56 protein-coding genes (2 of these 56 running past the window's edge) are annotated in these 54,954 nt (G+C 72.4%); 27 read left to right on the forward strand and 29 right to left on the reverse strand.

What is annotated here, in order from left to right; genetic code table 11:
* Positions 1 to 363, forward strand: the 3' end of a protein-coding gene (locus ACGFIQ_RS00875; protein WP_393237323.1) for an LPXTG cell wall anchor domain-containing protein. Its footprint begins 426 nt before the window's first position; the window shows 363 of its 789 coding nt (coding positions 427-789); its start codon lies beyond the left edge, outside the window; its stop codon occupies positions 361 to 363.
* A gap of 155 nt (positions 364 to 518) precedes the next feature.
* Positions 519 to 917, forward strand: coding sequence for a VOC family protein (locus ACGFIQ_RS00880; protein ID WP_393237326.1), 399 nt, complete (start codon positions 519 to 521; stop codon positions 915 to 917).
* Positions 918 to 923: 6 nt separating this feature from the next.
* On the opposite strand, the gene ACGFIQ_RS00885 is transcribed toward ACGFIQ_RS00880, so the two are convergent.
* Together ACGFIQ_RS00885 and ACGFIQ_RS00890 are read right to left on the reverse strand one after the other, a co-directional pair.
* Positions 924 to 1,994, reverse strand: a complete 1,071-nt coding sequence (locus tag ACGFIQ_RS00885; RefSeq protein ID WP_393237329.1) for a GNAT family N-acetyltransferase — start codon at positions 1,992 to 1,994, stop codon at positions 924 to 926.
* Between the two features lie 89 nt (positions 1,995 to 2,083).
* Positions 2,084 to 2,785, reverse strand: coding sequence for an amino acid-binding protein (locus ACGFIQ_RS00890; RefSeq protein ID WP_393237332.1), 702 nt, complete (start codon positions 2,783 to 2,785; stop codon positions 2,084 to 2,086).
* Between the two features lie 150 nt (positions 2,786 to 2,935).
* On the opposite strand from ACGFIQ_RS00890, the gene ACGFIQ_RS00895 reads away from it, so the two are divergent.
* Entirely contained in the window at positions 2,936 to 4,015 is a 1,080-nt protein-coding gene (locus tag ACGFIQ_RS00895; protein ID WP_393237334.1) for a phosphotransferase family protein, read from the forward strand.
* Positions 4,015 to 5,235, forward strand: a complete 1,221-nt coding sequence (locus ACGFIQ_RS00900; RefSeq protein ID WP_393237337.1) for an acyl-CoA dehydrogenase family protein — start codon at positions 4,015 to 4,017, stop codon at positions 5,233 to 5,235. Before ACGFIQ_RS00895 ends, ACGFIQ_RS00900 begins: the two co-directional genes overlap by 1 nt.
* An 8-nt stretch (positions 5,236 to 5,243) precedes the next feature.
* On the opposite strand, the gene ACGFIQ_RS00905 is transcribed toward ACGFIQ_RS00900, so the two are convergent.
* The 6 genes from ACGFIQ_RS00905 to ACGFIQ_RS00930 all read right to left on the reverse strand — a co-directional run bounded on the left by ACGFIQ_RS00905 (position 5,244) and on the right by ACGFIQ_RS00930 (position 11,799).
* On the reverse strand, positions 5,244 to 6,290 hold the full coding sequence (locus ACGFIQ_RS00905) for a LacI family DNA-binding transcriptional regulator (protein WP_357070177.1): 1,047 nt from the start codon (positions 6,288 to 6,290) through the stop codon (positions 5,244 to 5,246).
* Between the two features lie 82 nt (positions 6,291 to 6,372).
* Complete coding sequence (locus tag ACGFIQ_RS00910) at positions 6,373 to 7,794, reverse strand: GH1 family beta-glucosidase (RefSeq protein WP_393237341.1); 1,422 nt, start codon at positions 7,792 to 7,794, stop codon at positions 6,373 to 6,375.
* Positions 7,791 to 8,633, reverse strand: a complete 843-nt coding sequence (locus ACGFIQ_RS00915) for a carbohydrate ABC transporter permease (RefSeq protein ID WP_393237344.1) — start codon at positions 8,631 to 8,633, stop codon at positions 7,791 to 7,793. Before ACGFIQ_RS00915 ends, ACGFIQ_RS00910 begins: the two co-directional genes overlap by 4 nt.
* 10 nt (positions 8,634 to 8,643) lie before the next feature.
* On the reverse strand, positions 8,644 to 9,615 hold the full coding sequence (locus ACGFIQ_RS00920) for a carbohydrate ABC transporter permease (protein ID WP_393237347.1): 972 nt from the start codon (positions 9,613 to 9,615) through the stop codon (positions 8,644 to 8,646).
* A gap of 109 nt (positions 9,616 to 9,724) precedes the next feature.
* Positions 9,725 to 11,011: an ABC transporter substrate-binding protein gene (locus ACGFIQ_RS00925; RefSeq protein ID WP_393237349.1), complete on the reverse strand. Its 1,287-nt coding sequence runs from the start codon at positions 11,009 to 11,011 to the stop codon at positions 9,725 to 9,727.
* A gap of 233 nt (positions 11,012 to 11,244) precedes the next feature.
* On the reverse strand, positions 11,245 to 11,799 hold the full coding sequence (locus tag ACGFIQ_RS00930) for a plasmid pRiA4b ORF-3 family protein (protein ID WP_393237352.1): 555 nt from the start codon (positions 11,797 to 11,799) through the stop codon (positions 11,245 to 11,247).
* 150 nt (positions 11,800 to 11,949) lie between these two features.
* Here ACGFIQ_RS00930 and ACGFIQ_RS00935 point away from each other — a divergent pair, with 150 nt between their 5' ends.
* The 10 genes from ACGFIQ_RS00935 to ACGFIQ_RS00980 all read left to right on the forward strand — a co-directional run bounded on the left by ACGFIQ_RS00935 (position 11,950) and on the right by ACGFIQ_RS00980 (position 23,522).
* Positions 11,950 to 12,696: a pyrimidine reductase family protein gene (locus ACGFIQ_RS00935; RefSeq protein ID WP_393237355.1), complete on the forward strand. Its 747-nt coding sequence runs from the start codon at positions 11,950 to 11,952 to the stop codon at positions 12,694 to 12,696.
* Between the two features lie 148 nt (positions 12,697 to 12,844).
* Positions 12,845 to 14,599: an ATP-binding protein gene (locus ACGFIQ_RS00940; protein ID WP_393237358.1), complete on the forward strand. Its 1,755-nt coding sequence runs from the start codon at positions 12,845 to 12,847 to the stop codon at positions 14,597 to 14,599.
* 18 nt (positions 14,600 to 14,617) lie between these two features.
* Positions 14,618 to 15,766: an exonuclease SbcCD subunit D gene (locus tag ACGFIQ_RS00945; RefSeq protein ID WP_393237361.1), complete on the forward strand. Its 1,149-nt coding sequence runs from the start codon at positions 14,618 to 14,620 to the stop codon at positions 15,764 to 15,766.
* Entirely contained in the window at positions 15,766 to 18,240 is a 2,475-nt protein-coding gene (locus ACGFIQ_RS00950; protein ID WP_393237364.1) for an AAA family ATPase, read from the forward strand. Before ACGFIQ_RS00945 ends, ACGFIQ_RS00950 begins: the two co-directional genes overlap by 1 nt.
* Positions 18,237 to 19,196: a hypothetical protein gene (locus tag ACGFIQ_RS00955; protein ID WP_393237367.1), complete on the forward strand. Its 960-nt coding sequence runs from the start codon at positions 18,237 to 18,239 to the stop codon at positions 19,194 to 19,196. The genes ACGFIQ_RS00950 and ACGFIQ_RS00955 overlap by 4 nt, the downstream gene beginning before the upstream one ends.
* A gap of 18 nt (positions 19,197 to 19,214) precedes the next feature.
* Positions 19,215 to 20,072 (forward strand): spermidine synthase, encoded by an 858-nt coding sequence (locus ACGFIQ_RS00960; protein ID WP_393237369.1) that lies wholly within the window; start codon positions 19,215 to 19,217, stop codon positions 20,070 to 20,072.
* Between the two features lie 125 nt (positions 20,073 to 20,197).
* Complete coding sequence (locus tag ACGFIQ_RS00965; protein WP_393237372.1) at positions 20,198 to 20,890, forward strand: sigma-70 family RNA polymerase sigma factor; 693 nt, start codon at positions 20,198 to 20,200, stop codon at positions 20,888 to 20,890.
* Positions 20,887 to 21,663: an anti-sigma factor family protein gene (locus ACGFIQ_RS00970; RefSeq protein ID WP_393237375.1), complete on the forward strand. Its 777-nt coding sequence runs from the start codon at positions 20,887 to 20,889 to the stop codon at positions 21,661 to 21,663. Before ACGFIQ_RS00965 ends, ACGFIQ_RS00970 begins: the two co-directional genes overlap by 4 nt.
* 202 nt (positions 21,664 to 21,865) lie before the next feature.
* Positions 21,866 to 22,516, forward strand: coding sequence for a hypothetical protein (locus ACGFIQ_RS00975; RefSeq protein WP_393237378.1), 651 nt, complete (start codon positions 21,866 to 21,868; stop codon positions 22,514 to 22,516).
* Positions 22,517 to 22,601: 85 nt separating this feature from the next.
* Entirely contained in the window at positions 22,602 to 23,522 is a 921-nt protein-coding gene (locus tag ACGFIQ_RS00980; RefSeq protein ID WP_393237381.1) for a DNA-3-methyladenine glycosylase family protein, read from the forward strand.
* A 38-nt stretch (positions 23,523 to 23,560) separates the two neighbouring features.
* Here the strand turns inward: ACGFIQ_RS00980 and ACGFIQ_RS00985 are convergent, their stop codons facing one another.
* Positions 23,561 to 23,983 carry an SRPBCC family protein gene (locus ACGFIQ_RS00985; protein ID WP_393240231.1) on the reverse strand — a complete coding sequence of 141 codons (423 nt, stop codon included), beginning with the start codon at positions 23,981 to 23,983 and terminating at the stop codon, positions 23,561 to 23,563.
* 94 nt (positions 23,984 to 24,077) lie between these two features.
* On the reverse strand, positions 24,078 to 24,290 hold the full coding sequence (locus tag ACGFIQ_RS00990; RefSeq protein ID WP_110563419.1) for a hypothetical protein: 213 nt from the start codon (positions 24,288 to 24,290) through the stop codon (positions 24,078 to 24,080).
* Positions 24,291 to 24,424: 134 nt separating this feature from the next.
* Between ACGFIQ_RS00990 and ACGFIQ_RS00995 the strand changes: the two genes are divergently transcribed.
* Both ACGFIQ_RS00995 and ACGFIQ_RS01000 read left to right on the forward strand, forming a co-directional pair.
* Positions 24,425 to 25,540 carry an ATP-dependent DNA ligase gene (locus ACGFIQ_RS00995; protein WP_393237384.1) on the forward strand — a complete coding sequence of 372 codons (1,116 nt, stop codon included), beginning with the start codon at positions 24,425 to 24,427 and terminating at the stop codon, positions 25,538 to 25,540.
* A gap of 58 nt (positions 25,541 to 25,598) precedes the next feature.
* Positions 25,599 to 27,176, forward strand: a complete 1,578-nt coding sequence (locus ACGFIQ_RS01000) for an alpha/beta hydrolase (protein ID WP_393240234.1) — start codon at positions 25,599 to 25,601, stop codon at positions 27,174 to 27,176.
* On the opposite strand, the gene ACGFIQ_RS01005 is transcribed toward ACGFIQ_RS01000, so the two are convergent.
* Entirely contained in the window at positions 27,103 to 27,615 is a 513-nt protein-coding gene (locus tag ACGFIQ_RS01005; protein ID WP_393237387.1) for an ion channel, read from the reverse strand. The genes ACGFIQ_RS01000 and ACGFIQ_RS01005 overlap by 74 nt on opposite strands.
* Before the next feature lie 74 nt (positions 27,616 to 27,689).
* Between ACGFIQ_RS01005 and ACGFIQ_RS01010 the strand changes: the two genes are divergently transcribed.
* Positions 27,690 to 28,142, forward strand: coding sequence for a GNAT family N-acetyltransferase (locus tag ACGFIQ_RS01010; protein ID WP_393237390.1), 453 nt, complete (start codon positions 27,690 to 27,692; stop codon positions 28,140 to 28,142).
* A gap of 63 nt (positions 28,143 to 28,205) precedes the next feature.
* Complete coding sequence (locus tag ACGFIQ_RS01015) at positions 28,206 to 28,688, forward strand: hypothetical protein (RefSeq protein ID WP_393237393.1); 483 nt, start codon at positions 28,206 to 28,208, stop codon at positions 28,686 to 28,688.
* A gap of 17 nt (positions 28,689 to 28,705) precedes the next feature.
* On the opposite strand, the gene ACGFIQ_RS01020 is transcribed toward ACGFIQ_RS01015, so the two are convergent.
* The 8 genes from ACGFIQ_RS01020 to ACGFIQ_RS01055 all read right to left on the reverse strand — a co-directional run bounded on the left by ACGFIQ_RS01020 (position 28,706) and on the right by ACGFIQ_RS01055 (position 38,063).
* Positions 28,706 to 29,464 (reverse strand): ABC transporter ATP-binding protein, encoded by a 759-nt coding sequence (locus ACGFIQ_RS01020; protein ID WP_393237396.1) that lies wholly within the window; start codon positions 29,462 to 29,464, stop codon positions 28,706 to 28,708.
* The gene (locus ACGFIQ_RS01025; RefSeq protein WP_393237399.1) at positions 29,461 to 30,456 is read right to left on the reverse strand and encodes an ABC transporter ATP-binding protein; all 996 of its coding nucleotides are present in this window, start codon (positions 30,454 to 30,456) and stop codon (positions 29,461 to 29,463) included. The genes ACGFIQ_RS01020 and ACGFIQ_RS01025 overlap by 4 nt, the downstream gene beginning before the upstream one ends.
* A 1-nt stretch (position 30,457) precedes the next feature.
* Entirely contained in the window at positions 30,458 to 33,166 is a 2,709-nt protein-coding gene (locus ACGFIQ_RS01030) for an ABC transporter permease (protein ID WP_393237402.1), read from the reverse strand.
* Positions 33,163 to 36,354 (reverse strand): FtsX-like permease family protein, encoded by a 3,192-nt coding sequence (locus ACGFIQ_RS01035; protein WP_393237405.1) that lies wholly within the window; start codon positions 36,352 to 36,354, stop codon positions 33,163 to 33,165. Before ACGFIQ_RS01035 ends, ACGFIQ_RS01030 begins: the two co-directional genes overlap by 4 nt.
* 177 nt (positions 36,355 to 36,531) lie before the next feature.
* Positions 36,532 to 36,696: a hypothetical protein gene (locus tag ACGFIQ_RS01040; protein WP_393237408.1), complete on the reverse strand. Its 165-nt coding sequence runs from the start codon at positions 36,694 to 36,696 to the stop codon at positions 36,532 to 36,534.
* Positions 36,693 to 36,908 (reverse strand): helix-turn-helix transcriptional regulator, encoded by a 216-nt coding sequence (locus ACGFIQ_RS01045; RefSeq protein WP_278138146.1) that lies wholly within the window; start codon positions 36,906 to 36,908, stop codon positions 36,693 to 36,695. The genes ACGFIQ_RS01040 and ACGFIQ_RS01045 overlap by 4 nt, the downstream gene beginning before the upstream one ends.
* Positions 36,908 to 37,387, reverse strand: coding sequence for a DUF2975 domain-containing protein (locus tag ACGFIQ_RS01050; RefSeq protein ID WP_393237410.1), 480 nt, complete (start codon positions 37,385 to 37,387; stop codon positions 36,908 to 36,910). Before ACGFIQ_RS01050 ends, ACGFIQ_RS01045 begins: the two co-directional genes overlap by 1 nt.
* A 31-nt stretch (positions 37,388 to 37,418) precedes the next feature.
* A complete protein-coding gene (locus tag ACGFIQ_RS01055) occupies positions 37,419 to 38,063 on the reverse strand; it encodes a YdeI family protein (protein ID WP_393237413.1) in 645 nt (214 codons plus the stop codon).
* 120 nt (positions 38,064 to 38,183) lie between these two features.
* Between ACGFIQ_RS01055 and ACGFIQ_RS01060 the strand changes: the two genes are divergently transcribed.
* The gene (locus ACGFIQ_RS01060) at positions 38,184 to 38,921 is read left to right on the forward strand and encodes a VOC family protein (protein WP_393237416.1); all 738 of its coding nucleotides are present in this window, start codon (positions 38,184 to 38,186) and stop codon (positions 38,919 to 38,921) included.
* Between the two features lie 150 nt (positions 38,922 to 39,071).
* On the opposite strand, the gene ACGFIQ_RS01065 is transcribed toward ACGFIQ_RS01060, so the two are convergent.
* The 5 genes from ACGFIQ_RS01065 to ligD all read right to left on the reverse strand — a co-directional run bounded on the left by ACGFIQ_RS01065 (position 39,072) and on the right by ligD (position 43,019).
* Positions 39,072 to 40,322 (reverse strand): DUF222 domain-containing protein, encoded by a 1,251-nt coding sequence (locus ACGFIQ_RS01065; RefSeq protein ID WP_393237419.1) that lies wholly within the window; start codon positions 40,320 to 40,322, stop codon positions 39,072 to 39,074.
* Positions 40,323 to 40,518: 196 nt separating this feature from the next.
* Positions 40,519 to 40,830 (reverse strand): divalent-cation tolerance protein CutA, encoded by a 312-nt coding sequence (gene cutA, locus ACGFIQ_RS01070; protein ID WP_393240237.1) that lies wholly within the window; start codon positions 40,828 to 40,830, stop codon positions 40,519 to 40,521.
* Positions 40,831 to 40,961: 131 nt separating this feature from the next.
* The gene (locus ACGFIQ_RS01075; RefSeq protein ID WP_393237422.1) at positions 40,962 to 41,153 is read right to left on the reverse strand and encodes a DUF397 domain-containing protein; all 192 of its coding nucleotides are present in this window, start codon (positions 41,151 to 41,153) and stop codon (positions 40,962 to 40,964) included.
* Entirely contained in the window at positions 41,146 to 41,826 is a 681-nt protein-coding gene (locus ACGFIQ_RS01080) for a DUF5753 domain-containing protein (protein WP_393240240.1), read from the reverse strand. The genes ACGFIQ_RS01075 and ACGFIQ_RS01080 overlap by 8 nt, the downstream gene beginning before the upstream one ends.
* A gap of 155 nt (positions 41,827 to 41,981) precedes the next feature.
* The gene (gene ligD / locus ACGFIQ_RS01085) at positions 41,982 to 43,019 is read right to left on the reverse strand and encodes a non-homologous end-joining DNA ligase (RefSeq protein ID WP_393237425.1); all 1,038 of its coding nucleotides are present in this window, start codon (positions 43,017 to 43,019) and stop codon (positions 41,982 to 41,984) included.
* Between the two features lie 47 nt (positions 43,020 to 43,066).
* Here ligD and msrB point away from each other — a divergent pair, with 47 nt between their 5' ends.
* Positions 43,067 to 43,471: a peptide-methionine (R)-S-oxide reductase MsrB gene (msrB, locus tag ACGFIQ_RS01090; RefSeq protein WP_393237428.1), complete on the forward strand. Its 405-nt coding sequence runs from the start codon at positions 43,067 to 43,069 to the stop codon at positions 43,469 to 43,471.
* 28 nt (positions 43,472 to 43,499) lie between these two features.
* On the opposite strand, the gene ACGFIQ_RS01095 is transcribed toward msrB, so the two are convergent.
* Both ACGFIQ_RS01095 and ACGFIQ_RS01100 read right to left on the reverse strand, forming a co-directional pair.
* Positions 43,500 to 44,111, reverse strand: a complete 612-nt coding sequence (locus tag ACGFIQ_RS01095) for a DUF305 domain-containing protein (RefSeq protein WP_393237431.1) — start codon at positions 44,109 to 44,111, stop codon at positions 43,500 to 43,502.
* 64 nt (positions 44,112 to 44,175) lie between these two features.
* On the reverse strand, positions 44,176 to 44,913 hold the full coding sequence (locus tag ACGFIQ_RS01100) for a lytic polysaccharide monooxygenase (protein WP_393237434.1): 738 nt from the start codon (positions 44,911 to 44,913) through the stop codon (positions 44,176 to 44,178).
* A 222-nt stretch (positions 44,914 to 45,135) separates the two neighbouring features.
* Between ACGFIQ_RS01100 and ACGFIQ_RS01105 the strand changes: the two genes are divergently transcribed.
* From ACGFIQ_RS01105 to ACGFIQ_RS01120, 4 genes are all read left to right on the forward strand, one after another.
* Entirely contained in the window at positions 45,136 to 45,396 is a 261-nt protein-coding gene (locus ACGFIQ_RS01105) for a Prokaryotic metallothionein (protein ID WP_355051720.1), read from the forward strand.
* Positions 45,397 to 45,606: 210 nt separating this feature from the next.
* Positions 45,607 to 46,551: a DMT family transporter gene (locus tag ACGFIQ_RS01110; RefSeq protein WP_393237437.1), complete on the forward strand. Its 945-nt coding sequence runs from the start codon at positions 45,607 to 45,609 to the stop codon at positions 46,549 to 46,551.
* A gap of 24 nt (positions 46,552 to 46,575) precedes the next feature.
* Entirely contained in the window at positions 46,576 to 47,031 is a 456-nt protein-coding gene (locus ACGFIQ_RS01115; RefSeq protein ID WP_393237440.1) for a GNAT family N-acetyltransferase, read from the forward strand.
* 122 nt (positions 47,032 to 47,153) lie between these two features.
* Positions 47,154 to 48,254, forward strand: a complete 1,101-nt coding sequence (locus tag ACGFIQ_RS01120) for a lytic polysaccharide monooxygenase (RefSeq protein WP_393237443.1) — start codon at positions 47,154 to 47,156, stop codon at positions 48,252 to 48,254.
* A gap of 60 nt (positions 48,255 to 48,314) precedes the next feature.
* Here the strand turns inward: ACGFIQ_RS01120 and hemQ are convergent, their stop codons facing one another.
* Genes hemQ through hemE form a run of 3 tightly spaced genes read right to left on the reverse strand, consistent with a single transcriptional unit; the run spans position 48,315 to position 51,578 of the window.
* A complete protein-coding gene (gene hemQ, locus ACGFIQ_RS01125) occupies positions 48,315 to 49,016 on the reverse strand; it encodes a hydrogen peroxide-dependent heme synthase (protein WP_357070256.1) in 702 nt (233 codons plus the stop codon).
* The gene (gene hemG, locus ACGFIQ_RS01130) at positions 49,013 to 50,473 is read right to left on the reverse strand and encodes a protoporphyrinogen oxidase (RefSeq protein WP_393237447.1); all 1,461 of its coding nucleotides are present in this window, start codon (positions 50,471 to 50,473) and stop codon (positions 49,013 to 49,015) included. Before hemG ends, hemQ begins: the two co-directional genes overlap by 4 nt.
* Before the next feature lie 7 nt (positions 50,474 to 50,480).
* Entirely contained in the window at positions 50,481 to 51,578 is a 1,098-nt protein-coding gene (gene hemE, locus ACGFIQ_RS01135; protein WP_393237450.1) for a uroporphyrinogen decarboxylase, read from the reverse strand.
* 136 nt (positions 51,579 to 51,714) lie between these two features.
* Here hemE and ACGFIQ_RS01140 point away from each other — a divergent pair, with 136 nt between their 5' ends.
* The 3 genes from ACGFIQ_RS01140 to ACGFIQ_RS01150 form a co-directional block, all read left to right on the forward strand.
* Positions 51,715 to 52,287, forward strand: a complete 573-nt coding sequence (locus tag ACGFIQ_RS01140) for a DUF3000 domain-containing protein (RefSeq protein WP_393237453.1) — start codon at positions 51,715 to 51,717, stop codon at positions 52,285 to 52,287.
* Between the two features lie 95 nt (positions 52,288 to 52,382).
* A complete protein-coding gene (locus tag ACGFIQ_RS01145; protein ID WP_393237456.1) occupies positions 52,383 to 53,702 on the forward strand; it encodes a ribonuclease D in 1,320 nt (439 codons plus the stop codon).
* Between the two features lie 184 nt (positions 53,703 to 53,886).
* Positions 53,887 to 54,954: the 5' portion of a thiolase family protein gene (locus ACGFIQ_RS01150; RefSeq protein ID WP_393237459.1), read on the forward strand. Its footprint extends 129 nt past the window's final position; only the first 1,068 of its 1,197 coding nucleotides appear in the window; the start codon lies at positions 53,887 to 53,889; the stop codon falls past the right edge of the window.

The following is a 54,954-nucleotide window of genomic DNA, read 5'->3' on the forward strand; positions in this document are numbered from 1 at the left end:
GGAAGGTTCAACCTCAGCCACACGTGCGCCGGCGCCGGCGCCACCGCGTCGCCGACCCCGACGCCGACCACGGGGTCCCCGACGCCGACGCCCACCACGGGCTCGCCGACAACGACCACCCCGGCCACGTCGACGCCGACGGGCTCGGTCCCGCCGTCGGAGTCGGTCCCGCCGTCGGAGTCGGCGGCAGCCGGCGGCTCAGCCTCGACCCCGGGAGGCGCGGGCGGCGGCGACAACGGGGGCAGCCTCCCGCTCACCGGCGTGGCCGTCACCAGCCTCGCACTCGGCGGTGTCGCCCTCATCGGCGGCGGCGCCCTGCTGATGATGCGTCGCCGTCGCGACCGGATCACCTTCACCAGCTGACCGGCGAACGCCCGCGACCGGCCCCGGACATCGCTCCGACGGCCGGTCGTGGGCGTTTCGCGCGCCCGGCGCCCTGCGCACCGAGAACGCGAGACGCCCCCTGGTGGACGCACGGCGCGCGCAAAGGGGCCCTTGCCTACGCGTACCGTCGGGAGATGGCATTGATCGCGCAGCTGTCTCTGGGCGTGTCCGACGCCGAGCGGGCAGGAACGTTCTGGGCCGCGGCCCTCGGCTACCGTCGCCGCGAGCCCCGCTTCATTGGCGACGAGTGGATCGTGCTGGAGCCGCCGCCGGGGGTGTCGGGCATGGCCCTCGCGATGGACCTCAGCGAGAGCCCCGTGCGGGAGTTCCCCCGGCTCCACCTCGATCTGGACGCCGACGACCGGCCCCTCGACGAGGAACTCGACCGGCTGCTCGCCCTCGGTGCCCGGATCGTCAACTGGCGGCACTATCCCACCGAGCCGCACCCGACCGAGCCGCCGTACGTGGTGCTCGCCGACCCGGAGGGCAACCGGTTCTGCGTCTCGGGCCGCCGCGAGCCGTCCCGGCGCTGAGCAGGCCTAAGGCCTGGAGGCCACGCCCTGCCGGTCTAACCTGGCGGCCTGAGCGAGAGGAACGGTGAGGGTGAGCAACCCGCCGTCGCGCTCCACCGAGCTGGGTCGGCCCAGCCGGTGCAGCGTGCGCAGCATCGGGGTGTTCTCCGCCTGGACGTGCAGCACCAAGGCCGCGTACCCGGCCGCGTCGGCGTGCCGGACCAACCGGCGCAGCAGCGCCGAGCCGAGCCCCCGCCGCTGCCAGTCGTCGCGCACCAGCAGCGCCACCTCGGCCTCGTCGCCCTCGCCGAGCAGGTTCGCCATGGCGACCACCGACTCACCCGCGCCGTCGGCACCGGTGGTCGTGGCGACAAGCGTCAGCCCTCGCCCCGGCTCCAGCAGCCGGCGCAGTCGGGCCGGCCGCGGCAGCGCCGCCCCGCCCAGATAACGCCGCTGCCGGCTGCGCGGTGAACACGTCTCGTGCAGCTCCAGCACACCGGACAGGTCGTGCGCGCAGCCCGGCCGGACGGCCACCTCGGCCCCGTCGGGCAGCACCAGGGTGACCTGTTCCGCGGCCCGACGCGCCACGGTCGCGGCCAGCTCGACCAGGGCCTGCGCCCGCGCGTACTCCGCCGGGGTGAAGGCGGGCGCGGCCCGGCGCAACGCGAACGAGCCCCCCGCCGGGTCGGCCAGCGTCATGGCGGCACCGGCGATCCCCCGGTCGACGCCTGTCGACGCGGGTCGCCAGGTGACCGAGTCGGCGCCGAGCAGGGTTTGCAACGCCTCGCCCGTCGCGTCCGGGTCGCGGACCAGCCGGTTGGCCAGCCCGAGCACCCGGGTGGGTTGGTCGGCCAGGCCGCGCGCCTCGCTGCGCGCCACCCAGCAGTCCCGGCCCCGACCCCGCTCGACGGCGGCGATCAGGCCCGCCTCGTCGAGCGCGTCGGGCGCGTCGACCAGGAAGTCGTCCACCGCGCCCTGCTCGGTGGGTTGCACCTGCACGGTGAGGATGTTGACCCCGCGCAGCGCGAGGCTCGCCGTGAGCACCGACAGGTAACCCGGCCGGTCCTCCACAGTTGCCCGAATCCGCCACAACGTCATGGTTGGCTCCCTTCCCACCGCCGAGCCTCGCCCCCGGCTGTTGCCGCGCGATTGCCCGGCGGTGTCGCGCCCGGGAACTCGCCGGCCGGTCAGGGGCCGGCGACCACCGGCGGCGCGCCGACCAGGTCCAGTCGATCGCCGAGGATCACCGCACTGGCCCGGACCAGCTGGGTGAGCCGGTCCACCTCGGTGCTGTGGAAGTTGGCGGCGCAGAGGGTGTCGCTGTATTCCCGGGCCACCACCAGCACCAGGCCCGCCCGGCCGAACGGCGCGATCGCGTGGTGGGTGCCGTCGGGCGTGGTCATCGACCGACCGCGCAGCGGGGTCACCTCCGGCAACCGCAGGGGCACCGGGGTACGCCAGCTCGCGTGCCCCACCGTGGCCCCGCCGCCCCCGGTCCGTGAGGCCCAGTCGACGGGCACCACGGCGGCGACGGCCCAGTCGGCCGCCAGCAGCCCGGGCACCGCGTCGACAAGGGTGGCCAGCCCGTCGACCGGGTTGGCCGCGACCTGGGCCAGCAGCTCCGCGTCCTGGCCGGTGGTGGTGGGCGCGCCGATCGCCCGCCACACACCGTCCACCCGCACGCCCGGAATCGCCGCGAGGCCGGCGAGCAGCCGCTCCACCCGGGCGGCACCCGGCCAGACGACAGTGAAGTCGTCCACCGCGCGCCCGCCGAGCCGTTCGAGGACCACCACCTGGACGATGTCCGCCCCGGAGACGCCCAACGTGCGGGCGACCTGGCCGAGCGTGCCCGGACGGTCCGGCAGGGTGACCCGAACTCGCAGCAACATGTCTGTCCCTCCGCTCGGCGGGCCGGCGACAAGCGGCCGGCAGGCTGTGTCACAGCCTGCCGGTTGACCATTTCGTCCCTGTTGCGGAGCCATGACCCGAGGGGAAACTCTGACCTTGACAACGTGGGCACGCTGCCATCAACTAGTCGGATGAGTGATCCGGCCGCCAACATGTCGCGACCGGGCACCGTTTCCGCCGCTCCGGCCGGCCTTGCCCTGGACCGGCTCGCCGGCTATCTGGCCCGGCACCGGCCCGAGCTGGCGGTCGGGCCGCCGCGGGCCCAGCTGATCGCGGGCGGCAAGTCCAACCTCACCTACCTGCTGCGCCTCGGCGACCGCGAGGTCGTGCTGCGCCGCCCTCCGCTCGGGCACGTGCTGGCGACCGCGCACGACATGGCCCGCGAGTTCCGGGTCATCTCCGCGCTGGCGGCGACCGAGGTGCCGGTCCCGGGCGCGCTGCTGCTCTGCACCGACCCGGAGGTGATCGGCGCGCCGTTCTACCTGATGGAGCGGATGCCCGGTGAGGTGCTCCGCTCCCGCGCACAGACCGACCCGCTGGGCGACGAGCGACGCCGGGCTCTCGCCATGGCGATGATGGACACGCTCGCCGCGCTGCACAGCGTCGAGCCGGCCACGGTCGGGCTCGGTGACTTCGGCCGCCCGGAGGGCTACCTGGCCCGGCAGGTCCGCCGCTGGAGCGGGCAGCTCGACCGCTCCCGCAGCCGCGAGCTGCCCGGCATCGACGAGCTGCGTGACCTGCTCGCGGCCAGCGCCCCGGAGGGCGCGAACGCCGGCCGGATCGTGCACGGCGACTACCGGTTGGACAACCTCCTCGCCTCGGCCGACCCGGTGGCCGTGCACGCCGTCCTCGACTGGGAGATGGCCACCCTCGGTGACCCGCTCGCCGACCTGGGGCTGCTGTTGACGTACTGGGACGTGCTCGGCGGCAGCGACACGGCCGAGGGCAACCCCGTCGCCGACGGGCTCGGCCCCCGCGCCGGCTTCCCCACCGGCGACGAGCTGATCGACAGGTACGCCGGGCGCAGCGACGTGGATGTCGGGCCGTTGCACTGGCACGTGGCGCTGGGCTGCTTCAAGCTCGCGGTCATCTGCGAGGGCATCCACTACCGCCACACCCTCGGGCAGACGCTCGGCGAGGGCTTCGACCGGATCGGCGAGTTGGTGGCACCGCTGGTCGCGCACGGGCTGACCGCTGCCAGGGAGCGGTGATGGACTTCGCATACGACAGCCGGACCGAGGAGCTGCGCGACGAGCTGACCCGGTTCCTGACCGAGCACGTCTACCCGGCCGAGGCCGTGCACGCCGAGCAGGTGGCCGCCGGCGACCCGTGGTCGCGTACCCCGGTGTTGGCCGAGCTGAAGGCGGAGGCCCGCAAACGCGGCCTGTGGAACCTGTTCCTGCCCGACCCGCGTTACGGCGCCGGCCTGACCAACCTCCAGTACGCGCCGCTGGCCGAGTTGACCGGGCGCAGCCCGCACCTGGCACCGGAGGCGGTCAACTGCGCGGCACCGGACACCGGCAACATGGAGCTGCTTGCCGAGTTCGGCTCGGGGGATCAGCAGAAGCGGTGGCTGATGCCGCTGCTGGAGGGTGAGATCCGCTCGGCGTTCTGCATGACCGAGCCGGACGTCGCGTCCTCCGACGCCACGAACATCGCCACCCGGATCATCCGCGACGGCGACGAGTACGTGATCAACGGACGCAAGTGGTGGTCGTCCGGGGCGATGGACCCGCGCTGCGAGATCCTCATCGTGATGGGCAAGACCGACCCGGCCGCCGACCGGCACCGGCAGCAGAGCATGGTGCTGGTCCCCCGGGACACCCCCGGGGTGACCGTGCGCCGGGGCATGACCGTCTTCGGCTACACCGACGGGTCGCACGGCGGGCACGCCGAGATCGACTTCACCGACGTCCGGGTGCCCGCGGAGAATCTGCTCGGCGCCGAGGGCACCGGGTTCGCCATCGCCCAGGCCCGACTGGGCCCCGGCCGGATCCACCACTGCATGCGATTGATCGGAATGGCTGAGCGGGCATTGGAGCTGCTCTGCCGCCGGGCCAACGAACGGATCGCGTTCGGCCGCCCCCTCGCCGAGCAGGGCGTGGTCCGGGAGTGGATCGCCGAGTCCCGGGTGCGCATCGAGCAGGCCCGGCTCCTGGTGCTCAAGACGGCCTGGCTGATGGACACCGTCGGCAACAAGGGCGCGCACACCGAGATCCAGGCCATCAAGATCGGCACCCCGGCGATGGCGGAGTGGGTGATCGACAAGGCCATCCAGGGGTACGGCGGCGCGGGCGTCAGCCAGGACACTCCCCTGGCCGCCCTCTGGGCACAGACCCGCACCCTGCGCCTGGCCGACGGCCCCGACGAGGTCCACCGCAACTCCCTGGCGAAGCGCGAACTCCGCCGCTGGACCCCCGCCCCCGCCTGACACACGCCCTAGGCGGAGGCTCGGTGGACTAGTTGGGTGTCCAGGAGGATGTGGGGGGCCGGGAGGGCCTCGCCGCGGATCCGGGCCACCAGCAGGCGGGCCATCTGCCGGCCCATCTCCTCCACCGGCTGGAAGACAGTGGTCAACGGCGGGTCCGCCCGGAGGGCGATAGTCGCGTCGTCGAAGCCGATCACCGCGACGTCCTGGGGCACCCGCCGACCGGCCTCCCGCAGCGTACGCAGCGCGCCGAACGCCATCAGGTCGGACGCGACGAAGACCGCGTCCAGATCCGGGCACGCGTCCAACAGTCGGCGCATGGCGATCGCGCCGCTGCCCTCGCTGAAGTCCCCGTACGCGATCAGGTCGGGGTTGACGCCGGCCCCGGTGGCCTTGACCGCCTCGGTGTAGCCGGCCAGACGGGCCAGGCCGACGCCCATGTCCTGGGTGCCGGCGATGGTGGCGATGCGACGTCGCCCCTGCCTCGCCAGGTACTCCACCGCCTGCCGGGCCCCGCCAACGTTGTCCACGTCCACGAACCAGGCCGGCTGGGCGCCGGGTTGCAGCATCCGGGCGGGCCGACCGCCGAGCACGGCGGGCAGGCCACGCTCCTCCAGCAGCGTCGGCAGCGGGTCGGAGTCGTGCAACGACAGCAGGAGTACGCCGTCGACGTGCTGGTTGGTCAGGTGGTGCTCGACCCGCTCCCGCTCCACCGGCGACTGCGCCATGGCCAGCCAGAGCTGCATCGGCGTCTCCAGCAGGCCGGAGCTGATGCCCCGGACGATGGCGGCGAAGAACGGCTCGGTGAAGACCCGCTCGCCGGACTCGGACACCACCAGCGCGACGGAATCGGTCCGCTGGGTGACCAGCGCACGGGCGGCGCGGTTCGGCACGTACCCCAGCTCGGCGATGGCCTGCTGGACGGCGGCCCGGGCCTCCGGGCTGACCTGCGGCGAGCCGTTGACCACGCGGGAGACCGTGCCCCGACCGACACCGGCGCGTGCCGCGACCGCATCGAGGGTCGGACGCCCGAGTGACCGGGTGCGCTGCGTTGTCATCGTCTGCTCCTCCGACGGCGGGCGGACCCGGCGCCACCTGCGGAAGGTGGACGCCGGGGCCGTCCTGATGGCTGGCCCGAGCCTATTGTGCGGCCAGACCGTTGCGCCGGATCACCGAGGCGTACCACTTGGCGCTGGACTTGGGAATGCGGACCTGACTGTCGTAATCGACGTGGATCATGCCGAACCGCTTGGTATAGCCCCAGGCCCATTCGAAATTATCCATCAACGACCAGGCAAAGTATCCCCGCAGAGGCACTCCGGCGTCGATCGCCTCGTGCGCGGCGCGCAGGTGGGCGTCGAAGTAGGCCAGCCGGTCGACGTCGTCGACCTGCCCGTCGACCACCGTGTCGACGAACGCGGAGCCGTTCTCGGTGACGTAGAGGGGCAGATCGGTGTACTCGTGCACCCGGCGCAGGGTCTCGACCAGGCCCGGGGCGTCGATCTCCCAGCCCATGTCGGTGACCGGGACGCCCCGGGTGACGAACCGGACGTCCGCGCTGCCCGGCCAGCACGAGGGGGCCGGGTCGGCCTCGACGCCCTCGGCCGGTGCGGCGACCACGTGCCGGCTGTAGTAGTTGACCCCGACCAGGTCCAGCGGCGTGGAGATGGTCGCCAGGTCGCCGTCGCGCACGTGGCCGAAGTCGGTCACGGTGCTGAGGTCGGCAACCAGGTCCTCCGGGTACGACCCGCACAGCAGCGGGTCGAGGAAGAACCGGTTGGCCAACCCGTCGATACGCCGTGCGGCGTCCCGGTCGGCAGGGGTGTCGGTGGCCGGGTCGACCGGGTAGAGGTTGACTGTCACGCCCACCTCGGCGGCCGGCCGGGTGGCCCGCAGTACCTGCACGGCCAGGCCGTGACCGAGCATCAGGTGGTGCCCGGCGCGGACCGCGTCCGCCCCGTCGGTGCGGCCCGGGGCGTGCACGCCGGAACCGTAGCCGAGGAACGCGGAGCACCACGGCTCGTTCAGCGTGGTCCAGTAGCGCACCCGGTCACCGAGCGCGTCGGCCACCAGCGTGGTGTAGTCGGCGAAGCGGGCCGCGGTGTCCCGCGCCGGCCAACCGCCGGCGTCCTCCAGGGGTTGCGGCAGGTCCCAGTGGTAGAGGGTCAGCCACGGCTCGATGCCCTTGGCCAGCAGCTCGTCGACAAGTCGCCGGTAGAAGTCCAACCCCTGCGGGTTGGCCGCACCGGCGCCGCCGGGCTGCACCCGCGACCAGGAGACCGAGAAACGGTACGACTTGAGGCCCAGCTCGGCCATCAGCGCGACGTCGTCGCCGAGCCGGTGGTAGTGGTCGCACGCGACGTCGCCGGTGTGCCCGGCGACGACCCGACCGTCGGTGTGGCTGAAGGTGTCCCAGATCGACGGGGTACGGCCGTCGACGGCCGCCGCCCCCTCGATCTGGTATGCCGCGGTCGCGGCCCCCCACAGGAAACCGGGTGGGAAGGTCAGCCCGGGACGGTCGTCGAGAACGTCGACGGCGTTGGGGCTGGCGGGGTTGCTCACGACTTGACGGCACCTTCCATGATGCCGCCGATGATCTGGCGGCCGAACACGAGAAAGACGAGCACGAGAGGGATGGTGCCGATCGCGGTGGCGGCGAACACCTGGGAGTAGTCGGTGTAGTAGGCGTACGACAGGAAGGAGAGCGAGACCTGCAGGGTCGGGTTCTCCGGGGTGAGGACGGCGTACGGCCAGAGGAACGAGTTCCAGGTCTCCATGAAGGTCAGCAGACCGAGGACGCCGGCGGCGGGACGCAGCGCGGGCAGCACGATGCTCCAGTAGATCCGGAACGTGCTCGCACCGTCGACCCGACCGGCCTCGATCAGCTCGTCGGAGATCGCCTGGCTGGCGTACTGGCGCATCATGAACACGCCGAAGGCGGTGACCAGGAACGGCACGGTGACCGCGTAGAGGGTGTCGTACCACCCCAGGTCCTGCATCATGCCCCAGAGCGGGATGATGCCCATCTGGGTCGGGATCATCATGGTGACGATGATCGCCAGCAGGAGGGCGTTGCTGCCCTTGAACCGCAGCTTGGCGAAGGCGAACCCGGCCAGCGAACCGGTGAGCACCACCGACACGGTGACCACCGACGAGACGATGATCGAGTTGATCATGCCGGTGAAGAAGTTGGCGGCGTCGTTGTCGAGCACCCGCCCGAAGTTGTCACCGAACGCGCCGGCGGGGGTCACCGGTGGCGGCACGTCGTTGATCTGGTCCAGGCTGCGGGTGGCGATCACCAGCATGTAGTAGAACGGGTAGATCGAGAGCAGCGCCGCCAGGACGAGCGCGACGTAGGTCAGCGGACTGGTGCGCCAGAGGCGCTGGGAACCCGAGATCATCGCGCTCTCCTCACTTCGCCGAGCGGCGGACGAGTAGGAAGTTGAACAGCGACACCACGACGATGATCATGAAGATCGCCCAGGCGACCGCGGCTCCGTAGCCGGCGGTGTTCAGGTTCTCGATTCCCATCTCGTACATGTACATGGCCAGCGTCTGGAACTCCCGCTGGTTGCCGCCGAGGATGCTGCCGTTGGCGAAGAGCAGGGGCTCGGTGAAGAGCTGCATGCCGCCGATCGTGGAGAGGATGACCACGAAGATGAAGGTGGGCTTGAGCATGGGCAGGGTGATCTGCCAGAACTGCCGCCACGGGCTGGCGCCGTCGATCGCCGCGGCCTCGTAGAGGTCCTTCGGGATCGCCTGCATGCCAGCGAGCAGGATCAGGGTGTTGTATCCGGTCCACCGCCAGTTGACCATGGTGGAGATGGCGAACCAGGAGCTCCAGCGCTCCCCGTCCCAGTCGACGGCGTCGACACCGACGAGGCTGAGCAGCCAGTTGAACAGGCCGAATTCCTTCTGGAACAGCATCCCGAAGACAATCGCGACCGCGGCCACCGACACCACGTTCGGCACGAAGATGGCCATCCGGAAGAAGGTCTTGGCGCGCAGGAAGGTCCGGTTGAGCAGGTTCGCCAGGAAGAGGGCGAGCAACAGCTGCGGGATGGTCGACAGGGCGAAGATGCCGAACGTGTTGACCAGCGCGTTCCAGAAGTACTCGTCGGACACCAGCCGGGTGTAGTTGTCGAAGCCGATGAACGAGTGGTCGCCGATCATGTCCCAGTCGTGCAGCGACATCCAGGCGGTACGCACCATCGGGTACAACCCGAACACGCCGAAGATCAGGAAGAACGGGGCGATGTAGAGGTACGGCGAGTACTTGACGTCGAGACGGTTGAGTAACCTTCCCCGGTTGCGTCGGCGAGAGACGTCGGGAGAAGGCGGTGCTGCTGGCGACGGCGGTGCCGTCGTGGCCGACAGGCTCATGCGAATTTCCTTTTCCGGCGAGGCCCGGGGGCCCTCGCGCAGGGCGCTACGCGGAGGGGACCGGCCGGTGGCGTCCGGGAAGCCCCGAACGCCACCGGCAGGGAATCACTCAGAAGGCGCCCTGAGTCTTGGCGTCCTTCGTGAACTGCTCCCAGGCCTTCGCCTTGTTGGCCTGTCCGCTCTCGAAGGCCCGCAGGGCCGGCTCGAACGCGTTCTCCTTCACCGACTGGTGCTTCGGACCCAGGTGGGTCGGCTGGATCTTGGCGACGCTCTCACCGAAGATCTTGCCGGTCGGCGCGTTGCTGAAGTACTCGTTGGTGTAGCTGAGGAACGCGTCGTTCTTCAGCGCCTCCAGGTTCGTGGGCAGCGGGCCCTTGAGCTTGAAGGCGTCCACCTGGCTCTTCGCGTTGGTCAGGTACTCGGCGAGCTTCGCCGCCTCCTTCGGGTACTTGCTCTGCTCCGGAACCGCGAGCCACGAGCCGCCCCAGTTACCGCCGCCGCCCGGCACGGACGCGACGTCCCACTTGCCCTTGTTGGCCGGACCGGAGTTGTCCGACACGATGCCGAGCATCCAGGACGGGCAGAAGGTGGCCGCGAAGGTGCCCTGCTTGAAGCCACCCGACCACTCCGGCGACCAGGTCTGCGCCTTGGCGGAGATGTCCGCCATCCCGGTGGCCGTCTCCCACGCGTTCTTCACCGCGGGGCTGGTGTCCGCGATGATGTTGTTTTCCTTGTCGTAGAACAGGTCACCGTTGCCCTGGAACATCACGCCGTTGGAGACGGCGGTGATCGAGTCGATGAACGCCTTGCCGGTGGCCTGCTTGTACTTCAGACCGGCGTCGTGGAAGCCCTTCCAGTCCGGCCAGAGCGCCGACACCTGGTCGCGCTCGGTCGGCAGGCCGGCCGACTGGAACAGGTCCTTGCGGTAGCAGACGGCGAGGCTGCCGACGTCGGTCGGCAGGCCGATCAGCCGGCCGTCCGGCGCCTTGCCCAGCTCCCACTTCCAGGGCAGGAACTCCTTGGAGTGGTCCGAGGTCAGCGGCGCGAGGTCGACCCAGTTGCGCGGGTTGGCCTTGAACTCGTTGAGGATGCCCTCTTCCAGGGCGGTGACGTCCGCCGCACCCTTGCCGGTGGCCAGGTAGCGGACCAGCTTCGGCCGGTACTCGCCGAGCTGCGCGGTCTTGCGCAGCTCGATCTTGATGCCGGTGTCCTTCTCGTACTGCTTGACGAGCTCGTCGTAGCCGAACTCGCTGAAGGTATCGACGACCAGCTTGGTGGGCTTCTCGCCGGCAGCCGGCTTGTCGTCGTCCTTGCCGCAGGCCGCGAGACCGCCAATTGCGGTGATCGCGGCCAGGGCAGCGGCCGCCAAGCGGGTACGCCGCGTGGTGACAATCATTCGCTGACCCCTCTTTCCGGTGGTGAGGCTGGGTGGTTTGTGGTGGGGGTGCTCATCGCGCGAGGCCGGGGGATGCGTGAGTGACACAAGCCACCCTCGGGAGCGCTCCCATGAGATTGCCGGCGGGTAACGGGAGTGTCAATAGGACAATGGGAGCGTTCCCAGATCGTTACCGCTATGCTGCCCCAAAGGTCACACCCCATTCGGCCCCCCACCGAACGCCCCACGCCGGGTCAGCAGAAGCGGCGCAGGAGCGTGGTGGTGCGGCGGGGATCGAACCGGAAGGGGTCGAAGGTGGACCCGGCCCAGTCGCGCAGCATCACGTGCCGCGGGTCGGCCACGTCGCCCTGGTCCGCCAACGCGACCAGGAGCGCCTGGTAACCCGGTGGCCCGCCGACGCCCTCCGGCGGGCAGGCCCGCTCGCCGTTCAGACAGAGCGGGTACCGCTGGTCGGGATCGACGGTCAGCGCGTCCTCCACCACCAGGTCGTGCTCCCACCAGTCGGTGAAGTCGTACGTGTAGGAGAACCGGCTGCCCTTGCCGAGCACCGCGTCCAACCGCACGTCCAGCTCGTCGTGCAGCGCCAACTCCCCGTCCGGGTCGGGCTCGCCGTACTGCACGGCGTCGATCTCGAACGAGTGCAGGTGGCAGTCTCGCCAACCCATCGCGTGCTGCACCACCCGGTGCAGCCGGTCCAGCGTGTAGCCGGCCGGGACGAGCACCCGTCGCCACACCGGCGGGCGGACGCCGGCGAGGGACATCTTCAGCTGGAAGATCTGACGCGGCATGCTGTCCTGGCCTCCCCGGGCTTAGGCTTCGAGCATGATCTGCCGAGCGTGCCGGGCCCGGCGTCATGACGACTGCCCGGGCCGGAACTGGTGCGACTGTCAGCACCGTACCGCCCGACCGACCCCTCCGGTCACCGGTCCGGCCGGCGAATGACCGTCGGAATGCCGATCCGACGGCTCTGGCCGGAGCCGTCGACGCAACCGCTCGACGACGCCGCGCTCACCGCGCTCTACGACCGCGCCGACGAGCCCCGACTCCGGGTCAACCTCGTCACCAGCCTGGACGGCGCGGTCAGCGTGGACGGCTACTCCGCCGGGCTGTCCGGCGAGCCGGACAAGCGGGTTTTCGGCCTGCTCCGGATGGTCTGTGACGCGCTGGTGGTGGCCGCCGGCACACTTCGCCACGAGGCCTACCGGGCGGTCCGGCTCAACGAGCGTCGCCGCGCCTGGCGCCGCGACCACGGGCTGACCGACTACCCCACGCTGGTGGTCGTCTCCGCCGCACTCGACCTGGATCCGGCGCAGGCCGCCTTCGCCGACGCGCCGACGCGGCCGATCGTGCTCACCCACGCCGACGCGGAGCCGCCGCCCGGCCTGACCGACGTCGCCGACCTGCTGCGCTGCGGCACCGGGCGTGTCGACCTGGCCGGCGGCCTCGCCGAGCTGCACCGACGCGGGCTCACCCAACTGCTCTGTGAGGGCGGCCCGCACCTGTTCGGCGCGCTCACCGCCGCAGACCTGGTCGACGAGCTGTGCCTGACCGTCGCACCGCTGCTGGCGGGGCCGGGCCCGGGCCGGATCACCGCCGGCGACACCGCGCCGCCCCGGCACCTGCCGTTGCGCCACCTGCTCGCCGCCGAGGACGGTGTCCTCATGCTCCGCCACGCCCGCCCGTAACCCGCCGTCGCCCCGGCACACACCCACAGTCGTGAGGGTGCCGACGCATGGTGTCGTCCGACGCGTCGCGTGGCGACCTGTCGTACTCCTCGGGCAGGATGCAGGGCATGCTTCCCGACCGTGCTGCCCGACCGACCCGAGTCGCCCGATGACCGACGCCGACCTCGACAGCCCGGGCGAGGCGGTCGGGCGGGTGCTGGGCACCGCCGACGCCACTCCGTTGCAGTTCTGGACGGCCGTGGCGCCCGGCAGTTACCTGCAACTCGACGACGTGGTGGTCACCCGGCGGGAGCTGCCCGACCGGGAGCCGGTGACGATCGCCGGTGTGGTCACCCAGGTCCGGGCCCGGCACGAGGGCGCCCAGTTCGACTCCGACGTGTTCGCCATCGCCGACGGCACGCTGCCCGCGATGGTGCAGGAGGCGGCCGAGGTCACCACGACGCGTGTCGATCCGGAGCTGTACGTGCCGCCGACCCCGGGGGCGGTGGTGCACCGGGCGGAGGGTGACGCCCGAGCGCGTGCGCTGCACTTCGACCGGATGGAGCGGCGCATCCCGATGGGCATGGGTCGGGACGGGGTGCCGGTCTACCTCAACGCCGACTTCCTCGACGGCAGCCGGGGCGCGCACGTCTCCATCTCCGGCATCTCCGGGGTGGCCACCAAGACCAGCTTCGCGACCTTCCTGCTCTACTCGGTGTTCCGGTCCGGGGTGCTGGGCGGCGACGCGGTCAACGCCAAGGCGCTGATCTTCAACGTCAAGGGTGAGGACCTGCTCTTCCTGGACCACCCCAACACCCGTCTCGACGAGCCCACCCGCGCGGCGTACGCGAAGCTCGGTCTGAGCGCCGGCGCCTTCCCCGACGTGCGGGTGTACGCCCCGCCGCGGGTCGGTGACGCGGCCGGCACACCGGATGTGAGCAGCCGGCTCACCGGGGTGGATTCGTTCTACTGGACGTTGAGCGAGTTCTGCGCCGACCGACTCCTGCCGTACGTGTTCGCCGACGCCGACGACGAGCGCCAGCAGTACACGATGGTGGTCCACTCGGTGACCGCGCACCTGGCCCGTTACGCCCAGCCCGCCGACGGCGGGGTGAGCATCGACGGGGTCCGGCTCGGCTCCTACGGCGACCTGGTCGACCACATCGTCGACCAGCTCAACGACGACGAGACCCGCTCCGACTGGGCGGGCAGCGCGGTCGGTCTGGGCACCGTCAACGCGTTCGCCCGGCGGTTGATCGGCAGCAAGAAGGACCTGGCCCGGCTGATCCGTGGCGACCTGGCCACCCGTCGCCCGCACTCGATCAACACCAGCGAGTCGGCGCAGGTCACCGTGGTCGACCTGCACAACCTTCCGGATCGCGCCCAGCGGTTCGTGGTCGGTGTGACGCTCAAGAGCGAGTTCGAGCGCAAGGAGAAGTCCGGCACCGCCAAGCCGCTGCTCTTCGTCGTCCTGGACGAGCTCAACAAGTACGCCCCCCGGGAGGGCTCCTCCCCGATCAAGGAGGTGCTGCTCGACATCGCCGAGCGGGGCCGCTCGCTCGGGGTGATCCTGATCGGCGCGCAGCAGACGGCGAGCGAGGTGGAGCGGCGCATCGTCACCAACTCCGCGATCCGGGTGGTCGGCCGGCTCGACCCGGCCGAGGCGTCCCGGCCGGAATACGGCTTCCTCCCGCCCGCGCAGCGGCAGCGGGCGCTGCTGGCCAAGCCGGGCACGATGTTCGTCAACCAGCCGGACATCCCGGTGCCGCTCTGCCTGGAGTTCCCGTTCCCCGCCTGGGCGACCCGGGTCTCCGAGGCGGGCCGCGCACCATCGGAGACGCTGCGCTCGATCACCCAGTCCGCCGACCCGTTCGCCGTGGTGGGCTCCGGTGGCGGCAGCACCGACGACGACATCCCGTTCTAGGCAGGGGCCGGCACACCCATGAAGATCCTGCACACCTCCGACTGGCACGTGGGAAAGGTGCTCAAGGGGCAGTCCCGGGCCGACGAGCACAAGGCCGTGCTGGCCGGGGTGATCGAGATCGCCCGTGCCGAGCAGCCGGATCTGGTGATCGTCGCCGGTGACCTCTACGACACCGCCGCGCCCAGCTCGGAGGCGACCCGCCTGGTCACCCGGGCGTTGACCGCGCTGCGCCGCACCGGCGCGGACGTGGTCGCGATCGGCGGCAACCACGACAACGGCCCCGCGCTGGACGCGCTGCGTCCGTGGGCCGATGCCGCCGGCATCACCCTGCGCGGCGGGGTGCGGGAAGATCCCGACGAGCACGTGATCGACGGCACCACCGCCGGCGGCGAGCGGTGGCGGCTGGCCGCGCTGCCGTTCCTGTCCCAGCGGTACGCGGTGCGCGCGTTGGAGATGTACGAGCTGACCGCCGCGGAGACCAACCAGACGTACGCCGACCACCTGGGCCGGGTGCTGGGGCGACTGACCGAGGGTTTCGGCGAACCGGACCGGGTGCACCTGGTCACCGCGCACCTGACGGTGACCGGCGCGGCCACCGGTGGCGGCGAGCGCGACGCGCACACCGTGCTGGGCTACGCCGTTCCGGCCACCGTCTTCCCGGCCACCGCGCACTACGTGGCGCTGGGCCACCTGCACCGGGCACAGCGCGTGACGGGCCCCTGCCCGGTGCGCTACAGCGGCAGCCCGCTCGCTGTCGACTTCGGTGAGCAGGAAAATGTCCCCTCGGTGACGATTGTCGAGGTGACCGCCACCACCGCCGCCCGGGTGCGGGAGGTGCCGGTGACCGCGGCGAGCGCGCTGCGCACGGTGCGGGGCACCCTGGCCCAGCTCGCCGAGATCGAGGCACCGGACGCCTGGCTGCGGGTGTACGTACGGGAGCAACCGCGCGCCGGCCTGCGCGAGGAGGTCCAGGAGCTGCTCCCCCGGGCGCTGGAGATCCGGATCGACCCGGAGCTGCTGGCCGCGCCGGGCAGCGGTGCCCGCATCGCGCAACGATCGGGTCGTTCGCCCCGGGAGCTGTTCGGCGACTACCTGGACAGCCGGGGGCACGCCGACGAGGGCGTCCGGGAGCTCTTCGACGAGCTTTTCGAGGAGGTCGAGCACTGATGCGGCCGATGCGGTTGGACATGGCCGGGTTCACGGTCTTCCGGGACGAGACCACAGTCGACTTCACCGACGCCGACTTCTTCGCGCTGATCGGTCCGACCGGTTCGGGCAAGTCCACGGTGCTGGACGCGATCTGCTTCGCCCTCTACGGCATGGTGCCCCGCTGGGGTGGCGCCCGGGGGTTGGCGAACGCGCTCGCGCCGTCGGCGACCGAGGCCCGGGTGCGGTTGGTCTTCGAGTCCGGCGGCGCCCGGTACGTGGCGACCCGGGTGGTCCGCCGGGACGGCCGGGGCAACGTCAAGACCGCGAACGCCGGGTTGCAGCTGATGCCGGCCGGCTTCGACGTGACCAAACTGGACACCGGGTTGAGCCCGGACGACCTCGGTGAGGTGGTCGCCGGCACCCCCGCCGAGATGGAGCAGGCGGTGCTGGAGGCGGTCGGGCTGCCGTACGAGCAGTTCACCAGCTGTGTGGTGCTGCCGCAGGGGCAGTTCGCCGACTTCCTGCACGCCAAGCCGGCGACCCGACAGCAGATCCTGGTCAACCTGCTGGGCCTCGGCGTCTACGAGGACGTGCAGAAGCGGGCGACGGCGCGGGCCGCCCAGGCGGAGGCCCGACTGGAGGCGGTCGACCAGGTGCTCGCGGGGCTGACCGGCGTGGACGACGAGGCGTTGGCCGAGGTCGACGCCCGGGTCGAGCGGATGGCCGGGCTGGCCGCGGCGGTGACGGCCGCGGTGCCGGAGCTGGCGGCGGCCCGGGTCACCGCGCGGGAGGCGGCGGCGGCGCTGACCGCCCTCGACGACGAGCTGGCCGTCCTGACCGGGGTCCGCGCGCCGCGCGGGGTGGCCGAGGTGGCTCGCACGGTCACCGCGGCACGGGCCGAGGCGGACGCGGCGGCGAGCGGGGTGTCGCTGGCCGAGGAACGGGAGGACAAGCTGCGCGGCGAGCTGGCCGGTGCCGGCGACGAGAGCGCGGTGCGACTGCTGCTGCGGGCGTACGACGATCGGGATCGGTTGTCCGGCGAGGCCGACACGGTCCGCGCCGCGGTGCGCGCGGCGACCGACGAGCACACCGCGGCGGTGGCGGCGCTGGCCGACGCCCGCGCGGCGGCCGAGCGGGCCGACGCCGAGTTGGAGGCGGCCTTCCGGGCGCACGAGGAGGCGAAGGCCACCGACCTGGCGGTCAGCCTGCGGGTGCACCTGCACGCCGGTGCGGCCTGCCCGGTCTGCGAGCGGCCGGTGCGGCGGGTGCCGGCGGTGCCGGCCGACTCGGCGGTGGCGGCCGCGACGGCGGCGGGCAAGGCGGCGCGGGCCGCGACCAAGGCCGCGCAGACGATGGTGCAGCAGCGCGACGCGGCGGCGCGTGACCTGGAGCGGTTGTTGGTGCAGGCGCGGGCCCGGCAGGAGCAGGTGGACGCCCGGCTGGCCGAGTTGGACGGGCAGCTCTCCGGCGCGGCCGAGCCGGCCGTGCTGCGCCGGGAGTTGGCCGAGCACGCCCGGTTGCGGCGCGCGCTGGAGGAGGCGGCGACCGCGGTGCGGGCCGGCCGTGAGGCCGCTCGGCAGGCGCGGGCCGGGGTGGACGCCGCCGAGGAGCGGCTGCGCTCGGCGTGGCGGGCCTTCGACACCGCACGCGACGGGTTGGCGCGGTTCGGCCCGCCCGCCGCCGATCGGGACGACGTGGCCGCCGCGTGGGCCGCGTTGACCGGTTGGGCGACGACCGAGGCGGACCGTCGCCGCGCCGACCGGGCGACCCGGGCCGCCGCCGTCGCCGAGGCCGAGGCGGTGGCCGAGGCGGTGCGGCGGCGTATCGCCGGCATCTTCGCCGACGCGGACGTGCCGGTCGGCGACGACCCGGTGCACGCGGCGACGGTGGCGGTGGAGCGGGCCGAGGCCGACCGCCGCCGGCTGGCCGAGCGCCGCGAGCAGGCCGGCACGTTGCGCGAGCAGCGGGCCGGGCACGAGCGGGAGGCGCAGGTGGCACGGGCGCTCGCCGGGCACCTGCGGGCCAACAACTTCGAGCGGTGGTTGCTGGCCGAGGCGTTGGACCTGCTCGTCGATGGCGCGTCGGGGATCCTGCGGGAGCTGTCCTCCGGGCAGTACGAGCTGGTGCACGACAAGGGTGAGTTCGTGGTGGTCGACCACCACGACGCGGGTCTGCGCCGGGCCGTGCGGACCCTCTCCGGCGGTGAGACGTTCCAGGCGTCGCTGGCGCTGGCGCTGGCGCTCTCCGAGCAGTTGGCCGGGATGTCGACCACGGCGGCGAGCCTGGAGTCGATAGTCCTGGACGAGGGCTTCGGCACGCTCGACGCCGCGACGCTGGACACGGTGGCGGCGACCCTGGAGAACCTGGCCGCCCGGGGCGATCGGATGGTCGGCGTGGTCACCCACGTGCCGGCGCTGGCCGAGCGCATCCCGGTCCGCTTCGAGGTGCGCAAGGATGCCCGGTCCGCCCGGGTGGAACGGACCGGCCGGTGAGCGACGCCGCGTTCTTCGTCGACTCGTGGGATCCGGCGTACGGGGCGTCGTTCGAGGCGTCGGCCGCCGGGCCGGCCGCGCCGAGCAGCGCGCAGGTCGACGCGGACGTGGAGGTGCCCGCCGTGGACTGGCGGGCGATCGGGGTACGCCCGGGGGTGCGGGCGCCCGACGTGGTGCTGCTCGTCGACGGGGTGCGCCGCATCGACGCGAGCATCTGGACGGCGGAGACCGACGGCGGGTCCTTTCCCGGGTTGGCCGCCTCGTACGCGGCCGGGGTGGTGCGGTGTGACCTGGGTCGGGGCGCGGCGCAGTTGGCCGGCACCCGGGTTGGTCGGGGCCTGTTCACCGCGAGTCCGTCGGCGCAGGACGTGGTGGCCGGTGCGATCCGTTACCCGGTGCACCGGGTGGGTGGCACCGGGGAGCTGGCGAAGCTGCCGGCCGCCGTGCAGGGCCCGCTGACCGCGTTGGAGGTGGCGGTGTCCGACGCCGCCCGGGTCGACGGTGACCTGCTGGTGGTGGACGGCCCGTTGCGGAGCCGCCGACAGTTGCCGCGCACGCTCGGCTACATCAAGACCCAGCACAGCCAGTACCTGGATGCCCGGCTGACCGCGGTGGTGACGGGCATGGCGTCGGGTGAGCGTTCGCCGGTGTTCCGGCTGGGCACCGCCTGGGGTGGCTGGTCGTGGTATTTGCGGCTGCCGGTGGCGGTCGGCGCGCCGTGGGCGGGCATCGTCCGGGTGGAGTGCTCCGCCGACCTGCCCGTCGAGGCGGCGATCGAGCTGGCCGACCTGTCGCTTGTCACCCTGCCGCGCTTCGCCTCGAACCCGTACAAGGATCCGCGGGCCCCACAGAACCTGATCCCGATCGCCGGGCTGGAGCGCCGACTGCGTGCCCTGCTCGGCGATTCCCGACTGCTGCACCGCGCGTTGACCGCTGCGGCCCGCGCCGCCCGTTGACCGCGGATACTGGTTCCGATGGGACGTAAGCGGGCGGCTGACCGGGTGATCGAGCCTGTCGACACCGGGCAGGCCGAGCTCGTCCCGGATCCGGACCGGGCCGGCTCGTGGACGCTGCTGCTGGATGGCGCGCCGCAGTCGCACGTCGACCTGACCGACCCCACGCACCTGGAATTCGAGTACGTCCGGCGGTTGGCCGCGGCGGTGGACCTGGTCGCACCGGCCGGTGCGCCGCTGCGGGTGCTGCACCTGGGCGGTGGTGCCCTGACCCTGCCCCGCTACGTGTCCGCCACCCGGCCCGGCTCCACCCAGCGGGTGGCCGAGGTGGACGGCGCCCTGGTCGAGCTGGTCCGCAGGGTGTTGCCGTGGCCGTCCGACGCCCGGCTGCGGGTCCGTGTGGAGGATGCGCGAGCCGTGTTGACCGCCACCCGGGACGCCACCTACGACGTGGTGGTCGCCGACGTGTTCGCCGGTGCGCGTACCCCGGCCCACCTCACGTCCGTGGAGTACGCGGCCGAGGTGGCCCGGGTGCTGCGCCCCTCGGGGTGGTATCTGGCGAACCTGGCCGACGGCCCGCCGCTGCGGCACGCGCGTGGGCAGGTCGCCACGGTCCGCTCGGTGCTGCCGCAGGCCTGCCTGGTCGGCGACGCGGCGGTGCTGCGGGGCCGCCGGTACGGAAACCTGGTGCTGGTCGCCGGGCGGGCCTCCCCGCCGGTGCCGGAGCTGACCCGACGCGCCGCCGGTGACTGGTTCCCGGGCCGGGTGGTGGCCGGCGACGAGCTGGACCGTTTCGTCAGCGGCGCGCAGGTGGTCCACGACGCCGACGCCACCGGTTCCGATCCGCCGCCGCCGGGCCTGTTCTCCGTCCGCCGCTGACCGCCCACTGGACGACGGCGGGGAAAAATTTCCGCCGTTCGTTGATCCGCTCGGGGCGTTGCCGCGTACCACCGGGCGGCCCGCTTCGTGGGCCGGCGATGGTCACGGACACCCCGGAGGTCTGCATGCATGCGGTGGCGGCCGGTTGGCATGGCGATGCGGTAAGCGCGGACTGGTTGTCGGCGCGGTCCTCGTCGCGGCCGACGTCGTCTGCCCGAGGGGTCGACGCACACACGACGTCTCGCCAGAATGGTCCGGTGACGCCGCGACCGGCGCCCGGGCGCCACCAGGCGACGTCGACCGAGGCCAGCCACTCCGACCAACTGATCCGGATGCTCTATGCCGAGCACGCCGGCCCGTTGTTGATGTTCGTCATGCGTCTCACCGGGGGGGACCGGCAACGTGCTGAGGACATCGTCCAGGAGACACTGCTGCGGGCCTGGCGTAACGCGCACCGCCTGGGCACGCAGGGGCAGGGTTCGCTGCGGCCGTGGCTGGTCACGGTGGCCCGTCGGATCGCCATCGACGAGCACCGCAGCCAGGAGGCCCGGCCACCGGAGACGTACGACCGTGATCTCACCGCGTTCGCCGAGGCGGACAGCACCGACCGGGTGTTGCGCACCATGACGGTGGCGGACGCGCTGCGTACGCTCAGTCAGTCGCACCGGGAGATCCTGATTTCGACGTACTTTCGGGGGCGGACGGTGCCGGAGGCCGCCGAGGAGTTGGGCCTGCCACTCGGCACCGCCAAGTCGAGGGTCTACTACGCGCTGCGCGCGCTGCGCACGGCTCTGCAGGAGCGGGGGGTGACAGAATGAGTCGGCCAGATCACATGGACGTCGCGGCGTACGCGCTCGGCGTGCTCGACGAGCAGGACACTGAGCGGTTCGAGGAGCATCTCGCCGCCTGCTGGGCGTGCGCGGCCGAGTTGGAGACGATGGTGCCGGTGGTCGGGCTGCTCTCCGACATCGACGGCGAGACGATGATGGCGCTGGAGCAGACGGCGACCGATCCGGCGTTGCTGAACCGGACGCTGGGCGCGGTCCGGGCCGACCGCCGGCGTACCCGGTTTCGTCAGATGCTCGCGACGGCCGCCGCGGTGGTGGTCTTCGGCGGGTTGACCGGGTACGGCTTCGTCAGCGTGACGGACAGCGGTTCGACTCCGGTCGCCGGTCCGACGCCGAGTGCGCCGATCGACCCGCAGACCAGCGGGCCGACGGCCCCGCCGAGCGGCCCGGGTGTGGGTGGCACCGAGGAGGAGGGTGACCAGGTCGACGCGACCGACCCGACGACCGGCGTGCAGACGACAGTGTTCCTGGTCAAACGGGACTACGGCACCCGGATCAATTTCAGCCTGCGCAAGCTGCCCGGCCCACGCGTCTGCCGGCTGGTGGTGATCCGCAAGAACGCCGAGGCCGAGGTGGTCTCGAGCTGGTCGGTGCCGGAGGGCGGTTACGGCACCAACACCCGACCGCAGGGTCTTGAGTTGAGTGCCTCCACGTCGGCCGTGGTGGGTGACATCAAACAACTCCAGGTGCAGTCGGTGGATGCCACTGGGGTGGCGAGCCCGCTGGTCACGGTGCCCCTGTAGGTACACGCACGCGTCGGCGCCGGTCATTGTCACAATGACCGGCGCCGATTCGTTTCGGCAGAGCGCTGCCCCTGCGGGGGCGTACGGATCGATGTCCCGATCGGTTCAATCAATTCGCGTGAAATTGACCACTGTTACTCCTTCAACCTTGACAGCCAAACTCCCGTACCTATGGGTGAACTGCCAAGAATGAGGAGGGCACGTGGCACAGATGAAGCGGACCGTCATCGTCGCGAGCGCGATGGTCGCACTAACGGCCTGCGCTCCCGCAGGTTACGACGGGGCGAACTCGAGCGCTGCCGAGCCGGTCGCCGTCGCCGCGGCCGAGCCCAGCGCATCGGTGGAAGCCGAGGCCTCGGCGTCCGCGGAGGCGCCGGCAGCCGCCGACGCGCCACCCGCGAACGTCGACCTGACCGAGAAACTGGTCGGCAAGACCGTCGCCCGGATGGGCAAGGTGGTCACCGACCAGGACGGCTGGATCCTGTACCGCTTCGACAAGGACACCGCCGACCCGCCGTCGTCGAACTGCGTCGACAAGTGCGCCGAGGTGTGGCCCCCGGCGCTGACCGACGGCAACCCGCAGCTCACCGGCGTCTCCGACGACAAGGTCAGCAGTGTGACCCGCCAGGACGGCACCCGTCAGATCACCATCGGTGGTTGGCCGGTCTACCGCTACATCGGCGACAAGAAGCCCGGCCAGTGGAAGGGCCAGGCGGTGGGCGGCACCTGGTTCGTGGTCCAGCCGGACGGCAAGAAGAACCTCGAGTGCCTGCCCACCTCCACGCCGAAGCCGGTCGCGCCGCCCTCGGACAGCGGCGCCAACGACGCCGGGGGCTCGGGCTACTCGTACTGACCCAGGTGCCACGAGACGTACGGTGGCCGGTCGCAGCCGGGGAGGGCCGCGACCGGCCACCGTCGTGACCTGGCAAAGTAGTGGGGTGACCGGAACCGAACCCGCCGCGACCCGGGTGCTGCGCCCGCCCGTCGGCTACCGGCTGGCGGCGTCGGTCCGTGCGCTGACCTTCACCCCGTACGACCCGTGCGCACGCGTCGTCGCCGGCACGTTCTGGTGGGCCACCCGCACCCCGGACGGGCCGGCCACCCTGGCGCTGCGACTGGCCGGCGGTGACCTGATCGCCGAGGGCTACGGGCCGGGCGCCGAGCACGTGGTGGCGCGGGCCGACGCCATCGCCGGGCTGCACGACGACCTGACCGGCTTCGCCGAGCTGGCCGGAGCGCACCCGCTGGTGGCCCGGCTGGCACGGGAGCACCGCGGGCTGCGGATGCCCCGCACCGGGCAGGTCTTCCCCCGGCTGCTGCGCGTGGTCTTCGAGCAGAAGGTCACCGTCAAGGAGGCCTACCGGGCGTACGCGGCGACCGTGCGGCACTTCCGGGAGCCGGCGCCCGGTCCGCTGCCGTCGCTGCTGCTGCCGCCCGACGCCGCCGCGGTGGCCGCCACCCCGTACTGGGTGTTCCACCCGTTCGGCGTGGAACAACGTCGGGCCGACACACTGCGCCGCGCCGCCGCGCTCGCCGAGGCGTTGGAGCGTTGCGCCGACGCCGACGCCGCCACCCGCCGACTGACCGCCATCGCGGGCATCGGGCCGTGGACGGCCGCCGAGGTGGTCCGGGTCGCGTACGGGGACCCGGACGCGGTGAGCGTCGGCGACTACCACGTCCCGAACACGGTGGCCTGGGCGCTCGCCGGCGAGCCGCGAGGCGACGACGCCCGGATGTTGGCCCTGTTGGAGCCGTTCCGGGGTCACCGGGGCCGGGTCTGCGTGCTGCTGGCGGCCGCCGGCCTCGGCGCGCCGAAATACGGTCCGCGCGCCCCGATCCGCTCGTTCGCGCGGTACTGACTCGCTCGCGCGGTACTGGGCGGCGGCCTGGGTGGCGGTCAGCTCCGCTCGCACCGGCGCTGGAGACCCTCGGCCTCCAGGCCCACGTAGCGGCGCAGCAGGCCGCCGTACAGCCGGCCGACCAGACCGGCCAGCAGCCCGGACTGGACGATGGCCAACTCGACCCGGGTGCGCCCGTCGGGCTGGGGCAGCAACCGGTGCTCGCCTCGGGTACGCACCCCGGGGGTGTCGGAGACCCAGGTGAACTCCCGGCCCTCGGTCAGCTCGGTGACCCGCCACACCGCCGGTCGTAGCTTCGGCTGCGTCAGTGTCGCGGTCGCGCCGACGGCGAGTGGGCCCGGCTCCCCCCGCTCGACCCGGGACACCGAGGCCGTCCACTCCGGCCAGCGCTCCACGTCGACAAGCACCGCCCAGACCTGCTCGGCGTCGGCGGCGATCTCCGTCGTGGCTTCGAACCGCATCACGTCCCCTCCCCGGCGGCGCCGATGCGCACCGCCCACCGGTGCGGACGAGACCGCCGGGTGGATCGTGACAGCCGCGCGCAACCCCGTCGGATCAGGCGGCCTCGCGCAGGTCGGCCAGGCTCAACGGGGTACGCCGCCGCAGCAGTTCCTCCAGCTCGGGCACCGAACCGACCTCGCCGAGCACGTTCCGGCCGCCGCCGAACCGCTGCGGGTAACGGCGGGTCAGCCGGTAGCGGTAGCGGCCCCGGATCAGCTCGACGCTGACCCGCCACCTCCCGCAACAGTCACACACCCACTCGGACACCTCGCGAAAGTAGCTCTGAGCTGCGGTTATCCGATTCGCCCGAGCGGGACGAGCGGCGCGCGGACGGACACACTCCCCGGCGCCCACGGTGATCTGCCTCACGGCTGTCGGTGCCGTCTGATTGACTGGTCGCCGTGGACCTGCCGATCAATCCTCCGGTCGAGCCGATGCTGGCCAAGAGTGTCGCCAAGCTGCCCACCGCGTCCGGCCTGACCTACGAGCCCAAGTGGGACGGGTTCCGGTGCATCGTGTTCCGCGACGGTGCCGAGGTCGAGCTGGCCAGCCGGGGCGGCAAGTCGATGACCCGCTATTTCCCCGAGGTGGTCGACCAGGCCCGCCGGCAGTTGCCCGAGCGGTGCGCGGTCGACGGTGAGCTGATCGTCATCCGGCGCGACGGGCCCGGCGGCCAGCCCCGGTTGGATTTCGAGTTGCTGGCCCAGCGCATCCACCCGGCCGCGTCCCGGGTGAAGCTGCTGGCCGAGACCACACCTGCCGATTTCGTCGCGTTCGACCTGCTGGCCATCGATGACGAGGCGCTGCTCGACCAGCCCTACCCGCTCCGCCGGGAGCGGCTGGTCGAGGCGCTGGCCGGAGTGCGCCCGCCGGTGCACGTCACCCAGGTCACCACCGATCCCGACACCGCCCGCCGGTGGTTCGACGTCTTCGAGGGCGCCGGGCTGGACGGGTTGATCGTCAAGCCGGCCGACCTGCCGTACGAGCCGGGCAAGCGGCTGATGTCCAAGGTCAAGCACACCCGCACCGCGGACGCGGTGGTGGCCGGCTTCCGCTGGCACAAGTCCGGCCCGGTGGTGGGCTCGCTGCTGCTCGGGCTCTACGACGACGCCGGGGTCCTGCACCACGTGGGGGTGAGCGCGTCGTTCACCATGGCCCGCCGCGCCGAGCTGCTGGACGAGTTGGCCCCCTACCGGGACACCGGCGGCGAGCACCCGTGGGTGCACGGCGACCACGAGCGCGGCCAACGCATCCCGGGTGGGGTGAGCCGGTGGACCGGCACGAAGAACCTGGAGTGGGAGCCGGTCCGCCCGGAGTTGGTGGTCGAGGTGGGCTACGACGCGATGGAGGGCGAACGGTTCCGGCACACGGCCCGCTTCGTCCGCTGGCGCCCGGACCGCGATCCGCGCTCCTGCCGCTACGACCAGCTCGACCGGCCGGTCCGCTTCGATGTGGACCAGGTGCTGCGCGGCGACCCGGCAGCCACCGTGGACCGGGCCGCCAACGGCTCGGCGTAGCCTGGCCGTCGACTCGACCCCGGAGGAGCACGTGATCCGCACCGCCCGTCAGCCCCGGATGGCGACCCGTCACCGGGTCCGTCGCACGCTGGCCACCTTCACCGCGGCGGTGCTGCTCACCGCCGGTTGCACGCTGCCGGCGTTCGCGCCACGCACGGAGGTGGCGGCCGAGGGCACGGCCGCGCCGACCGGCAGCGCGCCCACCTGGCGGCCCTGCCCGGAGGTGCCCGAAGATCTGGTCGGGCGCACCGCACCGGGCATGCGCTACGAGTGTGCCCGGATCGCGGTGCCCCGCGACTGGGGCACCGGCGGCGGGGCGAGCGCCGGCCCGGGCGCCGGTCAGACCTTCGAGATCGCCCTGCTGCGGGCCCGCTCCACGAAGCAACGCGACCGGATCGGCTCCCTTGTCGTCAATCCGGGCGGCCCCGGCGGGTCCGGCGTCGACACCGCCGTCTACCTCTCCTTCGGCGCCCAGTTCGGCGGGCTTCCCACCTCGATCACCGAGCGCTTCGACATCGTCGGTTTCGACCCGCGCGGGGTCTCCCGGTCCAGCCCGGTGAAGTGCATCTCCGACGCCGACCTGGACGCCAGCTTCGGCTTCGACCCCGACCCGGCGAGCCAGTCGGAGTTCGACGGTTTCGCCGGCCTGAGCCAGCGGATCGGGCGCGGCTGCGGCGACCGCTACGGCGACCAGTTGCCGCTGTTCGGCACCGAGCAGGCCGCCCGCGACATGGACGCGGTGCGCGCCGCCGTGGGCGACGACAAACTGACCTACCTGGGCTACTCCTACGGCACCCTGCTCGGCGCCACGTACGCCCAGCTCTACCCGCAGCGGGTGCGGGCGCTGGTGCTCGACGGCGCCGTGGACCCGCAGCAGCGGCTGGTGGAGGGTTCGGAGAGCCAGGCCCGCGGCTTCGAGCGGGCCTTCACCAACTTCACCCGCTGGTGCGCGGCGAACGCCGACCGTTGCCCGATCGCCCCGGACGCGCGGGCCGCGGTCACCTCGGCCATCGACAAGGCCAAAGCCTCTCCGGTACGCGGCGCCGGCGGGCGGGAGGCCACCGCCGGCTGGGTGTTCTACGCGGTCATCTCGTCGCTCTACACCGAATCCGGCTGGCAGGAGTTGGCCAAGGCGATCGACCGGCTGGCCGAGGGTGACCCGAAGGACGTGTTCCGGCTTGCCGACGCGTACGCCGGCCGGGGCGACGACGGGCGTTACTCGAACCTGTTCGACGCCAACCTGGCCATCAACTGCGCCGACGAGACGGAGAAGCCGAGCCGGGAGCAGATCCGGCAGTTGCAGTCCGAGTGGCGGGGGAAATATCCGCTGTTCGGGCCGGCGCTGGCGGTCGGCATGCTGAGCTGCGTCGAGTGGCCGGGTGGGCGTGACCCGTACCCGACCGGGAAGGCCGACGGCGCGCCGCCGATCGTGGTGGTCGGCACCACCGGCGACCCGGCGACGCCCTACGAGCAGACGCCGCGCCTCGCGTCGATGCTGGGTGTCGGCCGGGTGCTCACCTGGGAGGGCGAGGGGCACACCGCGTACCCGCAGACGTCCTGCATCACCAACGCGGTCGACGCGTACCTGCTCGACCTGACCGTGCCGCCGGAGGGGAAGCGCTGCCCGGCCCGCTGACCGGCTGGGTCGGGGGCAGCGGGGGCAGATCGATCCCCTGCCGGGTGGCCAACTCCTCCAACAGCGCCCGCATGCGGCGCACGTCGGCCTTGAGTTGCTCCTGCTCCTCGTGCTCGAAGGCGTTGTCGTCGACGATGAGCCGGCTCGCGAAGTGCGCGGTGATCAGCGGGATGACCAGCAGCACCATTGTCGAGATGAGCAGCGCGGCCAGCGTACGGCCCGCCCAGGTCGTCGGCGAGATGTCGCCGTACCCGACGGTGGAGGCGGTCACCACCGCCCACCAGACCGCGTCGGCCGGGCTGCGCTCCTCGACCTCCCCGTAGATGACTCCGGCCACCACGATCATCAACAGGTACGAGGTGATCAGCGTGCGGGGCGAGTTCGCGAACCACACCAACGCCCGGTATGTCCAGCGGAACGGCAGCAGCAATAGCTCCATGCCGCCCCATGCTGCCCGTTGCCCGCAACCGGCACAGACACATTCGCCGGTTTCGCTGTGCCAGGATCACCGGCATGAGCGACGTGACCTACCGGGAGGCGGTCCGGGCCGACCTGCCCGCCGTCATCGCCCTGCTCGCCGACGACGTCCTCGGTAAGGCCCGCGACTTCACCGAGGTCGACGAGGCCTACGAGAGGGCGTTCGCAGCCATCGACGCGGACCCGCGCAACCAGCTGATCGTGGCCGAACAGGCCGGCGACCTGGTCGGCTGCCTGCAGATCACCTACATCCCGGGCCTGGGTCGGCACGGCGCGGAGCGATCGCTGATCGAGTCGGTCCGGGTCCGCTCCGACCGACGCGGCCAAGGGCTGGGGCAGCAGTTGATGACCTGGGCCGTCGACCAGGCCCGGCAGCGTGGCTGCGCGCTGGTGCAGCTCACCACCGACAGGACCCGCGTGGACGCGCACCGCTTCTACCTGGGCCTCGGCTTCGTGGCCAGCCACGAGGGCATGAAGCTCGCGCTCTGACCCGCCTCCCGCCCGCCTGGCGGGGGCAGCGGGCGTCACCCCGACCGGGTTACGTTCGCTGCCGTGAGCAGACCGACGAAGCCCGCCGCCGCACCGTCGCGCCCGCCTTGGCGACGGACTGGCGCAGCGCTCCTGGCGGTCGGCGTCCTGCTGGTCGTCGTCGCGTTCTGGCTGCCCGCCTGGCGAAGCGTGTACCCCGGCTCGACGGATGTCACCCCGGGCAGGCGGGTGATCGGCTTGGCGCTGCCGTTCGCGGTGATCGCCGCCGTGTTCGCGGTGCTGTCGCTCGCCAACGCCGGGCCGTCCCGCTGGGTGTGGCGGCAGGCCAGTCTGGGGATGCTCGTCTCCAACGTGCTGGCCTGCGGCAGCCTCACCGGCGTGTTCTGGTACCTCGAGGCCAATGACCCCTACGCCGAGGAGGAACTACTCGTCACCGGGCCGGGCGTCGGGACCCTGCTGGCCCTGCTGGGCTGCCTGCTGATCCCGCTCGCCGGCGCCCTACCCGACGGCCGCAAGGGCGCCGACCGAGCCGACCAGGCGACGTAGCGAATCTCCACCAGCGGTCAGCCGTCGACCAGGCGACCGTCGCGCAGGACGAGCACCCGGTCGGCGAGGTCGATCAGGGCCGGGTCGTGCGTGGCCACCAGCGCGGTCATGCCGCGCGCGTGCACCACCGCGCGCAGCAGGTCCATGATGGACCGACCGGTCTCCGAGTCGAGCTGACCGGTGGGCTCGTCGGCGATGAGCAGGTCCGGCTCGTTGGCCAGGGCTCGGGCCACCGCGACCCGCTGCTGCTGCCCACCGGAGAGTTCGTAGGGACGCTGCGCCGCGTGGCCGCCCAGGCCGACCATTTCCAGCAGCACGGCGACCCGCTGCTCCCGCTCGGCGGCCGGCACCTGCGCCAGCCGCAACGGCACACCCACGTTCTCGGCGGCGGAGAGGATCGGCACCAGCCCGAAGGTCTGGAACACGAACCCGACGGTGCCCCGGCGCAGTTGGAGCAGTTCCGCCTCGCCGGCCGCGGTCACCTCGTGCCCGGCTACCACCACCTGGCCGCTGTCCGGGCGGTCGAGACCGCCGATCAGGTTCAACAGGGTGGTCTTGCCGGCCCCGGACCGACCACGGATGGCGACCAACTCGCCCTTGTTGGCGCTGAACGAGACGTCCCGCACCGCGTGCACGGCGTGCTCGCCCCGGCCGAAGGTGCGACTCACACCGCTGACCCGGACCACCTCGACTGGTTGCGCAGCGGTTCCGCCGTCGAACCCGGCCCCACCGTCGAACCCGGCCGCACCGGTCACCACCATGTCCCGACCACTCATGCCCGTGCCCCCCGCTCGTCCGTGGCCCGGTCACCGGGCCGTACCTGCACGTGATCCGGCTCCAGATCGAGCCGGACCCGCTCCTTCAGCGCGAGCGCGTCGACGAACGCGGCCGGCAGCTGCATCCGGCCGTTGCGGTCCAGCACCGCGTACTCCTCGCTGACCAACTCGGTGTTGCCGTCCGCGTCGGTCCGGGCGGTTCGGCGTACCTCGGAGGCGGTCCGGCCGTCGCGGATCGCGACGGTCCGGCGGACCTGCGTGGCCACGGCGTGGTCGTGGGTCACCACCACGATGGTCACGCCCAGCTCGGCGTTGATGGTGCGCAGTGCCGCGAAGACCTCGGCGCCGGTCGCCTCGTCGAGTTCACCGGTCGGCTCGTCGGCGAAGAGCACCTCCGGATCGTTGGCCACCGCCACCGCCACCGCGCACCGCTGCTGCTCACCGCCGCTGAGCTGCCCCGGTCGGCGGTCCGCGCAGTAACCCACGCCGACCATGTCGAGCAGCTCCCGGGCTCGTTCCCGGCGGGCCCTGCCGCCGCGCTTGCCGGCCAGCTGCATCGGCAGCTCGACGTTCTCCAGCGCGGTGAGGTACGGCAGCAGGTTGCGCCCGGTCTGCTGCCAGACGAAACCGACAAGCTCCCGCCGGTAGCTCAGCCGCCGCTTGGCGGACAGCGAGAGCAGGTCGTAGTCGGCCACCCGGGCGATGCCGGCGGTGGGCGTGTCCAGGCCGGAGAGGATGTTGAGCAGGGTCGACTTGCCCGAGCCGGACGCGCCGACGATCGCCAGCAGCTCTCCCCGGTCGATGACCAGGTCGAGCCCCTGCAGGGCGACGACCTCGACGCCCTCGGTCTTGAAGATGCGCACCAGGCCGTCGCAGACGATGTGCCCGCGCAGTCGGTCCTGCCCGCCGGCCCGCTCGGCGGCACGTTGCGCTGCCCGCTGCTGCAGGGAGGCCAGGTCGGGCACCAGTGAAGTCTGGGCGGTAGCGGTCATCTCAGCTCTCCTCTCCGAGCCGAAGCACCTCTCCGAGGCGCAACCGGCGGTTGTTCAGGGCCTCGACGGCGACCGCGAAGCCGAGGGCGACCACCCCGAGCGCGAGCACCGCCGCCACCAGGCCGGGCTCGAACGCCACCCGGACCGGCATGCCACTGGTGAACGCGGACAGGCCGAGCACCGGGTTGAGCAGCAGGGGCAGCACCGCACCGACGAGCGCACCGGTCAGCACCGACACCCCGACCAGCGGGGCCAACTCGACAAGCAGCAGCCCGCGCCACTGCCGGCGGGACAGCCCGAGGGTACGCAGCCGGGACAGCACCTGGCCGCGGGCGCGCGCACCGGCCAGCACGGTGAACGCGATGGCCAGCAGCCCGAGCACGGAGCCACCGACGGCACCGGCGACGAACCCGAAGGCCAGTACGCCGTTCGCGCCGCCCGCGCCGAGATCCCGGCGGACGTCGGCCCGGGTGTCGACGACGACCCCGAGCGGGCGTTGCCCCCCGGTGACGGCCCCCTGCTGCTGGTACCGCAACTGTCCCTGGTCACCGGCGCGGCGCAGCGCCTCCGCGTCCAGCCGATCGCCGGCGACCAGCAGGCTGGTCGCCACCGGTGTGGTGGTGCGCGCCGGCAACGCCTGCCAGGGCAGGATGACGAACCGGTCGGTGTCCCCCGACAGCAGGGGGAAGCTCTCCTCGCTGCCGGCCACCCGGAACTCGTACCGCTGGCCCTGCACCGAGATGAAGGCGGAGCGGTCGAGTCCGGCCTTGGCGAGTTCGGCGGCGACCTCCGGCGAGACGATCGCCGGCACCGGCCCCGGTTCGGGCCGGGCGGTGCGCAACCCGGCCGGAAGCGGCAGATCCACCTCGGACTCCCGGGCCACCGCGTCCAACCCGGGCCCGTCGACAAGCATCACGGCTGTCGAATCGAGCCGCGGGTCGGTGCCGAGTTCGTCGACCGCCAGCCGCTCCTCGGACGAGTACAGCACCCGCGTCGCCGCCCGGATCCCCGGCAGGCGGCCCAGCTCGTCGATCGTGTCGGGGGCGAAGCGCTCGCCGCGGATCACCGCGTCGGCGGGCACGATCCGTTCGGCGGCCCGGTCCCGGCTCGCGTCGACGCCGGCGGCGACGACCGCGCAGAACGCCGCGGTGCCGATCGCGAGCACCACGACGACAAGCGGGGCGGCGACCGCCGACCGGCCGGCGCGCGCCGTGCCGAGGAAGGCGACGCTGCCCCTCCTCCGCGCGGCCAGCCGGCTGACCAGCAACAACGGCCAGGGGTACGCCCGCAGCGCGAGCACCGCCGCGGCGATCGCGAGCAGCACCGGCACCGACACCAGCAGCGGGTCCACCTCACCGAGAGTGAGACCGCGCCGACGCAGCAACACCGCGGCGAGCACGGCGAGCAGCAGCACGGACACCTCGACGGTGAGCCGGCGGGTCGACGGGCGCATCCGGACCAGGTCGCGGCGGGACGCCCCGCCGGTCGGCACGGCCAGCGTGGCCAACGGCAGCGCCAGGGTGACCAGGACAGTCGCGGCGATCACGTACGGCGTGCTCGGATCGGGGGCGCCCGGGACCAGGGTGCCCAGCCACCAGCCGAGCGCGGCGGCGACCGGCACCACCAGCAGCGACTCGGCGAGGCTTCGGCGGGCGCCGGCCGTGGTCCCGCCGCCACGGGCCCGGATCAGCACGAACTCCGCCCGGCGGCGGCGGGTGGCGAGGATGGCGGCGAGCACGATCAGCCCGGCCAGCGTGGCCAGTACGCCGGCTGCGATCACCGCCAGCAGGGTCCGGGCGGCGTTGACCTGGGCGGCGAACGCGCGCAAGGGGATGTCGATGCCCTGAGCCAGCGAGAGCTCGGCCGGCCTGTGCCGCTGCGTTTCCTGGAGACCGTCGATCAGCTGGTCCAGCTGCCGCGCATCGATTTTGCCGGCACCCAGCCGGTACCGCCAGTTCGACCGGATCGGCCAACCCGCCGCGGCCCGCTTGTCGAGGGCCGACTGGGCGACGACACCGGAGGCGATGAACGGCTCACCCTCCCCCTCCGGTGGGATGATCTGCAGCAGCGATGGCAGCCCGTCCCAGATGCCGCCCGTACGGTCGACGGGGCGGAACAGCCCGACCACGGTCAGCGGGGCGGCGTCGGAGAACCTTTCCTGGTCGTCGACCCTGCCGATGCGCAGTTGGCTGCCGGTACGCAGGTTGAGTTTGGCGGCCACGTCGACGTCGAGCGCCACCTCGATCGGCCGATCGGGAAGGTACGTCTCACTCGGCCACGTCCCCTCGACGAGGTTGCTGGCGCCCTGGATGTCGGGCATGCCCCGCAGACCCAGGTCGACGAGCAGGTTGCGGGCCGCGAGGTCCGGCCCGAGCACGCGGGCCGGTTGCGCGTCCACGTTGTACCACCGCTCGCTCACCGCCGACCGCACCTGTGGCGGCAGGTCCGCGGCCAGGGCCTCGAACCGCTCACGGGCGCCGCCCATGGCCGTTTTCAGAGCGGGGGCGGTCACCACGCCGGTGGTGTACGAGAGGTCCCGGCGGGCCGGCAGCTCATTGTTCAGCTGCGCCCGAAGCCCCTGCTCGGCGAGCCGGTTGACCAGCCGGGGCACGCCGCTGATCAGCAGTGTGACCACCAGGGTCAGCACCGCCAGCAGCAGAAACTGCCCACCGTACGCCCGGACCCGCCGGACCGCCGCGCCGACGCTCATCGTTCTCCCCCGATTCGCAGCTGCACCGCCGCCACCCGCTGACGGATGCCGGCGGCGATGAACGCGCTGAAGGCGAGCGCCGCCAGCAGCAGACCGACGGCGGTCAGACCGATCGGCACCCAGGGCAGCGCGAACGTCGCCGGGGGGATCGGCCGACCAGCGGCCGGGGTGAGGATGACCAGCGGGGCCATGGTGGCTCCGACCGCGGCGCCGAGCAGCAGACCGACCCCGACGCCGAGGCCGGCGAGGAAGGTCTGTTCGGCCAGCAGCGCCCGGGCCAGCAGCCGAGGCGTGGCACCGAGGGTGTGCAGCACCGCGAACTCACTGAGCCGCCGTCGGGCGGTGGCCCACACGTCCACCATCAGGCCGACGAGGGCGAGCAGCACCGCGCCGAGCGCGGCGGCGAGCATGCCGGTCCGCGACCCCTGCCAGTACGGGTCGTCCGCCGCGGCGGTGATCACCGCTTGCCGGTTGAGGACTGTCACTCCGGGCAGCTCGGCGGCAGCGCCGGCGGCAGCCGTCGCGTCGGTGGCTCCGATCCACCACTCCGGTATCGGGCGGATCGCCCCGCCGCCACCGATCATCGCGTCGACCGCGGCCGGCAGGTCGAGCAGTACGCCCTCGCCGGTGGTGGTCGGCACGGATTCCAGTTCACCGACCAGGTGGACCCGCAGCGTCACCCCGGAGAGCGCCAGCTCGACGGTGTCGCCGAGGCGCAGGCTCAGCGCCTCGCGTACCCGGGGGGTCATCAGCACCGGCACGGCGGCGACGTTTGCGCCCGCCACTCCCGGTACGACGACGAACCGGCTCGCCGGCCGATCCATCCGGCTCCCCTCGGAGATCATCTGGACGGGGCGGTCGGCGACGAGCCCGGCGCCGCTCGACTTCACCAGCGTGCGCGGCCCGCCAGGCCACGTCGCCGTCCAGTCACCGGGCAGCTCGGCCGGCCGGGCCGTGCCGCCGGCATCGACAAGCGCCAGCTCTTGCGCCGCGAACCCGTACGAGGTGCCCGCGAACCCGGTGTCGGCTTCGAAGCCGGCCAGCCGCAGCCGCGCTCCGCCCACGTCCGGCAGCTTGACCGTGAACCGGCTGGCCTGCCCGGTGCTCGGCGCGTCGACCGCGGGCAGCCGGAAGGCGAGCCCGTCGGGTGTGGTGAACAGCAACGAGACCGCGACCCGGTGCGGCTCGGCGGGTTGCTCGACCGGCGTGCGGACGGTGCCGGTGACCGCCCGGGTGCCCTCCGGCAGCTCGACTCCCCCGCTGGCACCGCGCGCCTGGATCATGCGCTGGTACTGCTGGGACACCGGATCGTCGCTGAGCCGGTCGGCGAGTCGGACGACACCGGGGGCGCTGGCCGGGTCGATGCCGATCACGGTCACCGGCAGGTCCTCCCGGCCGACCCGGATGTCGTCCCGCCATGCCGGCAGCACCCGGTTCACGCTCGGCAGCGCGGCGAGTTCACCGGCCCGGGTGAGCGGGGCGGCCCCGGCTCGTTCGGTGACCCGCAGGTCGGCGCCGACGGTGTGGCCGGCCTGCTCGACCTGGGACCGTTCCCCCGTGCTGATCAGGGACCAGGCCAGGGTGCTGCCACCGACGGCGAGGGCGAGCAGCAGCACCGGGCCGGCGTGCGGACGCCGACCGGCCTGCCACATGCCGAACATGGTGGCCGTCCAGGGCCGCCGGTCGACGAACCGTTCGGCGAACCGGGTGACCGGTGGCAGCACCCGCAGCGCCAGCACGGCACCCGCCAGCACTCCGAGTGTCGGGGCGGCGATCAGCAGCGGGTCGAGCCCGAGCCGGCCGCCCGAGCCGGCCAGCGGCGAGGCGTACCGGCGCAGTTGCACCCAGGCGAGCACGGCGAGCGCCACGAGCACCAGGTCCACGCTGGCCCGCTGGACGCTCGCCGCCCGGTTCGGGCGGGAGCGGGCGGCCATGTCGGCCACGTACGTGCCGGCGCCGCGCAGTGTCGGGGCAACCATGGCCACCAGGCAGCCGGCCGCCGTGGCCGCGGCGGCCGCCCAGACCAGAGTGGTGTTGCCGCCGGCGGCGGACAACTGCTCGGCACCGCCGGGTCGGACGAATCGCAGCGCCACGGTGGCGATCACCGGCGCGAGCAGGACGGCGGGGGCGACCACCAGGGTCGCCTCGCGGGCGGCCAGGCCGGCCAACTGTCGGCGGGCGGCACCGCGGGCACGCAGCAACGCGGTCTGCGCGCGACGGTCCTCGTGCAGCAGAGCGGCGACCAGCACCAGCGCGTACCCGCCGAGCACCAGGATGAGCAGCAGCGGGGTGGCCAACGCGGAACGGCCGACCAGGTCGGCGCGGGCGATCCGATCCAGCAGCTGCGGCATCTTGGTCACCGTCTGCCCGGAGGTGCCCAGTTGGGCGGCTTCGGGCGCGGCCGAGGACGCCACGGTGAGGGCTTTGCGCACGGCGGGCAGATCGGCCACGTCGACGCCACCGAGATCCGGTTCGACGAGCCAGGATGCCGACACCGAGCCGGGGAAGACCGCCGCGAAGTCAGCCGGGTCGAGTGCGAACGGCCCGTACGAGGTGCCGGACCCGGCACTGCCCGTACCGACCCCGGGGGCCAGCAGCCAGTACGCGTCCGTCGGGTCGCGGGGCCGCCAGGTGCCGGCGAGCACCAGTTCGCTGCGCCGTTCGGTGGCCCGGTCGCGTACCGGGATGCGTTGCCCGACGCTGAGGCCCAGCGCACCCGCGGCACGCTCCGGGAGACTCACCTGGATCGGGTTCCCACCCGGGCGGGGCCACGCCCCGCTGGTCAGCTCCGCGTGCACGGCGAGGTCGTCGAGGGTGGCCAGGTTGGCGAAGACGGGCTCGTCACCGGTACGGGGCACGGATCCGAGCGAGCCGGTCAGCTCCCGGCCGGTGCCGTACCGGGCGACCGAGACGCTGACCGGAACGCCGGCCAGCCCGTCGGTGAACTCGGCGCGGACCGCCCCGTCGCGGGTGGCGAACTCGGCCGCGTCGCGTCCACCCGACCCACTGACCAGGAGGCCACGTTCCTCGGCCGGCGAGGCGGCCACCAGCGCCCGCTGCCCGGCGTCCACCGCCCGACGGTTGTAGTCGGACAACCCGGTGACCAACGCGACGGCGACCAGGGCCGCGATCACCGCGGCGACCAGCAACCCGCGCGCCTCCCGGGCCCGCCTCCACACCAGCTTCATCCGACGCCTCCCCTGGCCCTGACGGGCCGATGACCATCAAGACAGGCGACCTACCGGGAAAGGTTCGCGCCCGTTACATGATCGTTACTAGGAGAGGGATCGGCGTACGCCCCGACCGGTTGGCTAGCTGCCGCCGCTCGGCTAGCTGCCGCCGCTCAGCTAGCTGCCGCCGCTCGACTAGCTGCCGCCGCGGAGGTTGCGGATGCCGAACGCCGCCGCGCCGATCACCAGCACGACGCCCAGGAGTTGGAGACCGGGCGAGTCGTCGGCCTCCCCGTGCGCGATGCCGGCGATGCCGAGGGCGGCCACGAGAATGACGCCGACGGTCAGGACGTACCTCATGGGGTTTCCTCCTCGACCCATTCGAGCAGGTCGCCGGGTTGGCAGCCGAGCACCCGGCACATCGCCTCCAGCGTGCTGAAGCGGACGGCCTTGGCGCGGCCGTTCTTGAGCACCGCCACGTTGGCGGGCGTGAGCCCGACACGCTCGGCGAACTCTCCGACGCTCATCTTGCGTTTGGCCAACTCCACGTCGATGCGCACGACGATGGGCATCAGATCACCGCCTCCATGTCGGTCCGCAGCGTGGTTGCCTGCCGCAGCAGCGCACGCATCACCACCATGAGGAGCCCGAGCACCGTGACGCCCATCGTCAGCAGGAACAGCAGGATCGGAGCACCCGGGTCGTCGGCGTTGAAGCCGACGTAGAGGAAGACACCCACGAGCACCACCCACGCGGCGCCGACGGCCCACACGATCAGATCGACCCACTTCAGGGACACCTCGGTGAAGATGCGGTCGTTCTTGACCAGGCTGAGCAGCTTCCAGGTCGAGACGATGACCACCTGGACGCACAGCACCCAGAACACCGTGATGGCGGTCAACGGCCACCGGAGGTAGGCATCCTCCGGGGACTCCTGAGCCATGTGCGCGAACTGTCCGGGCAGCGAGAACGTCTGGAACCCGATCAGGACCACGAACAGCACCCCGAGAAAAACTCTGAGAGCGGCTACCGCTCGATGCTCTGTAACCATACATCGAGTTTCGCTCGTTACCTATCGAAAGTCAATCGCTCTCTGGGGAGTCGCCTCCCGCGCGGCCCGGCGTCGGCCCGGACACCGGCCTCGCCTTCTGCGGGTGGATCGTCTCGTGCCGGGCCAGCATGGCGACGAACTCGACGATCTTCCGCTCGCGGGTCTGCGCCCTCTTGACGCCGTTGACACGGTGGGCGAGAGCGAACCGGTTGGTCCTGGTGAGCACGTCGAACATGGCCTGCGCGGCGGGGTCCGCCGCGATGGCGGCCAGGAGGTCGGCCGGCACCTCGACTTCCGACGACGGGGCGTAGGCGGCAGCCCACCGCCCGTCCGCCTTCGCGGCTTCGACAGCGGCGCGCCCCGCGGGTTGCATGCGCCCCTGCTCCTCCAGCCGGGCCACGTGGGCGACGTTGCGTTGCGACCAGGAGCTGCGGGACCGGCGCGGGGTGAACCGGATCCAGGACGTCTCCGCATCCCGTTTCCGGGCCTGCCCGTCGATCCAGCCGAAACACAGGGCCTCGTCGACCGCCTGCTGCCAGGTCAGCGTCGTGACGGTGCCGCCCTTCTTGGTCAGGGCCACCCAGACACCGGGGGACGTGGCGTGGTTGGCCGACAACCACACGCGCAGGGCGTCGGCGTCCGCGACGATCAACTCATCCAGCTCTGGGCTCGCCATGACGGCAGGCTAACCGCCACGACCGACGCTGCCGCCACGCCGACTCGATGGCCCCCGCCGCCCCCGCCCCCGCCACGGCCGCAGCCGCCGGTCGGCCGGCCGGGCCCTATCATCGTCGCCATGGCGACGCGGCTCGTGCAGATCAACATGAAGGCTCGCAACGACTCCGCCCTCGGCGGTTTCTGGGCGGAGGCACTCGGCTGGGGAGTCTCCAGCGAGGGACCCGGTGTGACAAACCTCGAACCCGAGGGCTTCGTCTATCCCGACCCCGTCGCCGTCTGCATCGACCTCGTCGTCTCCCCGGAACCCAAGACGGTGAAGAACCGCGTGCACGTCGACCTCGCCACCACCTCGGCGGCCCAGCAGGAGCAACTGGTCACGCGCCTGCTGGATCTGGGTGCGACACCCGCCGACATCGGCCAGGGTGACGTGCCGTGGACGGTCCTCGCCGACCCGGAGGGCAACGAGTTCTGCGTGCTGGACCCCCGACCGCGCTACCGGGACACCGGCCCGATCGCCGCCGTGGTGGTCGACTGCGCGGACCCGCGAGCCATGGCCAGTTTCTGGAACAAGGCCATGGACTGGACCCTGCACGAGGTGACCGACGACAGCGCGGTGCTGCGCTCCGCCCAGGGCGTCGGCCCCTATCTGGAGTTCATCCGTACGCCCGACGTGAAGACCGGCTGGAATCGCGTCCATCTCGACGTTCGCCCCTATCCGGGTGACGACCTGGCGGTCGAGGCGGCCAGACTGCGGACCCTCGGCGCCACCACCGTCGACCTGGGCCCGAACGAGGTCCCGTGGACGGTCCTCGCTGACCCCGAAGGCAACGAGTTCTGCGTCCTCACCCCAGGCTGACCCGAACCCGCTTCATCCGCGCGGCGGCGACCCCGATCATCCGCGCGGGCGCGACCGCCGGCCCGCCCGAACGCTGCGACGCGCCCGGGGCGGCGGAACACCGCGAGCAGCCTCGCACCTCGCTCCCCGCTTCGGGTCATTGGGGATCGGCTACGTTCGCCGGTGGTAGTGGTTGCGGCGTGGGATCTGGTCGGGGTCGAGCCAGGCCGGCGGGACGAACTCCGGTTTGCCGTCGCCCCCCAGCCGGACCACCCACTCGGTCTGGTGCAGGTGCCGATGGTGGTGGCCGCAGAGCAGCACCGCGTTGTCGAGACTTGTCGGGCCGCCGTCGGCCCAGTGTCGAATGTGGTGGGCGGCGCACCACCGGGGCGGCCGGTCGCACCCGGGGAAGGCGCAGCCGCCGTCGCGCAGCACCAACGCCCGTCGCAGCGGGCCGGTGACGAGGCGTCGCTGCCGGCCCACGTCGAGGACCTGACCGGCACCGCCGAGCACGGCGGGCAGGATGGCGGCGTCGCAGGCGAGCCGACGCACGGCCTCCGGGGTGACGTGCGCGCCGGTGTCGAGGGTGCCGGCACCCAACTGCCGGGTCAGCCCGTCGAAGTCGGTGGTGACGACGAGCTGGGCCGGGTCGCCGCCGTGTTCGGGCAGCTCGCCGGTACGCAGCACCAGCCGGCACACCTCGGCGAGGGCGTCGTGCCGACGCTGGCCGGCGGTGCGGGTGTCGTCGGGCCCGCAGGGTGCGCTGAGCGGGTCGATGGCGGCGCGCACGAGCGCGGCGGTCTCCGCGTCGAGGGTGCCGCTGAGCCGTAGTCGCCCGCCGACCCGCTCGGAGACGGTGACATGCCGGTCGCGGGCGGCGCGAGCGGCCTCGGCCTCCAGGGCCGCCGCCGCGGCGGCGTCGGCGATCTCGGGTGCGACGTGGTCGAGGATCCGGCTGCCGAGCCTGCGCAGCAGGGTGGGGTCGAACTGCGCGGCCCAGTCGACAAGCACGCCCACGGCCTTGTCGGCGACCTCACCCCCGGCGCGGGCCGACACGGTGGCGACCGCCTCGGCGATGACCCGGGCCTGCTCCACGGTGACGGCCCCGCTCGCCAGAGCGTCACGCACGGCGGGCGGTGCCACGTCGAGCGAAGCGGCGAGGCCGACCAGTCGACGGGCAGCGGCGACGTCAAGGCGTAGGCGGTGACGCAACCAGACGGTCGTCGAGGACGCGCCCTGCCCGACCGCGGTGCCCCGACCGTCCAGCTCCCGAACGACCGCCAACTGCACCGCCGCCAGCCGCTGCTGAAGCCGGTGCGTGGCGTCGAGCGCCGCGACCAGGTCGTGCTCGGAGAGCGCCCAAACGGACGCGTCGGCGCAGGTCGCCACCGCACTCTCCGCCCGTGCCAACTCATCGATCACCACCAAACCCTAGAACAGGTGTACGACAAGTTCGCGCGACACCGGCGGCCGCGCACACGGTCAACGTCGAGCCACTGCTGGCGTACGCGATGCGGCGCGTCGAGCAGCCCGAGGACGCGGCCGACATCGTCGCCGAGACCGTCCTCGTCGCCTGGCACAGCGTTGCCGCTGCGGCAGACCGGCTCTACCGAGGCGGCTACCCGCCCTCGACTGTCCGTTTGATCCACGCCAGGTAGTCGGCCGAGGCGTGAACGACCGCCGTGGCGGTGACCTGAGGGTTTTCCCACGGGTGTGCGTCGATGAGGTACGCCTCCAACCGCGGGTACCTGTCGGTCGTGGTGTACAGCAGCACCTGCCATTCCTCGCTCATGCCCTGCTCGCCGAGGTGCCAATACACCGACAGCACCGGTCCGGCCACCTGCGCGCCTGCCGCCAAGCGTGCCGCCGTTGCGCCTTCGGCCAGCCGCACTGCCGCTTCCCGGGTGGGGGCGGCGGTGGACACCTGCATGTAGTCGCTCACCTCGCAAAGGCTAGCTGGGTGGCGGGTATACGGACCCGCACAACGAGGTGCCAGAAACCCCCGACCTGTCCTCTGCGGGAGAGTCGGGGGTTTCCCGTCGTTCCGGCAGCCTCAGCGGGCTACTTGGCTGCCTTCACGTACGAGACGAACGCGCCCCAGGTCACCGGAAGGAAGGCCAACGCAGGGCCATCCTTATCCTTGCTGTCCCGAACAGCGACGACACCCGGAATGTTGTCGGCAACCTCCACACAGTTACCTTGTGCTCCGCTCCGGGTGCTCTTGCGCCAGGCCGCGCCGGTCAGATCAATCATGGTGCCTCTCCTTGATTCCCTGCATCAGCTTCCGGGATTCCTCAACGCTCAACGCTTGAGCGGTGAGGGCGTTCCAAACTTCCGCGTACGTCCTGACCTCTTCAACTCGATCCAGGTAGAGCGCACCCGAAAGACCCTCGTTGTATACCGTCGTCGGCTCGGCGGACCTCGCCCCGTTCGTCGGAAAGTCGAGGATGACGAATCCGCCCGACACCACGACTTGAGTGATCGCGCCGTTCAGCGGCAGCACCCTGATGGACACATTGCGTGCATCACTAGCCCGCACAAGCTTGTCTATCTGTGCCGGCATACCGGGCACGTCTTTGTGTAGTAGAGCTTCCTCGATGATCACGTCCAGTGCGGGAGCGGCAGGCCGCTTCCGCGTTAGTAACCGCTGGCGCTCGATACGCAACTCAACCAGCTTTGCCGCTTCGTCGTCCGGCACGCTCGGGCGCGTACGGACCACCTGCGCTGCGTACTCCGGCGTCTGCAACAGCCCCGGCACCACCGCGTGCTCATAGCTCCGGGTTCGACTGGCCGCTGACTCAAGCCCGACGTACAGCTCAAACCAGCGCGGGATCACCTCGCCATAGGCGTGGTACCAGCCCTTGCTCTTGGACTCCTTGGCCAGGCTGACGAGGACGACGGGTGGCTGCGGATTGATGGATACCAGTTGAACCCCGCTGGTGACGCCACGGCCCGGAGGTCGATATTCGTCATACGCGGCGGCCTGGTGAAGGTCACCGCTCCCGTGATCGTCCAGCCTGCTGCCCGGCCACGACGGCCGCGTTACCCAGCGCGCGCGTAGCCGCACCGGCGTTCGCCGCCTCAGGCAACCTCGTCGTCGGGAGTGCGCTTGGCGCGGCTGGGCTGCACGCGCTTGGGTTCGCCTGGCATCTTCGGGTGGTCCGGTGGGTAGGGCAGGTCGCCCTGGCCGGCGGCGGCGTCGCGGTCGGCCCACTCCAACAGCGGGGTGATGTCCCACGGTGCGTCGTCGATGCCGGCGTGCGGGTCGCCGCGCTCGGCGAGCCGCGTCGGCACGGTCCGCAGGTCGAAGTCGTCCGGGTCGACGTCGGGCAGCTCGTCCCAGGTGACCGGCGTGGAGACGGTGGCCCGTGCGTTGGCTCGCAGGGAGTACGCGCAGGCGATAGTCCGGTCCCGGGCCATCTGGTTGAAGTCGACGAAGACCCGGCTGCCGCGCTCCTCCTTCCACCAGGCGGTGGTGACCAGGTCGGGGTTGCGGCGCTCCACCTCCCGGGCGAGGGCGATGGTGGCCCGGCGCACCTCGGTGAACGTCCAGCGGGGCTGGATGCGCAGGTAGACGTGCACGCCGCGACCGCCGGAGGTTTTCGGCCAGCCGGTCGCGCCCAGCTCGTCGAGGAGCGCGCGGACCTCCGCGGCGGCCTGCGCGGCGTCGGCGAAGTCGGTGCCGGGCTGCGGGTCGAGGTCGATACGCAGCTCGTCGGGTCGGTCGACGTCGGCGGCGCGCACCGGCCAGGGATGGAAGACGATGGTGCCCATCTGCGCCGCCCAGGCCACGTGCGCCAGATCGGCCGGGCACAGCTCCGCCGCGCTGCGACCGCTGGGGAAGGTGATCTGGGCGGTCGTCACCCAGGGCGGCACCCCTCGGGTGGGCACCCGCTTCTGGAAGAACGCCTCACCCTCGACGCCCTCGGGGAAGCGTTGCAGCGTGGTGGGCCGCTCCCGCAGGGCACGCATGATCCCGTCGCCCACCGCCAGGTAGTAGTGGAAGACGTCCGCCTTGGTGAAGCCCCGCTGGGGGAAGATCACCCGATCGGGACTGCTCAGTCGTACGCTGTGCCCGGCCACCTCGACCTCGGTGACCGCTGCCTTGGTGCCCGCCATCTCGCGACCTTATGCCACACCCCCGGCGTTCGACGTACCGTTGACGGGTGAGTCTTGACGACAACGAACTGCCCCGCAGCGAAGACGAGTGGCGGGTCCGGTTGACCCCCGAGGAGTTCCACGTCCTGCGGGAGGCCGGCACCGAGCGCCCGTGGGTCGGTGAGTACGTGGACACGAAGACCCAGGGGGTCTACCACTGCCGCGCCTGCGGGCTGGAGCTCTTCTCCAGTGACACGAAGTTCGACTCGCACTGCGGGTGGCCGAGCTTCGACGACGCCATCCCGGGCCGGGTGAAGGAGATCGAGGACCGCAGCCTCGGCATGGCCCGCACCGAGATCCGTTGCGCGCGCTGCGACAGCCACCTCGGGCACGTGTTCCACGGGGAGGGTTTCACCCCGAAGGACACCCGGCACTGCGTCAACTCGATCTCGGTCCGGCTGGAACCCCACTGACTTGAGCGGTCCGGGCACAGCGACGCACTCACGGCGTACCCCCGAGCAGCTCGACCTCGGCGGTCCGGGACTGCTCGATCCGCCGGGCCAGGTCGCGGACCTGCTCGTTTCGGCCGACGCCGACCTGGGCTCGGGCCAGGTCGGCCGCCGCGCGCTGATGGTCGGCGAGCACGTCGCGCAGCACCCGGTCGACGTCCGCGGCGGTCGCGGTCCGCAGCCGGTCGAGCGCGGCGTCGTCGCCGTGCCCGTCATGCCGGTGTACGGCCGCACTGGCCCCCGGTCCGGCCGTGGGCAGCCAGCCGCGCATCGCGGTGAGTTCGTCGGCCTCGGTCGCCTCGATGGCGGCGGCCAGGGTACGCAGCGTGTCGTCGCGCAGCCGGTCCCGGGCCAGCGCGACGATCTGCAGGGTGCGTTCGCTGTGCCCGACCATGGTGCTCAGGAAGACCACGTCGATCCCGCTCATCGCGTCCGGCGCGAGGGCGGCTACGGCGCCCCCGGACGCGGCACCCCCGGACGACGCCGGTCCGGCTGCGGGCGCCGGTTGCGGCACGACCGGCGGGCTCGACGTGGGCGACCCGCCGCAGCCGCCGGTGAGCAGCAGCGCGGCGACGAGGGACACCAGACGGGTACGACGGGGCATGTCGGGTGCTCCGTTCACGCGGGGACGGCGACACGGGTGCGACAGGTGGCCGCACCCGTGGGGGTCAGACCTGTTGCCAGAGCGCCGGTACGTTCGGCGGCTCCCAGCCGGGGATCGCCGTGTGCGCCTGCCGGCAGCGGTATGTCGCTCCGCCGTAGGTGACCTGGTCGCCGACCTGGTACGCCCGGCCCGTCGTCCAACTGCCGCCCGGGGCGGGCGTGGTGGTCGGCGCGGTGGTCGGGGTGGGCCGTGGGGTGGGTGAGGCGCTCGGCGTGGGGCTCGGGTTCGACCCGCCGCCGATCTGCACGTCGATGCAGGAGTAGAAGGCGTTCGCAGTGTCGGAGATGTTCCACACCGCGAGGATCTTCTGCCGCCCGGAGAAGCCGCCGAGATTGACGGTGTGCGAGACCGTGGCGCCCGGCTGCTGGCCGTTGCCGTTGACCACGCCGACCCGGGTGCTGCCGATCCAGTACTCCCAGTTGCTGGTGGCGTGGCGGGCGGTGTTCACCCAGGTGAAGGTCAGCGAGCTACCGACCGAGGTGGCCGGCCAGCCGCGGCTGTCGTCGTTGAGGACGGCGAACTGGGCGATGCCCGCGTTGCAACTGCGCAGGCCCTTGGGCCCTTCCACGCTCTGCGGCTCGTATTTGATCTGCCCGCAGTCGGGCACCCGGCCCTGTGCGCAGAGCGCCTGCCGGCTGGGCGGGGCGGAGACGTAGCCGTGCGCCTGCGCGGGAGCGGCGAGGGCGAGGGTGGCGGTGACAGCACCGGCCGCCACCAGCGGGATGGTGATTCTTCGACGCATCGGGGCGGCTCCTTCTCCAGGGTCCGGTAGGTACCCCTCAACGTAATTTAAACATTGTTAACAGTAAAGACTCCCATCGATAAATCCATCGATGGCGGCCGAGGTAGCGCAACACGCCGGAGCCGACACGCCGCCTAGGCCGCCGGAGAGCGGCATTCCGGTCCGCGCGCGTCCAGACATCCGGCATCCTGGGGCGAAACGGTGCAATGAGGGAGGTCGGTCATGGCCACGTGCGAGGTCTGCGGCAACGACTACTGGATGGCGTTCGAGGTGCACACCGTCAGCGGTGACGTGCACACCTTCGACTCCTTCGAGTGCGCGATCCACCGGATGGCACCGATCTGCGAGCACTGCCAAGTCAAGATCGTTGGGCATGGCGTCGAGGTCAACGGCCGCTTCTTCTGCTGTGGGCACTGCGCCCGCGCGGTCGAGGGCGCCGAGGGCGCCGAGATCCGCGACGCCGTCGGCGCACGCCCCGCCTGACCGCACACCGGCCGAAGAACGCCCCCACCCGGGCACGATTCTGCGCTACGGTCGTCGCCATGCGGCCACCGCTGGGTGTTCTTCCCCCGCCGCGCTCCTGAACGGAGCGCCGCGCCCTCGCCGACCGGGTGACTGACCCGGTTCGGCCCCCTGCCGTACGCGCTCCGTCGACGTCGTCCCCGTCAACGGCTCACCCTTCGGAGCGCATCCGTGTCCCTCTCCCGTACCGTGCCGCCGGCCGCCCCGGCCACGACCGTCCGTTCGGCCCGCACCGGCCTGATCCAGATCACCGTCACCGGCGTGCTGTGGGGCACCACCGGCGTGGCGGTGCAACTCCTGCGTGACAGCACCGGGCTCAGCCCGGTGAGCATCGGTTTCCATCGACTCGCGATCGCCGCGCTCGTGCTGCTGGCGTGCACCGCCGGCCGGCTCGGCACGATCCTGGCCGCCCTGCGCGCGGCACCCGTACCGCTGCTGCTCACCGGCATCGGCCTCGGTCTCTACCAGGCGCTCTACTTCGCCGCCGTGGCCTGGGCCGGCGTCAGCGTCGCCACAGTCGTCAGCCTGGGCCTGGCCCCGGTGCTCGCCGCGACCTGGGAGTCGGTGCGCGCCCGACGGCTCCCCGGCCCGCTGCGCCTCGGCACGCTCGTCGCGGCCGTGGCCGGCCTCGCCCTGATCACCGGCGCCACGGCGGACCCCAGCGTGGCGGCCCCCGCCCCACTGCTCGGCCTGCTCGCCGCGGCGGGCTCCGGCCTGGGGTACGCGGTGACCACCCTGATCAGCCGGGAGGTGTCGCAGCGCACCGGGCCGATGACGTTGACCACCGTCTCCACGGTGGTCGGTGCGCTGACCCTGGCGCCGTTCGCCCTGGTCGCCGGGGCCAGCGTGCCGGTACGCCTGGACGCCGTGGCACTGCTGTTGCACCTCGGGGTGGTCACCACCGCGGTGGCGTACGCGTTGTTCTACGCCGGTCTGCGCACGACTGAGGGCAGCGTCGCCGCCGTGCTGACCCTGCTCGAACCGCTCACCGCCGCGGCACTGGCGGTGGCCCTGCTGCACGAGCCGCTGCCGCTGCCGGTCAGCGTCGGCGGTGTCCTGCTGCTCACCGCCGTGGCCGCCACCTACCTCGCACCCGACCGGGACGACACCAGGTAGACCGGCTCGACCTACCATCGGTGGATGCCCCAACAGACCACCGAGATCCGGACGGCGTCCTTCGCCGACCTGAACGCCCGCACCTTCCACGACCTGCTCAAACTGCGCATCGACGTGTTCGTGGTGGAACAGAACTGCCCGTACCCGGAACTCGACGGACGTGACGTGGACCCGGGCACCCGGCATCTCTGGCTCACCGACGGCGGCGCGCCGCTGGCGTACCTGCGAATCCTGGCCGACCCGGACGGCGCCGCCCGGATCGGTCGGGTGGTGGTGGCCCCGGCGGCGCGCGGCGGCGGACACGCCGGCCGGCTGATGACCGCGGCGTTGGAGGTGGTGGGCAACCGGCCCTGCGTGCTGGACGCCCAGTCACACCTGGTCGCGTTCTACGCCCGGCACGGTTTCACGGTCAGCGGCCCGGAGTACGTCGAGGACGGCATCCCGCACACCCCGATGCGACGCGATGCCATTGACGGCTGACGATCAGCCTGGCATCGTTCCGGGGAGAGCCAGCGCGGGAGCCAGCGAGTGGGCACGGGAGTGGGCAACTCCCGTCGATCCGGGTGCCGTCGTCCGACCGACCTCATCCCCCCGGGGGCTCCATGTCCACTCTCACCCGATCTCGACGCGTGCTCTGGTTGTTCGCCATCGCGGCGACCAGCACGCTCCTGTTGACGACCGCGATAAACACCATGCAGTCCCAGCCCGCCTCCGCGCACGGGTCGGTCGTCGACCCGGCCTCGCGCAACTACAGCTGCTGGCAACGCTGGGGTGCTGACTTCCAGAACCCTCGGATGGCCACCGAAGACCCGATGTGCTGGCAGGCCTGGCAGGCCGACCCGGCCGCGATGTGGAACTGGAACGGCCTGTTCCGCGAGGGCGTGGGCGGCAACCACCAGGCCGCCGTCCCCAACGGCCAACTGTGCAGCGGCGGTCGCACCCAGAGCCCGCGCTACAACTCGCTGGACACCATCGGCGCGTGGAAGACCACAGCGGTGTCGAACAACTTCCGGCTCCGCTTCTTCGACGGGGCCAGTCACGGCGCCGACTACATCCGGGTGTACGTGACCAAGCAGGGCTTCGACGCGCTCACCGAGCCGCTCGGCTGGGACGACCTGGAGTTGGCCGGTCAGATCGGCAACACGCCGGCCTCCCAGTGGAACCCGGACACCGGCGGCGTCTCCATCCAGATCCCGGTGAACGCGGCCGGGCGCACCGGCCGGCACATCGTCTACACCGTCTGGCAGGCCAGCCACGCCGACCAGTCGTACTACCTGTGCAGCGACGTCACCTTCGGCGGCGGCACGAGCACCCCGCCGCCGACCACTCCCCCGCCGACGACGCCGCCGCCCACCACGCCCCCGCCGACCACGCCGCCGCCGACCACCCCGCCGCCGGCCGGGGCCTGCACGGCGACGTACGAGGTCACCGGCCAGTGGGCCGGCGGCTTCCAGGCCGAGGTGAAGGTCAACGCGGGCGGCTCGCCCACCCGGGGTTGGTCGGTGAGTTGGAACTACAACAACGGCCAGCAGGTCACCTCGTCGTGGAACTCCACGGTCAGCACCAACGGCTCGCTGGTCACCGCACGCAACGCCAACCACAACGGCACCCTCGCCGCCGGCGCGAGCACCACGTTCGGTTTCCTCGGCTCGTGGAACGGCAGCAACCCGGTTCCGCTGGTCACCTGCACGTCGACCAGTTGACCTCCGTCCGGTGCCGCACCCGGGCGGGGGTGCGGCACCGGCCGGCGGGTAGCCCGGGGGTCAGACCAGGCAGTTGACGATCTCGGCGACCGAGCGGCGGCGGCCCGTGTAGAAGGGGACCTCCTCGCGGACGTGCCGGCGGGCGCTGGAGGCGCGCAGGTCCCGCATCAGGTCCACGATCCGGTGCAGCTCGTCGGCCTCGAAGGCGAGCATCCACTCGTAGTCACCGAGCGCGAACGAGGCGACCGTGTTGGCGCGTACGTCCGGGTAGCCGCGGGCCATCTTGCCGTGCTCGGCCAGCATCTCGCGCCGCTCGGCGTCGGGCAGCAGGTACCACTCGTAGGAGCGGACGAACGGGTACACACAGATATAGGGGCGGGCCTCCTCGCCGGCCAGGAACGCCGGGATGTGGCTCTTGTTGAACTCGGCCGGCCGGTGCAGCGCCATCTGCGACCAGACCGGGGTCAGTGCCCGGCCCAGCGTGGTGCGGCGGAACCGCAGGTACGCGTCCTGCAGCGCGTCGGGGGACGCCGAGTGCCACCAGATCATCACGTCCGCGTCGGCGCGCAGACCGGAGACGTCGTACACGCCCCGGACCACCACGTCCTTGCCGGCCAACTCGTCGAAGAGGGCCACGACCTCGCCTGTGACGTTGTCCCGCAGTGACGGCAGCGGGGCACTGGCCCGGAACACCGACCACATCGTGTAGCGGATGCTGTCGTTCAGCTCCCGCAGGCGCGCCGCGTTGGTCTGCTCGGTCATCTCGCCGATCCTCCCAGTGCTGTAATGATCTCGTCGGCCGCCGTCTCGCCGGAGCGGACGCAGACCGGGATGCCGACGCCGTCGTAACCGGCGCCGGCGAGGACCAGGGTGGGGTGCGCGGCCCGCAACGCCGCCCGTGCGGCGGCGAGCCGGTCGGCGTGCCCCGGGGCGTACTGCGGCAGCGCACCGCCCCACCGCTGCACGTGCCCGTCGACCGGGGCGGGCAGCGGGGTGCCGAGCACCGCCGACAGCTCTCGGTGCACGGTGCTCGCCAGGTCCGCGTCGGGGCGTTGCAGGTGCGCCTCCTCGCCGTACCGGCCCACCGAGGCGCGCACCAACGCCAGCCCGTCCGGCCGGCGCAGGTGCCCCCACTTGGTGGTGAAGAAGGTCGCCGCTTTGATCAACAACCCCTCGGTGCTGGGCACCAGGAAGCCGGACAACTCGGGCAGGTGCGGTTGCGGCAGCGCCAGGGTGACGAGCGCGACACTCGCGTAGTCCAGCGCACCGACGCCCGCCGCGACCGCCGGGGCCGGGTCGGCGAGCAGCCGGGCCGCCGGTCGCGCCGGCACCGCCAGCACCACGGCGTCCACGTCCACCATCGACGACTCCAGCTCGGCGCGTCTGCCGCCGCGCCGCGACCTGGAGCCGTCGTCAGGATCGCGGGTCGGGCCGACGGTGAGCCGCCAACCCGTGCCGGTCGGGGTCAGCTCGCGGACGGCGGCGTTTCGCCGGACCGTCGCACCGCTGGCCGTCGTCGCCGCCTCGACCAGGGTGGTGAGCCCACCCGCGATGGTGCCGAACACCGGGGCGCCGGGAGCACGCGGCGCGGCGGCCTGCGCGGCCCGGACCGCGCCGGTCAGGGTGTGCTCCACCCGGGCCGTGCGGGCCAGCGCCGGCATCGTCGTGACCAGGGAGAGATCGTCGGCGCGGCCCGCGTACACGCCACCCAGCATCGGGTCGACAAGCCGCTCGACCACCTCGTCACCGAAGCGGGACCGGACCAACGCGCCAACCGAGACGTCCGCGTCCGGACCGACAAGCGGCCGCCCGTCGTCGGTGTCGGCGCCCGCGGCCGGGCGGGCGACCGACGTCACCCGGTCCAGATCCCCGGGTACGCCGACAAGCGTGCCGCCCGGGATGGGGCGCAGCCCAGCGTCGATCACCAGCGCGGCCTGCCCGACCGTCGGGTGCACGACCTTGTCGGTCAACCCCAGTCGCCGGATCAGGGCCACCGCGGCGGACTCGCCCCCGGTCGGGTCCCGCAGCAGGAACGACTCGGCGCCGAACTCCACCGGCTGGCCGGCCAACTCCCCGGTACGCAGCTTGCCGCCCAGTGCGCCGGACTGCTCGTACACCGTGATCTCGGTGCCGGCCGGTGCGCGCTCGCGCAACCGGACCGCGGCGGCCAGCCCGGCGATCCCGCCGCCGACCACCGCCACCCGCCAGGGCTGCCGCATCGCCTTCTCAGCCCTGGTCGGCCCGGCGGCTGGACAGCTCGTGCACCAGCGCGACCACCCGGGTCAGCACCTCCGGGTCGGTCTCCGGCAGCACACCGTGGCCGAGGTTGAACACGTGCCCGGGGGCCGCCCGGCCCTGCTCCAGGATGCGGCGCACCTCGGCCTCCACCACCGGCCACGGCGCGAGCAGCACGGTCGGGTCCAGGTTGCCCTGCACCGCCTTGTCCGGGCCGATCCGCCGCGTCGCCACGTCCAGCGGGGTACGCCAGTCCACGCCGACCACGTCCGCGCCGGCCTCGCCCATGGCACCGAGCAGCTCGGCGGTGCCCACCCCGAAGTGGATCCGGGGCACCCCGGCGCCAACGAGCCCGCTCAGCACGGCTGTCGAGTGCGGCAGCACGTAGCGGCGGTAGTCGGCCTCGGACAGCGTGCCGGCCCACGAGTCGAACAGCTGCACGGCGGAGACCCCGGCCTCGATCTGCACCCGCAGGAAGGCGAGGGTCACCTCGGCCAGCCGGCCGCAGAGCGCGTGCCACAGCGCCTCGTCGCCGTACATCAGGGCCTTGGTCTTCGCGTGGGTGCGCGACGGCCCGCCCTCCACCAGGTAGCTGGCCAGGGTGAACGGCGCGCCGGCGAAACCGATGAGCGGGGTGTCGCCCAGCTCGACCACCAACTGCCGGACCGCCTCGTCCACGTACGAGACGTCGTCGCGGGTGATCGGGCGGATCCGCTGGACGTCGGCGGCGGTGCGGATCGGCTCGGCGACCACCGGGCCGGTGCCCGGCACGATGTCCAGGTCGACGCCGGCCGCGGCGACCGGCACCACGATGTCGCTGAACAGGATGGCCGCGTCCACTCCGTGCCGGCGCACCGGCTGGAGCGTGATCTCGGTGACCAGCTCCGGGCGGCGGCAGGACTCCAGCATCGGCACTGTCGCCCGGATCTCCCGGTATTCCGGCAGCGAGCGGCCGGCCTGGCGCATGAACCAGACCGGGGTGTGCGGGCCGGGCCGTCGTCGGCAGGCCCTGACGAAGGGCGAGTCGGCTGGTCCGCCGGGGCGGGGTTCTCCGTCTCGGGCGACAGAGCCCGTGGTGTCCGTGGTCATCGCCGCAATCGTGCCACGCCCACCACCCCCACCCCACCTGGGGTGAAGGACGAGCGACTTCTGCCAAAGCCCCGGTGGGGCACGGGTGTCGGCGCGCCGTCGAAGCGGGGGACCGACTGCGGCATAGGCTGCCGACATGGCCCCCCCGATCGCGCTCCCGGAGACGTTCGCCCGCGCGGTCGCCGGGCTGCGATCGGCGACCCCCCGGCCGGAGATCACGCTGGAGGAGGTCGGCGCCCCCCAGCGGTTGGCCCCGTACGCGTTCGCGCTCTCCGCGGCGGTGCTGCGCGACGGCGACGAGGTGGCGACCGGCCGGTTGATCCTGCTGCACGACCCGGTCGGCCACGAGGCGTGGCAGGGCACCCTGCGGTTGGTCACCTACGTGACCGCCGAGTTGGAGGTCGACCTGGCCGCCGACCCGCTGCTGCCCGGGGTCGGCTGGACGTGGCTGACCGACGCGTTGGACGCCCATGACGCCGACCACCGGGCGATCGGCGGGACGGTGACGCAGACCATGTCGACCCGGTTCGGCGACCTGGCCGGCCCACCGACCGTGGGCGACATCGAGATCCGCGCCTCCTGGACGCCTGTCGACGACGACCTGACCCCGCACCTGCTCGGCTGGTGCGCACTGCTCGCCTCCACGGCCGGCCTTCCCCCACCCGGCGTGACCGCCCTCTCCGACCGCCGTCCCGCCGGCGCGGCCTGATGTTCGGCGCCCGCAAGGACACTTCGCGGACACCTGACCGACACGCGCCGGACCGGCTGCACACGCCGGATCATCGCGCGCACTAGGGTTGGCAGGTGACCGACGAACCACCCCTGCGCCGTCGGCCCACCGAAGAACTCCCGGGCAACGCACCCCAGCACCCGCCGTCGGCCCAGCCGCAGCCGGCGGGCGACGGGGTGGACCCGACCGACGGTGGGCCCGTTCCGCTGATCGCACCGCGTGACGGCACCCCCGAGCCGGTGGCCGCTCCGGCCCAGCTCGCCGAGGTCGTGGCCCGCTTCGCGGCGGGCAGCGGCCCCGTCGCCCTGGACGCCGAGCGCGCCTCCGGCTACCGCTACAGCCAGCGCGCGTACCTGGTGCAACTGCGCCGGGCCGGCGCCGGCACAGCGCTGATCGACCCGCTGCCGCTGCCTGACCTCAGTGCGCTGGACGCGGCGATCGGGGATGCCGAGTGGGTGCTGCACGCGGCCAGCCAGGATCTGCCCTGCCTGGCCGAGGTGGGGCTGCGCCCGCGCCGGTTGTTCGACACCGAGTTGGCGGCCCGGCTGGCGGGGTTCGAGCGGGTCGGGCTTGCCGCGCTGACCGAGCAGTTGCTCGGGTTCACCCTGGAGAAGCACCACTCGGCCGCCGACTGGTCGAGTCGACCGCTGCCCGAGTCGTGGCTGACGTACGCCGCCCTCGACGTGGAGATGCTCACCGACCTGCGCGACGCACTCGACGCCGAGCTGACCCGGCAGGGCAAGTCGGCCTGGGCCGCGGAGGAGTTCGCCGCGCTGGTCCGCACCGGTGCGCGCCCGCCGCGGGTCCGGGCCGAGCCCTGGCGGCGTACCTCCGGCATCCACCGGCTGCGGGGGGCGCGGGCCCAGGCCCGGGTCCGCTCGATGTGGTACGCGCGGGACCAGATCGCGGCCCGGCGGGACGCCGCGCCCGGTCGGGTGCTGCCCGACTCGGCGATCATCGCCGCTGCCGAGTTGGACCCGAAGGACGAGAAGACCCTGCTGACCCTGCCCGGTTTCGGCGGTCGGTCGGTCCGGCGGTTGGCCCGCACCTGGCTCGCCGCGCTCGACGACGCCCGGCAGTTGCCGGACGACTCGCTGCCGGTCTCCCCGACCGTGGAGGGCCCACCACCGCCACACCGGTGGGCCGAACGGGATCCGGTGGCGGCTGGCCGGCTGGCCCGGTGTCGGGAGGTGGTGGTCCGCATCGCCGGTGAGCACAACCTGCCGCCGGAAAACCTGATCACCCCGGACTCGATCCGCCGGCTGGCCTGGACCCCGCCGGAGGAGCTCACCGAGGATGCGGTCGCGGAGGTCCTGCGCGGCCTCAACGCCCGCGAATGGCAAATAGGCCTCCTCACCCCCGCCCTAACCGAAGCCCTGACCCCCACCCCCTAACCCACCCACCCCCACGCCTGACTTTCTCCGGGGCGGGGGGTGTGGGGTGGGCCACAGGGGGACGTGGGGACCGGGATGGTTACTGGCGAGTAGCATTTGGGGGAACGTGCCCGTGTCGGCGACCCTTGTCCGGTCCGGAGTGCCGCTCCGCGAAGGTCGGATCGTGGTCGAATAGGAGGCTCAAGTGCCCCGTGAAGTTCGGGATGTCGTCTTTGTCGACGGTGTCCGTACCCCGTTCGGCAAGGCGGGTGGCATGTACGCCAACACCCGCGCCGACGACCTGGTGATCCGCTGCATCCGGGAACTGATGCGGCGTAACCCGCAGCTGCCTCCGGAGCGGGTCGAGGAGGTCGCCATCGCGGCCACCACCCAGATCGGCGACCAGGGCCTCACCATCGGCCGCACCGCCGCCCTGCTGGCCGGTCTGCCCAAGACCGTTCCCGGCTTCGCCATCGACCGGATGTGCGCCGGCGCGATGACCGCGGTGACCACCGTGGCCAGCGGCATCGCCATGGGCGCGTACGACGTCGCCATCGCCGGCGGCGTCGAGCACATGGGGCACCACCCGATGGGTGAGGGCGTCGACCCCAACCCGCGCATCATCGCGGAGAAGCTTGTCGACCCGTCCGCGCTGGTCATGGGCGCCACCGCGGAGAACCTGCACGACCGGGTCCCGCACATCACCAAGGCGCGCACCGACGCGTTCGCGCTCGCCTCGCAGCAGAAGACCGCGAAGGCGTACGCCAACGGCAAGCTCCAGGACGACCTGGTGCCGATGTCCATCCGGGACGAGGAGGGCGGCTGGGGCCTGGCGACTGTGGACGAGGCCCCACGGGACACCTCGCTGGAGAAGCTCGCCACCCTGAAGACCCCGTTCCGCCCGCACGGCAAGGTCACCGCGGGCAACGCGGCCGGCCTGAACGACGGCGCCACCGCGAGCCTGCTCGCCGACGAGGCCACCGCCCGCGAGCTGGGTCTGCCGGTCGCCATGCGGCTGGTGTCGTTCGGCTTCGTCGGTGTGGAGCCGGAGGTGATGGGCGTCGGCCCGATCCCGTCGACGGAGAAGGCGCTGCGTCTCGCCGGGCTCAGCATCGACGACATCGGCCTGTTCGAACTGAACGAGGCGTTCGCCGTGCAGGTGCTCGCCTTCCTCGACCACTTCGGCATCGCCGACGACGACCCGCGGGTCAACCAGTGGGGCGGCGCGATCGCCATCGGTCACCCCCTCGCGTCCTCCGGCGTACGGCTGATG

Source organism: Micromonospora sp. NPDC048898 (assembly GCF_043198035.1).
GTDB lineage: Bacteria > Actinomycetota > Actinomycetes > Mycobacteriales > Micromonosporaceae > Micromonospora.

Excerpts from the sequence above, each read along its gene's own strand:
- ACGFIQ_RS00880 (WP_393237326.1), top strand. The coding sequence starts at position 519 with ATGGCATTGATCGCGCAGCTGTCTCTGGGCGTGTCCGACGCCGAGCGG.
- ACGFIQ_RS00885 (WP_393237329.1), bottom strand. The coding sequence starts at position 1,994 with ATGACGTTGTGGCGGATTCGGGCAACTGTGGAGGACCGGCCGGGTTAC.
- ACGFIQ_RS00890 (WP_393237332.1), bottom strand. The coding sequence starts at position 2,785 with ATGTTGCTGCGAGTTCGGGTCACCCTGCCGGACCGTCCGGGCACGCTC.
- ACGFIQ_RS00895 (WP_393237334.1), top strand. The coding sequence starts at position 2,936 with ATGAGTGATCCGGCCGCCAACATGTCGCGACCGGGCACCGTTTCCGCC.
- ACGFIQ_RS00900 (WP_393237337.1), top strand. The coding sequence starts at position 4,015 with ATGGACTTCGCATACGACAGCCGGACCGAGGAGCTGCGCGACGAGCTG.
- ACGFIQ_RS00905 (WP_357070177.1), bottom strand. The coding sequence starts at position 6,290 with ATGACAACGCAGCGCACCCGGTCACTCGGGCGTCCGACCCTCGATGCG.
- ACGFIQ_RS00915 (WP_393237344.1), bottom strand. The coding sequence starts at position 8,633 with ATGATCTCGGGTTCCCAGCGCCTCTGGCGCACCAGTCCGCTGACCTAC.
- ACGFIQ_RS00920 (WP_393237347.1), bottom strand. The coding sequence starts at position 9,615 with ATGAGCCTGTCGGCCACGACGGCACCGCCGTCGCCAGCAGCACCGCCT.
- ACGFIQ_RS00925 (WP_393237349.1), bottom strand. The coding sequence starts at position 11,011 with ATGATTGTCACCACGCGGCGTACCCGCTTGGCGGCCGCTGCCCTGGCC.
- ACGFIQ_RS00930 (WP_393237352.1), bottom strand. The coding sequence starts at position 11,799 with ATGCCGCGTCAGATCTTCCAGCTGAAGATGTCCCTCGCCGGCGTCCGC.
- ACGFIQ_RS00935 (WP_393237355.1), top strand. The coding sequence starts at position 11,950 with ATGACCGTCGGAATGCCGATCCGACGGCTCTGGCCGGAGCCGTCGACG.
- ACGFIQ_RS00940 (WP_393237358.1), top strand. The coding sequence starts at position 12,845 with ATGACCGACGCCGACCTCGACAGCCCGGGCGAGGCGGTCGGGCGGGTG.
- ACGFIQ_RS00945 (WP_393237361.1), top strand. The coding sequence starts at position 14,618 with ATGAAGATCCTGCACACCTCCGACTGGCACGTGGGAAAGGTGCTCAAG.
- ACGFIQ_RS00950 (WP_393237364.1), top strand. The coding sequence starts at position 15,766 with ATGCGGCCGATGCGGTTGGACATGGCCGGGTTCACGGTCTTCCGGGAC.
- ACGFIQ_RS00960 (WP_393237369.1), top strand. The coding sequence starts at position 19,215 with ATGGGACGTAAGCGGGCGGCTGACCGGGTGATCGAGCCTGTCGACACC.
- ACGFIQ_RS00965 (WP_393237372.1), top strand. The coding sequence starts at position 20,198 with ATGCATGCGGTGGCGGCCGGTTGGCATGGCGATGCGGTAAGCGCGGAC.
- ACGFIQ_RS00970 (WP_393237375.1), top strand. The coding sequence starts at position 20,887 with ATGAGTCGGCCAGATCACATGGACGTCGCGGCGTACGCGCTCGGCGTG.
- ACGFIQ_RS00985 (WP_393240231.1), bottom strand. The coding sequence starts at position 23,983 with ATGCGGTTCGAAGCCACGACGGAGATCGCCGCCGACGCCGAGCAGGTC.
- ACGFIQ_RS01000 (WP_393240234.1), top strand. The coding sequence starts at position 25,599 with ATGGCGACCCGTCACCGGGTCCGTCGCACGCTGGCCACCTTCACCGCG.
- ACGFIQ_RS01005 (WP_393237387.1), bottom strand. The coding sequence starts at position 27,615 with ATGGAGCTATTGCTGCTGCCGTTCCGCTGGACATACCGGGCGTTGGTG.
- ACGFIQ_RS01010 (WP_393237390.1), top strand. The coding sequence starts at position 27,690 with ATGAGCGACGTGACCTACCGGGAGGCGGTCCGGGCCGACCTGCCCGCC.
- ACGFIQ_RS01020 (WP_393237396.1), bottom strand. The coding sequence starts at position 29,464 with ATGAGTGGTCGGGACATGGTGGTGACCGGTGCGGCCGGGTTCGACGGT.
- ACGFIQ_RS01025 (WP_393237399.1), bottom strand. The coding sequence starts at position 30,456 with ATGACCGCTACCGCCCAGACTTCACTGGTGCCCGACCTGGCCTCCCTG.
- ACGFIQ_RS01030 (WP_393237402.1), bottom strand. The coding sequence starts at position 33,166 with ATGAGCGTCGGCGCGGCGGTCCGGCGGGTCCGGGCGTACGGTGGGCAG.
- ACGFIQ_RS01035 (WP_393237405.1), bottom strand. The coding sequence starts at position 36,354 with ATGAAGCTGGTGTGGAGGCGGGCCCGGGAGGCGCGCGGGTTGCTGGTC.
- ACGFIQ_RS01040 (WP_393237408.1), bottom strand. The coding sequence starts at position 36,696 with ATGAGGTACGTCCTGACCGTCGGCGTCATTCTCGTGGCCGCCCTCGGC.
- ACGFIQ_RS01045 (WP_278138146.1), bottom strand. The coding sequence starts at position 36,908 with ATGCCCATCGTCGTGCGCATCGACGTGGAGTTGGCCAAACGCAAGATG.
- ACGFIQ_RS01050 (WP_393237410.1), bottom strand. The coding sequence starts at position 37,387 with ATGGTTACAGAGCATCGAGCGGTAGCCGCTCTCAGAGTTTTTCTCGGG.
- ACGFIQ_RS01055 (WP_393237413.1), bottom strand. The coding sequence starts at position 38,063 with ATGGCGAGCCCAGAGCTGGATGAGTTGATCGTCGCGGACGCCGACGCC.
- ACGFIQ_RS01060 (WP_393237416.1), top strand. The coding sequence starts at position 38,184 with ATGGCGACGCGGCTCGTGCAGATCAACATGAAGGCTCGCAACGACTCC.
- cutA (WP_393240237.1), bottom strand. The coding sequence starts at position 40,830 with ATGCAGGTGTCCACCGCCGCCCCCACCCGGGAAGCGGCAGTGCGGCTG.
- ACGFIQ_RS01075 (WP_393237422.1), bottom strand. The coding sequence starts at position 41,153 with ATGATTGATCTGACCGGCGCGGCCTGGCGCAAGAGCACCCGGAGCGGA.
- ligD (WP_393237425.1), bottom strand. The coding sequence starts at position 43,019 with ATGGCGGGCACCAAGGCAGCGGTCACCGAGGTCGAGGTGGCCGGGCAC.
- ACGFIQ_RS01095 (WP_393237431.1), bottom strand. The coding sequence starts at position 44,111 with ATGCCCCGTCGTACCCGTCTGGTGTCCCTCGTCGCCGCGCTGCTGCTC.
- ACGFIQ_RS01100 (WP_393237434.1), bottom strand. The coding sequence starts at position 44,913 with ATGCGTCGAAGAATCACCATCCCGCTGGTGGCGGCCGGTGCTGTCACC.
- ACGFIQ_RS01105 (WP_355051720.1), top strand. The coding sequence starts at position 45,136 with ATGGCCACGTGCGAGGTCTGCGGCAACGACTACTGGATGGCGTTCGAG.
- ACGFIQ_RS01115 (WP_393237440.1), top strand. The coding sequence starts at position 46,576 with ATGCCCCAACAGACCACCGAGATCCGGACGGCGTCCTTCGCCGACCTG.
- ACGFIQ_RS01120 (WP_393237443.1), top strand. The coding sequence starts at position 47,154 with ATGTCCACTCTCACCCGATCTCGACGCGTGCTCTGGTTGTTCGCCATC.
- hemQ (WP_357070256.1), bottom strand. The coding sequence starts at position 49,016 with ATGACCGAGCAGACCAACGCGGCGCGCCTGCGGGAGCTGAACGACAGC.
- hemG (WP_393237447.1), bottom strand. The coding sequence starts at position 50,473 with ATGCGGCAGCCCTGGCGGGTGGCGGTGGTCGGCGGCGGGATCGCCGGG.
- hemE (WP_393237450.1), bottom strand. The coding sequence starts at position 51,578 with ATGACCACGGACACCACGGGCTCTGTCGCCCGAGACGGAGAACCCCGC.
- ACGFIQ_RS01140 (WP_393237453.1), top strand. The coding sequence starts at position 51,715 with ATGGCCCCCCCGATCGCGCTCCCGGAGACGTTCGCCCGCGCGGTCGCC.